At 68.6% G+C, this 57462-nt stretch carries 53 protein-coding genes and 1 pseudogene; 26 read left to right on the top strand and 28 right to left on the bottom strand.

What is annotated here, in order from left to right; genetic code table 11:
* Positions 1-107: 107 nt before the first annotated feature.
* Positions 108-353, bottom strand: a complete 246-nt coding sequence (locus P8A20_RS25420) for a hypothetical protein (protein ID WP_147964350.1) — start codon at positions 351-353, stop codon at positions 108-110.
* Between the two features lie 472 nt (positions 354-825).
* Between P8A20_RS25420 and P8A20_RS25415 the strand changes: the two genes are divergently transcribed.
* The 3 genes from P8A20_RS25415 to P8A20_RS25405 are packed head-to-tail and all read left to right on the top strand — an operon-like array spanning position 826 to position 3210.
* Positions 826-1437: a hypothetical protein gene (locus tag P8A20_RS25415; RefSeq protein WP_261989072.1), complete on the top strand. Its 612-nt coding sequence runs from the start codon at positions 826-828 to the stop codon at positions 1435-1437.
* A gap of 7 nt (positions 1438-1444) precedes the next feature.
* Positions 1445-2761: an MAB_1171c family putative transporter gene (locus P8A20_RS25410; protein ID WP_147964349.1), complete on the top strand. Its 1317-nt coding sequence runs from the start codon at positions 1445-1447 to the stop codon at positions 2759-2761.
* Complete coding sequence (locus P8A20_RS25405) at positions 2761-3210, top strand: NUDIX domain-containing protein (RefSeq protein ID WP_147964348.1); 450 nt, start codon at positions 2761-2763, stop codon at positions 3208-3210. The genes P8A20_RS25410 and P8A20_RS25405 overlap by 1 nt, the downstream gene beginning before the upstream one ends.
* Positions 3211-3235: 25 nt before the next feature.
* Here the strand turns inward: P8A20_RS25405 and P8A20_RS25400 are convergent, their stop codons facing one another.
* Complete coding sequence (locus tag P8A20_RS25400) at positions 3236-4111, bottom strand: helix-turn-helix domain-containing protein (RefSeq protein ID WP_147964347.1); 876 nt, start codon at positions 4109-4111, stop codon at positions 3236-3238.
* An 853-nt stretch (positions 4112-4964) separates the two neighbouring features.
* Here P8A20_RS25400 and P8A20_RS25395 point away from each other — a divergent pair.
* Together P8A20_RS25395 and P8A20_RS25390 are read left to right on the top strand one after the other, a co-directional pair.
* On the top strand, positions 4965-5861 hold the full coding sequence (locus P8A20_RS25395; protein WP_147964346.1) for an ArsR/SmtB family transcription factor: 897 nt from the start codon (positions 4965-4967) through the stop codon (positions 5859-5861).
* An 80-nt stretch (positions 5862-5941) separates the two neighbouring features.
* Entirely contained in the window at positions 5942-6157 is a 216-nt protein-coding gene (locus P8A20_RS25390) for an MbtH family protein (RefSeq protein WP_147964345.1), read from the top strand.
* A gap of 343 nt (positions 6158-6500) precedes the next feature.
* On the opposite strand, the gene P8A20_RS25385 is transcribed toward P8A20_RS25390, so the two are convergent.
* From P8A20_RS25385 to P8A20_RS38755, 7 genes are all read right to left on the bottom strand, one after another.
* Complete coding sequence (locus P8A20_RS25385; RefSeq protein ID WP_261989071.1) at positions 6501-7055, bottom strand: flavin reductase family protein; 555 nt, start codon at positions 7053-7055, stop codon at positions 6501-6503.
* Between the two features lie 2 nt (positions 7056-7057).
* Complete coding sequence (locus P8A20_RS25380; RefSeq protein WP_147964343.1) at positions 7058-8311, bottom strand: cation:proton antiporter; 1254 nt, start codon at positions 8309-8311, stop codon at positions 7058-7060.
* Entirely contained in the window at positions 8308-9891 is a 1584-nt protein-coding gene (locus tag P8A20_RS25375; RefSeq protein WP_306104295.1) for a tryptophan halogenase family protein, read from the bottom strand. Before P8A20_RS25375 ends, P8A20_RS25380 begins: the two co-directional genes overlap by 4 nt.
* Before the next feature lie 99 nt (positions 9892-9990).
* Positions 9991-10632 carry a response regulator gene (locus P8A20_RS25370; protein ID WP_306105199.1) on the bottom strand — a complete coding sequence of 214 codons (642 nt, stop codon included), beginning with the start codon at positions 10630-10632 and terminating at the stop codon, positions 9991-9993.
* On the bottom strand, positions 10632-11870 hold the full coding sequence (locus P8A20_RS25365) for a sensor histidine kinase (RefSeq protein WP_147964342.1): 1239 nt from the start codon (positions 11868-11870) through the stop codon (positions 10632-10634). The genes P8A20_RS25370 and P8A20_RS25365 overlap by 1 nt, the downstream gene beginning before the upstream one ends.
* Positions 11871-12126: 256 nt before the next feature.
* Complete coding sequence (locus P8A20_RS25360) at positions 12127-13026, bottom strand: TauD/TfdA family dioxygenase (RefSeq protein ID WP_306104294.1); 900 nt, start codon at positions 13024-13026, stop codon at positions 12127-12129.
* A 220-nt stretch (positions 13027-13246) separates the two neighbouring features.
* A complete protein-coding gene (locus P8A20_RS38755; protein WP_327329245.1) occupies positions 13247-13387 on the bottom strand; it encodes a hypothetical protein in 141 nt (46 codons plus the stop codon).
* Positions 13388-14063: 676 nt separating this feature from the next.
* On the opposite strand from P8A20_RS38755, the gene P8A20_RS25350 reads away from it, so the two are divergent.
* Positions 14064-15137: a glycosyltransferase gene (locus P8A20_RS25350; RefSeq protein WP_306105198.1), complete on the top strand. Its 1074-nt coding sequence runs from the start codon at positions 14064-14066 to the stop codon at positions 15135-15137.
* 713 nt (positions 15138-15850) lie between these two features.
* On the opposite strand, the gene P8A20_RS25345 is transcribed toward P8A20_RS25350, so the two are convergent.
* Together P8A20_RS25345 and P8A20_RS38960 are read right to left on the bottom strand one after the other, a co-directional pair.
* Positions 15851-16900, bottom strand: a complete 1050-nt coding sequence (locus tag P8A20_RS25345) for an NsdA family TPR-like regulatory protein (RefSeq protein ID WP_511104023.1) — start codon at positions 16898-16900, stop codon at positions 15851-15853.
* Positions 16842-16985: pseudogene (locus tag P8A20_RS38960) on the bottom strand (helix-turn-helix domain-containing protein); the annotation flags it as partial. The gene P8A20_RS25345 and the pseudogene P8A20_RS38960, both read right to left, overlap by 59 nt.
* 132 nt (positions 16986-17117) lie before the next feature.
* Between P8A20_RS38960 and P8A20_RS25335 the strand changes: the two are divergent.
* The 5 genes from P8A20_RS25335 to P8A20_RS25315 all read left to right on the top strand — a co-directional run bounded on the left by P8A20_RS25335 (position 17118) and on the right by P8A20_RS25315 (position 24342).
* Positions 17118-17771, top strand: a complete 654-nt coding sequence (locus P8A20_RS25335) for a toll/interleukin-1 receptor domain-containing protein (RefSeq protein ID WP_371934414.1) — start codon at positions 17118-17120, stop codon at positions 17769-17771.
* Between the two features lie 10 nt (positions 17772-17781).
* Positions 17782-18819, top strand: a complete 1038-nt coding sequence (locus P8A20_RS25330) for a protein kinase family protein (protein ID WP_306104290.1) — start codon at positions 17782-17784, stop codon at positions 18817-18819.
* Between the two features lie 89 nt (positions 18820-18908).
* Complete coding sequence (locus P8A20_RS25325; RefSeq protein ID WP_306104289.1) at positions 18909-20006, top strand: outer membrane protein assembly factor BamB family protein; 1098 nt, start codon at positions 18909-18911, stop codon at positions 20004-20006.
* Between the two features lie 17 nt (positions 20007-20023).
* Positions 20024-20455: a hypothetical protein gene (locus P8A20_RS25320; RefSeq protein WP_147963292.1), complete on the top strand. Its 432-nt coding sequence runs from the start codon at positions 20024-20026 to the stop codon at positions 20453-20455.
* A complete protein-coding gene (locus P8A20_RS25315) occupies positions 20452-24342 on the top strand; it encodes an nSTAND1 domain-containing NTPase (protein WP_147963293.1) in 3891 nt (1296 codons plus the stop codon). Before P8A20_RS25320 ends, P8A20_RS25315 begins: the two co-directional genes overlap by 4 nt.
* A gap of 482 nt (positions 24343-24824) precedes the next feature.
* Here the strand turns inward: P8A20_RS25315 and trxA are convergent, their stop codons facing one another.
* The 3 genes from trxA to P8A20_RS25300 are packed head-to-tail and all read right to left on the bottom strand — an operon-like array spanning position 24825 to position 26568.
* The gene (trxA, locus tag P8A20_RS25310; protein ID WP_107411309.1) at positions 24825-25148 is read right to left on the bottom strand and encodes a thioredoxin; all 324 of its coding nucleotides are present in this window, start codon (positions 25146-25148) and stop codon (positions 24825-24827) included.
* A gap of 26 nt (positions 25149-25174) precedes the next feature.
* On the bottom strand, positions 25175-26158 hold the full coding sequence (gene trxB / locus P8A20_RS25305) for a thioredoxin-disulfide reductase (RefSeq protein WP_107411310.1): 984 nt from the start codon (positions 26156-26158) through the stop codon (positions 25175-25177).
* On the bottom strand, positions 26155-26568 hold the full coding sequence (locus P8A20_RS25300) for an arsenate reductase ArsC (protein ID WP_107411311.1): 414 nt from the start codon (positions 26566-26568) through the stop codon (positions 26155-26157). The genes trxB and P8A20_RS25300 overlap by 4 nt, the downstream gene beginning before the upstream one ends.
* A gap of 92 nt (positions 26569-26660) precedes the next feature.
* Between P8A20_RS25300 and P8A20_RS25295 the strand changes: the two genes are divergently transcribed.
* The 3 genes from P8A20_RS25295 to P8A20_RS25285 all read left to right on the top strand — a co-directional run bounded on the left by P8A20_RS25295 (position 26661) and on the right by P8A20_RS25285 (position 29264).
* Positions 26661-26969 (top strand): ArsR/SmtB family transcription factor, encoded by a 309-nt coding sequence (locus tag P8A20_RS25295; protein ID WP_107411312.1) that lies wholly within the window; start codon positions 26661-26663, stop codon positions 26967-26969.
* Complete coding sequence (gene arsB / locus P8A20_RS25290; protein ID WP_107411313.1) at positions 26966-28072, top strand: ACR3 family arsenite efflux transporter; 1107 nt, start codon at positions 26966-26968, stop codon at positions 28070-28072. Before P8A20_RS25295 ends, arsB begins: the two co-directional genes overlap by 4 nt.
* Before the next feature lie 136 nt (positions 28073-28208).
* Entirely contained in the window at positions 28209-29264 is a 1056-nt protein-coding gene (locus tag P8A20_RS25285) for an ArsO family NAD(P)H-dependent flavin-containing monooxygenase (protein WP_107411314.1), read from the top strand.
* Between the two features lie 17 nt (positions 29265-29281).
* On the opposite strand, the gene P8A20_RS25280 is transcribed toward P8A20_RS25285, so the two are convergent.
* The 3 genes from P8A20_RS25280 to P8A20_RS25270 form a co-directional block, all read right to left on the bottom strand.
* Entirely contained in the window at positions 29282-30025 is a 744-nt protein-coding gene (locus P8A20_RS25280; RefSeq protein WP_055643694.1) for a TIGR02391 family protein, read from the bottom strand.
* A 75-nt stretch (positions 30026-30100) separates the two neighbouring features.
* Positions 30101-30457, bottom strand: a complete 357-nt coding sequence (locus P8A20_RS25275) for an ArsR/SmtB family transcription factor (protein ID WP_109879344.1) — start codon at positions 30455-30457, stop codon at positions 30101-30103.
* A gap of 131 nt (positions 30458-30588) precedes the next feature.
* Positions 30589-31662: a flavin-containing monooxygenase gene (locus P8A20_RS25270; RefSeq protein WP_055643692.1), complete on the bottom strand. Its 1074-nt coding sequence runs from the start codon at positions 31660-31662 to the stop codon at positions 30589-30591.
* Between the two features lie 115 nt (positions 31663-31777).
* Between P8A20_RS25270 and P8A20_RS25265 the strand changes: the two genes are divergently transcribed.
* From P8A20_RS25265 to P8A20_RS25255, 3 genes are all read left to right on the top strand, one after another.
* Complete coding sequence (locus P8A20_RS25265; protein WP_107411316.1) at positions 31778-33175, top strand: NAD(P)-binding domain-containing protein; 1398 nt, start codon at positions 31778-31780, stop codon at positions 33173-33175.
* Positions 33172-34401 (top strand): MFS transporter, encoded by a 1230-nt coding sequence (locus P8A20_RS25260; protein ID WP_107411317.1) that lies wholly within the window; start codon positions 33172-33174, stop codon positions 34399-34401. The genes P8A20_RS25265 and P8A20_RS25260 overlap by 4 nt, the downstream gene beginning before the upstream one ends.
* A gap of 397 nt (positions 34402-34798) precedes the next feature.
* Complete coding sequence (locus tag P8A20_RS25255) at positions 34799-35839, top strand: C40 family peptidase (protein WP_107411318.1); 1041 nt, start codon at positions 34799-34801, stop codon at positions 35837-35839.
* An 81-nt stretch (positions 35840-35920) separates the two neighbouring features.
* Here the strand turns inward: P8A20_RS25255 and P8A20_RS25250 are convergent, their stop codons facing one another.
* From P8A20_RS25250 to P8A20_RS25230, 5 genes are all read right to left on the bottom strand, one after another.
* Positions 35921-36832 (bottom strand): M56 family metallopeptidase, encoded by a 912-nt coding sequence (locus P8A20_RS25250; protein WP_107411319.1) that lies wholly within the window; start codon positions 36830-36832, stop codon positions 35921-35923.
* Entirely contained in the window at positions 36829-37200 is a 372-nt protein-coding gene (locus P8A20_RS25245; protein ID WP_055643687.1) for a BlaI/MecI/CopY family transcriptional regulator, read from the bottom strand. Before P8A20_RS25245 ends, P8A20_RS25250 begins: the two co-directional genes overlap by 4 nt.
* A gap of 252 nt (positions 37201-37452) precedes the next feature.
* Positions 37453-38247 (bottom strand): alpha/beta fold hydrolase, encoded by a 795-nt coding sequence (locus P8A20_RS25240; protein ID WP_107411320.1) that lies wholly within the window; start codon positions 38245-38247, stop codon positions 37453-37455.
* A 200-nt stretch (positions 38248-38447) separates the two neighbouring features.
* Positions 38448-40712: a heavy metal translocating P-type ATPase gene (locus P8A20_RS25235; protein ID WP_107411321.1), complete on the bottom strand. Its 2265-nt coding sequence runs from the start codon at positions 40710-40712 to the stop codon at positions 38448-38450.
* 91 nt (positions 40713-40803) lie between these two features.
* Positions 40804-41085 carry a heavy-metal-associated domain-containing protein gene (locus P8A20_RS25230; protein ID WP_055643684.1) on the bottom strand — a complete coding sequence of 94 codons (282 nt, stop codon included), beginning with the start codon at positions 41083-41085 and terminating at the stop codon, positions 40804-40806.
* Between the two features lie 180 nt (positions 41086-41265).
* On the opposite strand from P8A20_RS25230, the gene P8A20_RS25225 reads away from it, so the two are divergent.
* The gene (locus P8A20_RS25225) at positions 41266-42231 is read left to right on the top strand and encodes a DUF8832 domain-containing protein (RefSeq protein WP_055643683.1); all 966 of its coding nucleotides are present in this window, start codon (positions 41266-41268) and stop codon (positions 42229-42231) included.
* Positions 42232-42317: 86 nt separating this feature from the next.
* Here P8A20_RS25225 and P8A20_RS25220 read toward each other — a convergent pair whose 3' ends face one another.
* From P8A20_RS25220 to P8A20_RS25205, 4 genes are all read right to left on the bottom strand, one after another.
* A complete protein-coding gene (locus P8A20_RS25220; protein WP_055643682.1) occupies positions 42318-43040 on the bottom strand; it encodes a hypothetical protein in 723 nt (240 codons plus the stop codon).
* A 218-nt stretch (positions 43041-43258) separates the two neighbouring features.
* Positions 43259-44560 carry an MDR family MFS transporter gene (locus P8A20_RS25215; RefSeq protein ID WP_107411322.1) on the bottom strand — a complete coding sequence of 434 codons (1302 nt, stop codon included), beginning with the start codon at positions 44558-44560 and terminating at the stop codon, positions 43259-43261.
* Complete coding sequence (locus P8A20_RS25210) at positions 44557-45678, bottom strand: PLP-dependent cysteine synthase family protein (RefSeq protein ID WP_055643680.1); 1122 nt, start codon at positions 45676-45678, stop codon at positions 44557-44559. Before P8A20_RS25210 ends, P8A20_RS25215 begins: the two co-directional genes overlap by 4 nt.
* Before the next feature lie 1832 nt (positions 45679-47510).
* Positions 47511-48896 (bottom strand): MFS transporter, encoded by a 1386-nt coding sequence (locus P8A20_RS25205; protein WP_055643678.1) that lies wholly within the window; start codon positions 48894-48896, stop codon positions 47511-47513.
* 94 nt (positions 48897-48990) lie between these two features.
* Between P8A20_RS25205 and P8A20_RS25200 the strand changes: the two genes are divergently transcribed.
* Positions 48991-49593: a TetR/AcrR family transcriptional regulator gene (locus P8A20_RS25200; protein WP_107411324.1), complete on the top strand. Its 603-nt coding sequence runs from the start codon at positions 48991-48993 to the stop codon at positions 49591-49593.
* Positions 49594-50034: 441 nt separating this feature from the next.
* Here P8A20_RS25200 and P8A20_RS25195 read toward each other — a convergent pair whose 3' ends face one another.
* Positions 50035-51417, bottom strand: coding sequence for an MFS transporter (locus P8A20_RS25195; protein ID WP_258310652.1), 1383 nt, complete (start codon positions 51415-51417; stop codon positions 50035-50037).
* 203 nt (positions 51418-51620) lie between these two features.
* Between P8A20_RS25195 and P8A20_RS25190 the strand changes: the two genes are divergently transcribed.
* The 6 genes from P8A20_RS25190 to P8A20_RS25165 all read left to right on the top strand — a co-directional run bounded on the left by P8A20_RS25190 (position 51621) and on the right by P8A20_RS25165 (position 55792).
* Positions 51621-52214, top strand: a complete 594-nt coding sequence (locus P8A20_RS25190) for a TetR/AcrR family transcriptional regulator (RefSeq protein ID WP_055643675.1) — start codon at positions 51621-51623, stop codon at positions 52212-52214.
* Between the two features lie 272 nt (positions 52215-52486).
* Positions 52487-52888 carry a DUF6153 family protein gene (locus P8A20_RS25185; RefSeq protein WP_107411325.1) on the top strand — a complete coding sequence of 134 codons (402 nt, stop codon included), beginning with the start codon at positions 52487-52489 and terminating at the stop codon, positions 52886-52888.
* Between the two features lie 123 nt (positions 52889-53011).
* A complete protein-coding gene (locus tag P8A20_RS25180) occupies positions 53012-53638 on the top strand; it encodes a DUF305 domain-containing protein (protein ID WP_055643673.1) in 627 nt (208 codons plus the stop codon).
* A gap of 94 nt (positions 53639-53732) precedes the next feature.
* Positions 53733-54629: a F510_1955 family glycosylhydrolase gene (locus P8A20_RS25175; RefSeq protein WP_107411326.1), complete on the top strand. Its 897-nt coding sequence runs from the start codon at positions 53733-53735 to the stop codon at positions 54627-54629.
* Positions 54630-54710: 81 nt separating this feature from the next.
* Entirely contained in the window at positions 54711-55241 is a 531-nt protein-coding gene (locus P8A20_RS25170; protein WP_107414841.1) for a DUF4396 domain-containing protein, read from the top strand.
* Between the two features lie 140 nt (positions 55242-55381).
* Positions 55382-55792, top strand: coding sequence for a four-helix bundle copper-binding protein (locus P8A20_RS25165; RefSeq protein ID WP_107411327.1), 411 nt, complete (start codon positions 55382-55384; stop codon positions 55790-55792).
* A gap of 136 nt (positions 55793-55928) precedes the next feature.
* Here P8A20_RS25165 and P8A20_RS25160 read toward each other — a convergent pair whose 3' ends face one another.
* On the bottom strand, positions 55929-56348 hold the full coding sequence (locus P8A20_RS25160) for a heavy metal-responsive transcriptional regulator (RefSeq protein ID WP_107411328.1): 420 nt from the start codon (positions 56346-56348) through the stop codon (positions 55929-55931).
* Positions 56349-56430: 82 nt separating this feature from the next.
* On the opposite strand from P8A20_RS25160, the gene P8A20_RS25155 reads away from it, so the two are divergent.
* Complete coding sequence (locus P8A20_RS25155; RefSeq protein WP_107414842.1) at positions 56431-57405, top strand: alkylmercury lyase family protein; 975 nt, start codon at positions 56431-56433, stop codon at positions 57403-57405.
* Positions 57406-57462 lie beyond the last annotated feature (57 nt).

The raw sequence follows: 57462 nt of genomic DNA, 5'->3' as shown, positions 1-57462 counted from the left end.
GAGGAGTTGGGCGGCCTGGATCCGGGCCCGTGGGGTCGTTGCGGCGGAATCGGCGTGGGCGACGCCGGGGGTGAGGGCGGTGTCACGGCGCCGGGTGCGATTGTCGGTCACCGCGCGCCCGACGGCCCACTCCAACCGATGAGCATGACGCCATCGCGGGCGCCGGTGGAGAGCAGGTCGCGCTGGAACAGCATCACTCCGGCGGCGCCGCCCATGAGGACGTTTGCGGTAACGCCTGACACGAAGAAGTGGGCGGCGCCGAGGACGGATGCAAAACGAGTGCACAGCGGAAAAACATTCGAACACGCCATCGATAGAGGCAGATTTGCGCCAATCTCAATGTCGAGGTCCACACCAGCGTTCAGACAGTGATTGGATCGCCTACGATCGCCGAGTTGACCACCCATGAGCTTCGCGACCAAGCGGCCGACCAGCAATGGAGGTGACGCGCCACTGCCGCACGAGCGCATCTCGCACCATGGTTTTTCTCGAGATCGACACGGGGGCTGCAGGCATGTCATTTCGGACGACTGAAAGTGTCGCCCAGGTGAACTTGGAGCAACACAAATTTCCACCCATCGTCCAACACGAGGACGCCCGTCGGGTTGACCTCCGGAAGACACCAGGTCCTTTACCGCGGCATCATTTGACGCCTCGGCGGGATTTTGTTGCATTTCTTGCCATGAGCGTGACTACCACTTCCACGGTTCCCTTTCGAGACTCTTTCAAGACGTTCGCCGCCCTGTCGCCGACCATTTCCCGGACGCACCATCGGCTGCACGTTCCATCTCTTTTCGGACATGAGGCCGAGGGGAGCCATGGGTGATGAAGCGGACAAGGCGGCAATGCCCCGGCTCGGACCTCACGGCCAGCGCGCTCGACAAGTTGCGAGCCCGGCGCAAACGGCGCGTTCTGCGGCATGAGACCGAGCGCCTGGTGGCCTCCATGCCGATCCCGCGGCCCTTCGATCTTGATCGTTTCGTTGCGAATATCGAGCAGGCCCGCGGTCGGCGCATCGTCCTGAAGCCGATGCCGGCCCATCTGGCCAACCTCACCGGCTTCTGCGGCCTCTGGATCAAGCACGACACCCGGCCCCTCGACCTGATCCTTCATGTCCAGGGCGGTTCCCCCTCGCACGAGCGCCAGATCAAAGTGCACGAGCTCGTCCACCTCTGGGCGGAGGATGCCACCGGGGTCGTCGGCACCGACGAGGTCCTGCGAGACCTCACACCGGCGCGGGTGGAGCAGTTGGTAGCCACCGGCCAAGCTGCCGGCCGGCGCCGCTACGACACCGCGATCGAGAAGCGCACCGAGGACGCGGCCGCCCTCATCAGCCGGCGAGCCGACAGCCCTGACCTCATCGAGGACTCCGTAGCCCGCCGCCTCGCCGAAGACTTCGCCTACCCGTTCGGTAGCGATACCCCCAGCACGGAATAGGTGGCCCATGACCGTGACCGATGCGTTCGCCTGCGCGATCGCAGGCCTTCTACTCGTCCAGGCGGCCCTGAGAGCCAAGTCCGCCTGGAGCGGGCGCCGTCGCGAGCGCTCGCTGTGGGGTGCGTTCGCCGCGCTGGCGGTGAGCTGGTTGTGCCGGACATCGACGGTCAACGATCTCCTGGACGCGACGGGCATCTACGATCTCGGCTTCCTGGTCAAGCACGCCACGGCGATCGTCGGTATCTGTGTGCTGTTGCGCTACGTCACCGCGGTCTACGCGGACGCCGGCCACGCTGTGGATCTGCGGCGTAGCGCACGCCTGTCCGCCGCCGTCCACCGGATCGCCACGCGCGCCTCGTTCGGCACGATCGCCGTCATGACGGCCGCGTTCGTCTTCCTGCTGAATCCGCCGGACACCAGCACCCTGTTCTTCCTGGAGCGCCACGAGGGAGATCCGGGTCTGCCGATCTACATGGGTCTCTTCTACCTCTACATGGGTGCGGCCGCCGCGGTCTGCGCCGTCCAGTGGGGCGGCGCGGCCCGGGTGACCCCGGTTCGGTCGATCCGTATCGGCATGATCCTCATGTCCTGCGCGATGGTCATGGCCGTGGTGTACGTGCTGCTGCGTATCGCCTTCGTCGTGACGATCACTGTGACGACGGTGTCCGACGGCACCAGCCATGCCCAGGAGACACTCACAGACTCCCTGCTCTACCTGTTCTCGCTGCTCTGGGGGATCGGCGCCATCGCACCCGCCAGCCGAGCGGGCTCCGAGCGGTACCGGGCGGCCCGCAACCTCCTCTCGCTGCACCCGCTCTGGAAGCGGTTGGCGGCGGCCGCACCTGACGTCGTACGTCACAGGCCCAGCCATCTCTTCGCGCGCCTGCGGTTCGTCGGCCGGTCCCTCGACACCTTCCGCGACGTGTTCACGAGCCCTGACGCTTCCTTGCCCGTGCGTGTCAACCGCTACACGGTCGACATCCGCGACGCGATCTTCGAACTGCAGCGACGAGCCCCGGCAGACCTTGCCGAGAAGGCCCGCGACCATGCGCAGAGCGTGCCGGACGGTCTCCACGACACCGAGATCCGGGCCGAGGCGCTGTGGCTCCGCGCTGCCCTGCTGTGCGGGATCCCTGCGATTCACGGCAATTCTGCCGCTCCGGCACCGTATCCCTTCGGCCCCGGCACCGACCCACGGCACGAAGTGCCGCACCTGCGGGCCGTGGCCGCGGCGTACAGCGGCATCCGCAACTCCGAAGCCCGCACCCTGCTGGCGATGACCGGTGCAGACCACGCCGGCTCTCCAGACGCGAGGAGCCACTGATGAACGCCACCCCCGCTCGACCGACCATGTCTGCGGCGGCCGTCCTCACCAATGGCCAGGGCGAGTACCTCATCGTCAAGCCCGGATACAGGAAAGGCTGGAACCTGCCAGGCGGCGGGGTCGACGAGGGCGAGACGCCCAGGCAGGCATGTACGCGTGAGCTCAAGGAGGAACTCGGCATCGACCGGACGCCCGGGCGCCTCCTGCTGTCCGCCTATGTGCATACTGCCGACGGACCCCACATCTACTGGGTGTTCGACGGCGGAACACTTTCCGCTGAGCAGCAGAAGGCGATTGTGCTGCAAGAAAGCGAACTCACAGCGTTCCGCTTCAGCGCGCCCGACGAGATCTCTCCGGACGAGATCCCGCCGTCGCGCAGGCCTCTGTGGGACGCGGCGCTCGGCGCGCTCACGGGCGGCAGTACGGCCCATGTCGAGGTGGCGGGCTAGGAGATGCCGACGGTAGGGGCGCCTGCTACGTCGGCATGCCATCCGCATCCGTGCCGAGGATCTCCGCCATGGTGTCGCTGATGAAGTCCCGGAGCTGATCCCGCGCTTCCTGCGAGATCTCCCTCTCTCCGCCGCGCGCGGCCATCACCGTGTACTGGCTGCGCACGGCTCGCGCCGAGACGACCAGGCGGTCGATCTCCGGATCACTGCTACGGAAGAACACCGGGGGGACGTCGAATGCGAGGGCCAGGGCATCGAGAACGTCATCCGGGGCAGTCGGCAGCGTACCCGTTCGCAAATCCCTGACCAGATCCTCCGTCAGGAGGGCCCTGCCGCTTTTCCGATTGCCGGCCGAGGCGAGGTCCGCGTCCGAGGGCACAACGCCATCGTGGATCTCCGTCTGCAGGTACTTGAGCTTCTCGGCAACAGTACTGACGACCTGTGACGACGACGTCTTCTTCACCGGCTCCGAATCCGGCACATCGTGGCTGAACGATCGCCTCTGTGCGGCCAGCAGTTCAGCGCGGGTGACGTTGTAGGCGGCTGCCAGCGCCGTCACGGCCTCATCGGACAGTGCTCGCTTTCCCTGTTCGGCTGCGCGGATCGGCATCGGCGACGCGGTGTTGGTGCAGCGCGTGGTGTCCGACTGCCTCATACCGGCGTCGCAGCGCAGATCGGCGAGGTTGGGTGGCTCCAGCCGCGGAAAGAGTTCGTCGAGTTCGGCCCCGACCATCGCGGCGATCGCCGGCAAGCGTTCCTGCGGCGGCGTTGCCAGCTGGTTCTCCCAGCGGTAGACGGCGTTCGTCTTGACGTTCAGGCCTGCGGCCAGATCGGACTGCGACAGGCGCTTGACCACACGGCAGTCGCGCAGCTTGCCCCCGTCGAAGACGCGTTCGGGCACGAGTACTCCACAGAGTTGGCGGGTGAGACACTTTAACCACTTGATCGGATCGAAGGAAGGCGATAAATTCACCTTTCAGTGATTGGCGGGCGATCGATCCCGCTTCCCGCGGGAAGCGGTTCGGACCCGGCCACCGAGGTTCCCGAGGTCATGTGACGGCCGCCGACGTACGCAGTCCCGAAGGTTGTGTCGACGGCACCAGCATTGCCTCTTCATGTGCGTCCATGTGCCCGGCCGGACACATGTGGACATCACCAGCACCGCCACGAAGAGGTTGCCTCAACCAAGGCCGGGACGGCATCAGAGGCTCCAAGGATGTCGGTACAGCTCAATCAACGGGGGTGTCGTATCTGGAGATCGACGGGTGAGCACGGGAGCGGGCAGCACCTCGGGCCTGCGCCGCGGCCTCACTTCCCGAGCGGCCGATCGGGGCCGGTCGGAAGCGGTCACCACCTCGGAGGCGTGATGCGGTACGGAGACCTGCGGAGGCGGAGTCTGCCCGACACCGCCGCCGAGCGCGAAACGATCAGGTTCTCTCACCAACTCGAGGACCCCGACTGCAGTACTGATGGGGCTTCGCCCCAGCCCGACGAGCCACGTCCGGGTGGTGCGCGCTCGCCAGGCGCCGCTGCCGTGTCGACTTGACTCGATCATGCATCGTTTCGACAACCTAGCAGGCTAGTGGAGGTCTACTCGGACCAGCTTGAGACTTGATCACGATGTGTGATATGTGCGGGCGGCCTCCCGCGCAATTCCTCAGTCGGGCGCGTGCCGTAGCCCGACGGATCGTGGTGACGTGCCGAGGTGCCGAGGTGCCACTCGCCAGCATTGACACGCACAGGGGGACAGAGACTTGAGAATCCACTTCACGGTTGACGATGTCGCGCAGTTGAGCATGATTTCCTCGTTAGGGCCCGTCGTCGAAAGCGCATTTGCGCTGAAACAGTTAGGCAGGCAAGGCAGTCCCGCCTTCCGCGGCTGGCGCAAAGGAGTCCGGGAGCAGCTCGGCACCCGCATCGCCGCGATCGAGCAGCTCGCCGACCGGTGCAGCATCGACGAGTTACTGCCGTTGCTCAAGCTCTACTCGAGCGGCAAGTCCGACATCGGGGTCGACGAACGCACCCGTCAGCAGGTGCGAGCTACCTTGTTCGAGTTCTGCCAGGTGGCCGTGTTGCCGCACTGGCGGGAGATGCACGGTCACATGGAATCGGTGCGGGACGCGTGCGGCCGGATCGGCATCGCCAACGGTATGCACGCCCTGCTGGACAACCTCCATCCGAAGCTGAACTGGAAGCCCCCGGTCCTGGAGATGGCGGGGGAACCGGACCACGATGTGTACCTCAACGGGCGAGGAATCGTGCTGTGCCCATCGCTGTTCATGGTCGGCAAGGCCTGCATGATCCTGGAAGACGTCCTGGAGATCGGCGTACCTGTCCTGGTCTTCTCCGTGCCTGTGGACACCGCGGTCGAGACCGAGTTCTGGGGTCACCACAAGGGTGGCGAGCAGGCGTTGAGCGCCCTGGTCGGGCACACGCGCGCCGCCGCGCTCCAAATGCTCTCGGAGAGCTGCACCACGAGTGAGCTCTCACAGCGGCTGAACATCTCGCTGGCCGGCGCCAGCAAACACGCCACGGTGCTGCGTAAGGCGGGACTGGTCACAACTGCCCGTAAGCGCAACACGGCGCTTCACTCCCTGACGCCCCTCGGCGTGGCGCTGCTGCGGCAGCGGCACGCGTCCAAGGTGTCGTGAGCACGGCGAAAGCCTGAAAACTCGGATCGAGCCGCCGATCCGCGCGGGCTCGACCACAACCTACGAAGGGGAAGCAAGCCATGAGCGTCAACCCATTCGAGAACCCGGACGGCACCTACCTCGTGCTGATCAACGACGAGGACCAGCACTCCCTTTGGCCGTCCTTCGCCGAGGTGCCCGCGGGCTGGACGGTCGCCCTGCCCGAGACCGACCGGCAGTCGGCGCTCGACTACGTCGAGGCGAACTGGACCGACATGCGGCCCAAGAGCCTCACGGCGGTGACGGACCGGCGCTGAGCGGGCCCACGTCCCAAGGCCCCGACCACGGGCCCACAGCGGTCGTCGAGAGCCTTCCTCTCCGGTGGAGACCGGAGAGGAAGGCTCTCTCGTTTCGGTGGGTGTCGCCCGGTATAGCTAGCGATACCGGTCTTTTACAACCAGGACTACGGCGCGGCCCAGGGGTGCGTGCTTCACTTGAGGCACAGCACAACACACGGGAGTCCCCCGGTGGTCGGATCGTCCCCCGTCCCGACCGACCGGTTGCGTGTTCCCCAACGGCACGGGGCCCACGCGAAAGACGGTCCGTGCGGAGTCACACACCTTCGGTGACCCGCGCGGACCGCCCACCCGCAGAACTACTTCAACGAACCTGCCAGGACGAGTACTCCCTGAGTCCGTACAACAGTGGTGACCGGTTGTCCGCCACCTCCGTCGCCGGGTGATCCACGCGGAACACCTCGCCGAAGACCACCGTGTGGTCACCGATCCGGACCATCCGGGTGATCCGGCAGTCGGCGATCGCGTGGGCATCGTCGGACAGGTGCGGACCGGCTGCTTCCGAGTCGGCCGACCAGCGCAACAGGTCGAACCGATGAGGCGTTCCGGAGGCGAACAGGTCCGCCGTCGCCCTGGCACGGGCGTGCAGCAGGTTGACCGCGAAGGCGGAGCGACGCGACATCGCCGCCAGAGTGGGACTCCCCTCGCGGAGGCACACGAGCAACGTCGGCGGATCCACCGCCACACTGCACACCGACGAGCACGTCATTCCCCACGGCTGCCCGTCGAGGTCCGATGTGGTCACGATGGACACACCGCTGGGGAACGTCGACATCAGAGAACGGAACTGCGCCGGCGCGACCGCCGTCATCGTGGTGGAGCCTCCCATGGCGCCGCCCTCCGCTCCGGAATCCATCATCGTCACCTGCTGCCTTCCTCTACCAGGGCCCAAGTCTTCCGGTGGCGCGCCGCACGCCGTTCGAGCAGGCTGTAGCACGGTCCGGTCATCGCCGTGGTCACCAGCGCCATGACCACCAGCGCGAGAAACACCGGCGCGGTCAGGATCCCCGCGCTGTAACCCGCCTGAAGTACCACCAGTTCGGTCAGGCCTCGGGTGTTGACCAGCACCCCGACGCGCACCGCGTCCGACGCCGGCGCACCGCCGAGTCTGGCCCCGAGGTACCCTCCGCCCACCTTGCCGACGATGCCCAGGACAGTGGCGAGCACGATCGCGAACCACGGCGTCGCGCCAAACTGCCCGGAGAACACGGTGATCCCGGTGACCACGAAGAAGACCGGCACCAGCAGGCGGCCTGCCCGGCCCACCCGGTGCACCACTCCGTGCCACCCGTCGACGGGGATGGCGAGTCCGACCAGCAGGGCGCCGAAGATCTCTGCCACCCCCAGTTCCTGGAAAGCCCAGGAACTCACCAGTCCAGCGGCGCCGATCAGCACGGCCGTGACCTGGCTGAAGCGTGCCCGGAACGCCGTCACGGCGCCGGTACGCAGCAGCCGCCCTAGGCAGAACAGCACCAGCAGCCCGCCGGCCACCACCATGGCGAGCCGCGGCAGGCCGCCCGACCCACCCGCAGCCAGTCCGAGCGCGAGCGCGAGCAACAGCCAGGCGACGACGTCGATGATCAACGAAACGGTCATCGAGAGCTTGCCGATCGGGGTGTCGAGCAGCTCCTGCTCTTCGAGGATGCGCGCGAGCACCGGCACGGCGGTCACCGCCAGCGAGACCGCGAGCAGCATCACCAGCGCGGCGGTGGGCGCGGTGCCGCGCAGCTCGGGATCGGCCAGCACCGCCAAGGCGAACGCGCAGCCCGCCAGGAGCGGGACGATCAAGGCGCCCGCGGTGGTCCAGCCGATCAGTTGACCGCGGGCCGGTGCACTCGTGCGGCGCAACTCGTGCGCGACCCCGATCAGGAACAGCACCAGCCCGACGTGCCCGATGGTGCGTAGCGTGCCGGTCGTCTCCTCGGACAGCAGCGTCCGCTCACCACCGAAGGCGAGCAGGGCCGGACCGATCGCGAGCCCGAAGGCGATCTCTGTGACAACGGTGGGCTGCCGCACCATGCGGCCCACCGCGCGGCCGACGAACGCGACCAGGAGCACGGCCAGCAGCGCGAGCGCCACCTGGCCGGTCCTGGCCGCGAACTCAGCGGCGTTCATCGCGCCGAGCCCGCCTTCCGCCGCGCCGCCGGAAGACCGTGCAAGTGGGCGAAGTACTCGTACTGGCTGGGCATCTTCTCGACCAGCGCGGCCGCCTGCTCGGCCACCAGCTGGAATTCCCGGTCCGCCGCGGTGCCGTCGAGCTTGCCCAGTACGGGCAGCGGCTGCACCGGCAGCCCGCCCAGACCGAGGATGATCGCACGGTAGGAGTACGACTCGAATCCGTGGTAGTGCGGGTAGATCGAGTCCTGGTCGGGCAGCTTGACCTTCCACTGCTCCAGACGCTCGGCCAGGCCGTCGGGAATCTCCCGGGTCTTGGTGTCCTTCCAGTACTGGTTGTCGGCGCGGCCCGAGGCGTACCAGTGCAGGACCATGAACTCCCGCAGGCCGTCCATCACGTGCGCGGCCTGCCGGTTGTAGGTGTTGCGGAGCTGGTCGTCGGTCGCCTCGTGGCCCCCGGGGAAGTTCTTGACCAACTGCTCGATGCCGTTCTGGATGATGAAGATGCCGGTGGACTCCAGCGGCTCGACGAACCCGTTGGACAGCCCGATCGCCACGCAGTTCTTCACCCAGGCGCGCTCACTGCGTCCGATACGCATGCGGATGTGGTTGGCGGTGGCGTTCTCCGCCGCCGGGCCGACGAACTCACGCAGTGTGCGCTCGGCCTCGTCCGGGGTGGCGTACTCGCTGGCGTAGACGTAGCCGGTGCCGAGCCGCTCGAACAGCGGGATCGACCAGATCCAGCCCGCCTCCTGCGCGATCGCGGTGGTGGCCGGGCGTATACCGCGCTCGGCCATGTCCACCGGGACGCGCAGGGCCACCGCGCTGTCGTTGGGCAGGTGGTTCTGGAACGAGATGAACGGCTCTTCGAGCGCCTTGTTCACCAGCATGCTGCGGAAGCCCGTGCAGTCGACGAAGAGGTCGCCGTGGATGTCACCCTGCTCGCGGGTGCGGACGTGATCGATCGCGCCCCGGTCGTCCAGCACGACGTCCACCACATCGTCGAGTACGTGCCGCACCCCGCGTTCCACGCCGAAGCGGGTCAGGAACTTCGACAGCAGCGTCGCATCGAAGTGGTACGCGTAGGGGAACTGGGTGTTCTGCTCGCTCAGCGTGGTGCGGTATTCCTCACCGCGCTCGAAGGTGCTGTCGAAGAGCGAATTGTCCAGGTAGCGCGGCGAGCTCTGCGCGTCGCACATGGAGCCGATGAGGAAGGAGTCCTTGTCGAACCGCTCGGTCGGCTTCTTCTGCAGCCACCAGTCGGTGAGCGGGAAACCGTCCACGACACGGGTGCGCTCGAAGGGGTGGTAGAACGTGTGGCCCGGCTCGCGCCAGTCCTCGAACCGGACGGCCAGCTTGTAGGTGGCGTGGCATTCCGGCATCCATTCGTGCTCTTCCACACCCAGGTAGTTGAAGAAGTGTCGGATGGTGCTGAAGGTGGCCTCGCCCACACCGATCGCGGGCACATTCTTCGATTCGACCAGCGTTACCGAAACCCGGTCGCCGAATGCCGCTTTCAGGTAGGAAGCCGTCATCCATCCCGCTGTCCCGCCACCGACGATTACCACGCTGCTAGCCATGTAGGCCCCTTTGTCCATTGCCGACGAACGTGTCCGGTCGAGCCTCTCCGACCCGTCGACGCGCAGCCATGTCTTTGACCTACAGGTGAAACTGGGCTGTCAGGAGCGCAGATACGTGAGCACGGCCAGGACGCGACGGTGGCCGTCGCCTTCGGACAGGCCGAGTTTCAGGAAGATGCTGCCTATGTTCTTGGCGACCGTGGGCTGGCTGACATTCAGCGCCGCCGCGACGTCGGCGTTCGTCTTCCCTTCCGCCATCAGGGCCAGCACCTCCCGCTCCCGCGAGGTGAGCCGGCTCAGCGGCTCGCTCAGGCGCCGGTGCCGCAACAACTGCCGGACGACCTCAGGATCGACGACCGTGCCGCCCGTAGCGACGCACTCGATCGCCGACATGAACTGGGCCACTCCGCCGACCCGGTCCTTGAGCAGGTAGCCGAGGCCGCCTTCGGAGTGCTCGCCGGACTCCAGCAGCTCGCACGCGTAAGCCGTCGCGGCGTACTGGGTGAGGACCAGGACCGCGAGCCCTTGGTAGCGGTCGCGCAGTTCCATCGCCGCTCGCAAGCCGTCGTCGTTGAAGTCCGGCGGCATCCGCACATCGGTCACCACGATGTCGGGCCGGTGCTCCTCCACCGCCGTGGCCAGGTCACGGCTGTCGCCCACCGCGGCCACGACCTCGTGCTCGAACCTCTCCAGCAGTTCGACGAGTCCTTCTCGCAGCAGGACGGCGTCCTCGGCCAGCACTATGCGGAATCGGGGGTTCGCCACGGAAGCTCCACAACTAGTTCGGTTGGTCCGCCGGGCGGGCTGAACAGCTTGATCCCACCACCCACCACGGCGACGCGATCGGCAAGACCCTGCAGCCCGCGGCTGTCCTTGGGCAGGGCGCCGCCCACTCCGTTGTCGCCGACGCGCAGCACGAGGTGGTTGCCCTCCCGGCGGCCTGTCACCTGGGCGACGCGGGCGCAGCTGTGCTTCACCACGTTGGTGAGCGCCTCCTGCACCGCGAAGTACGCCACCGTCTCCACGGCGGGCACGAGGCGCTGCGGAAGGATGATGTCGACATGTACCGGTACCGGGCTCCGGTCGGCAATCTCGGCCACCGCGGCCGCGATACCACGGTCCGTCAGAAGCTGGGGGTGGATCCCGCGGATCAGCTCCCGTAGTTCGGCCAGTACGCCCTCGGCCTGCTTGCGGGCCTTGGCCACCAGCCGTGCGCGGTCCGACTGCTCCTCGTGGAGCCCGTGTTCCAGGAGGCCCAACGTCATGATCAGCCCGACCACCCGCTGCTGCGCGCCGTCGTGCAGGTCCCGCTCGATCCGCTTGCGTTCGGCCTCGAACGCGTCGGTGAGGCGGATGCGCGACCGGGTCAGGTCCTGGACGCGGGCTGCGCTCTCGGACTCCCGCGGGGCCAGCAGCAGGCGTACGAACGACATCCGGGCCGCGGCCAGCGCGATGACCGTGTAGGCCGCCGGCAGAAGCAGAGCAAGGCCGAGGAGCACCAGCAGCGCCCGGTCGAGCGGGGTGGAGACGTCCCAGTAGCCGAAGACGATCAGCGGACCGAGGTCGACGAAGGGCTCGAGGAACGGGGCGGCGATGAGGACGAGCACGCTTCCCGCCAGCAGGGCACCGCCGAAGTCGATCAGGGGCAGCACGGCCGTCAGGGCGATCACGTAACTGAACTCGCGCCATGTCGCCGCCTCGCCGACGCGGAACCGCAGCCACGCCTTGAGGCCGGGCTCGTCCGGGGCCGTGTGCGGATTGCCGACGGGATCGCTGTCCACCATCCGCAGGCGGAGGCGTTCCGCCGAGGCCACCGGCATGCCGAGCACCGCGGCCAGGAGTATCCACGCGATCAGTTGGGCGTAGCCGGGCAGCTTCTCCGTGAAGAGCATTCCGTTCATCGCCGCGCCCATGATCAAGAACACGACGACTGCTCCGGAGGACAGATAGCCGAGTGCCCGCCACGGCCAGCTGGACATCAGCAATCGACGGGGGGCGAGAGCCAGCGCCTGCCGGCAGCTCAACGGTGCCGCGGCCGGCGGGCGTATATTCACGGACGCCCGCTGGCCGACACTCGGATTCGAGGTCAGCAAAGCACGACGTTGATGCAGAGATCCACGGGCCACAGCCAACACCGGCAGGCCTGACGTCCACAAGGCCGGATCCGTCAACTTTCCTTATGATTCAACATGGTTGACTTCTCAGGGAACGGCCGGGGGGTCTGCCGGCGGTGGTTCACACAACGATGCGCGACCGGGTCTCGGTCGCCATGAACACCCGGCGGAGGTCCCGGATCAGGTTGACCCGCTTCAGCCACCGGTCGGTTCCGTCGTACCTCGGCTGGAACGGATCCCGGCCGTGCACAACGCGGTAGTTGTCGAGAAAGATCGCGTCGCCGGGCTCCAGAACCACCTTTTCCTGCGCGGTACAGGCGTACCTGTACAGCTCCGCGATGGCCTCCGTAGCGGCGTGGTCATCCTCGTCCGCGGCGCAGGTGTCGTCGAAGTCAATGCGCAGGTATCGCGCCTCGGGCGGGCCGAACAGGATTGCGTCCACCTCCGCCGCCCCGCTGGAATGTCCGTGCGGCCCGACGTGTGACTGGTCGGGACGGTGGTGGAACCGTTTTTCCGACAGGATCCCGGACAACCGCTCGGGCAGGTCGAGCCGGTCGGCTCGCACGACGGTGGTACCGATCCGGTCCTGGTTGCGCAGGCAGTAGAGCGCCACATGGTCGCAGCGGCAATGGTGGAAGGCATCCTCGGTGTGCAGCGACAACGGAGCCGTGCTGCTACCGCTGGTCTCCGAGCGCTCCTTGCCGGGCGCCGGGCACACATCGTGCATGATGCGACCGCTCTGCTGGTTGCCCCAGGCGAACGGCTCGCCGAGGACCGCGCTGCACAGCATGAGCACGATCTCCTCCCGGTGGCCGACGCCGTTCTTCTGCGCCATGTCCCAACCGGTCGGGGTCGGTTCGAGGTCGTTGCTCAGGGGCAGCCCCGACAGCACTGCCACGTCGGTCTCGTCGGTCTGGATGCGCCGGAAGAACTGGCGGACCCGGATGGGCAGTGACTCCGCCACCGTCTTGGCGTGCGTGACGAAATGGCCCGGGTCCCAATGACCGTACTCCTCGAGCACGTCGTCGATCAGCCATTCGATCTGCCTGCGCTCGTTGGGTTCGACGACAAGTCTTTTCACAAGAACCATCCTTCAGTCCCGCCGGTCGACGGCGTTATCGATATCAGACGTGCAAGGCTTGAGGCGGATTCACATTCATGCCCGATGAATTCGGCTCCTCGATTCTTTCGAAAATGCCGGCGCGCAGCCACGTCTTTGACCGACAGGTGAAACTGGGCGGTCAGGCAGCAGGTCGGAGCGGGATGCCGTCCCGGTACATCCCGGCGAGCGGGAAGGCGAGGTCCGGCGAGCGGGCGTGGTTCAGGCGCGAGCCACAGGCCGTCTCGTAGCGGTGGTGCGGGGCCTTCCGCCGAAACGGCATTGCTGCCACCCACGCACTCGGTGACGCCGTCGCCGGTCGATCCATGTGCACGCCGCCCGGATGTGTGCCCAGGGCGCGGCGCCCCTCTACGAACCCGCGGATCGCGTCGGCGGCCCGGCCGGGCACAGGTCTCCGCGCGGTCTCCGCCCTGCAGCAGCACCGTCCGCCCGCGCGCCACGACCGCGAGCCGGTCGCGCTGGGACTCGCGTTCGGCGGAGCGCCGACGGATCGTCGATGTCGGTGGACGGACCGCGCGAGGGGATGGCCCGCCTCGCCTCGGCGGGGAGCAGCCACGGGGTACGCCCCGGGGACCGCCGCCTGGGCGCGCAGCGCGGACAGCGGTACGCGCGCTCGTCGCCCCGCCGTGTCGTCACCCGGGCCTTCGATGATCTCGTGGAGCGCGCTCCGTCGGCTGGGTCAGCTCTTCGAGCGGCAGCCGAGAAACCCGGGTCACAGCAGGGATCAAGTGCCTTTGCGGAGACATCAGCTTGACTTGTCAGCGAAACATGGGGCGGGATGCTGCCACTTCGCCGGACCATCGACGTCCGATGAGAACCAGCCTTCCCGGGAGGAATTGATGACCGCGAGTGCGTCCCCCTCGGAGTCCGAGCCGAAACCCGTCTCCCTCCATTTGGAGAATTCCGCGGACGCAGCCGAAGGCCGCCGGGTCACCATTGTGATTCCGACATTCAACGAAGCCGCGAACATACCCGAGCTGCTGAGTCGTATATCCGCTGCCGTGCCACCCGGTCAGGAGTTCTCGGTGCTCTTCGTCGACGATTCGACGGACAACACCCCCGAGGCGATCGAGAAGGAGGCCGTGCGACTGCCGATCGAGGTCCGCGTGCACCATCGGGCAGACCCGGTGGGTGGTCTGGGAGGTGCGGTCATGGAGGGCATCGCCCTCAGCGTCTCCCCGTGGATCGTCGTCATGGACGCGGACCTCCAGCACCCGCCCACACTGCTGCCCGAATTGATCGCCAAGGGCGAGGAGACGGGGGCCGAGCTCGTCATCGCGAGCCGCTACACCGGCGGTGGGGATCACAGCGGCCTCGGCACCCGGTACCGCGTCCTGGTGTCCGGCTTTTCCACATCGGTGGCCAAGGCGCTCTTCCCGAAAGTCCTGCGCGACGTCACCGATCCCATGAGCGGCTACTTCGCCATTGGCCGTGATGTGGTCAGCCGTGCACAAGGCACCGGTGCTGTAAGGCCCTTGGGCTACAAGATCCTCCTGGAACTGATCGTCCGCAGCCGTCCTCGCTCTGTCACAGAAGTGGCGTACGACTTCGGCGTCCGTTACGCGGGCGAGTCCAAGTCGACCGTGCGCGAGGGGCTACGGTTCCTGCGTCATCTGCTACGCCTGCGCACCAGCGGTATGCCCACCCGCGCGCTCGCCGTCGGAGCGATCGGCCTGTCCGGGTTCCTGCCGAACCTCGCGGTCCTGTGGGCGCTGACCCACAGGACCGGCCTTCACTACGCGGCCGCCGAGGTCATGGCAAACCAGGTCGGTGTGCTCTGGAACTTCGTGCTCATCGACAGGGTGCTCTACCGCGGACGCAAACACATGGGCCCTCGCGCACGGCTGCTGAGCTTCATCGCGCTCGCCAACGCCGATCTCGTGGCCCGAATTCCCCTCATGCTGCTGCTCGTGTCCGGCCTCGGCCTCACGCCCCTGCTGGCCACGGCGACAGCCATGACCCTTGTCTTCGCCCTGCGCTTCCTCTGCGTCGACCGCTTCCTGTACCGGTGACGCCGGCCACCCCACGGTCCTTGGGCCGCAGGGCGCGCGTGGGCAGCCCAGCAGGTCGCGACGCGCCCGTCGCGGACGTGACGTACGAACTGCTGTCCGGTCGCCCGGACGGTCGGAGTCGGTCGCGCGGCCGTGTCGGGACAGCTGTGGCCCGGTCGCTCCGGAGCCAACCCTGCCGCCGACCACATCGCGGTGTTCGACCGGGCGCTCGTCACAAAAGGGCCGGATCAGACGCGCTTCAAGGGGCGCTGCCACGATGCGCCAGCGGGTCCGGTACCGCACGGCGCGCAGGCATACCGCACGGAGGACAGCCGAGAAATCGACGTTTCCGCAGGTCAGAACGTTTCCGCAGGGTGAAACTGGTGGGGCGGGTGGGACTCGAACCCAAACCGGTGGCGCGTCTCACCTGCAGTTTCCTCAGAGAGCCGGGCATATCGGCCCGGCTGCGCCCCGCTCGATCCGGTTCCAGCGGATGCGGTGCAGCGTTCGCTGCACCGCATCAGGCGCGTCGTACTCACCTGCCGGCTTCGGGGGAAGTCCAGGTGACTTCATTCGCCGCATTACAGAAGGCCCCGGGGTGAGAGTGAGCATCTGCCAGCCCCGACGGACACCTGCCCCTCCTCGAGAGATCTCGTTCCGCAGCCAAGGACGCACACCTCTGCAGCGCGGCACGGACCATCCCCGCGCGCGGAGAGCACGGATACGTCCTGCTGTCAGCCGATCGCGAGGGCAGCCGATGCGTCGATGAGGGCAAGTTGGCCCGGGCTGGCTCTCCAGGTCCGGGCCTGTTCCACGAAACGGCCCAGCTCCGCGCGGACGGTGGCCGAATCGATGCGCTTGATCACGGGCAGCGTGGCCTCGGCGATCTGACAGGCGTCGTCGAGGCGGCCGGCACCGGCCAGGGCTGTCGCCTGCCGAACCGCGAAGCGGGCCTGGGAGTTACTGTCCGCCGGTTCGGCCGGCCGGTGGTCGGCGGCGAAAAGGTCGGCGGCCAGCTCGAAACGACGGAGGCTGAGCATGCAGGACGCCTCGATGAGCCGAGGGTTGCCGTTCTCGATGCGCGGGCCCCAGTGAGGGGTCCGTTCGCCGATGACCTCGGCGGCGTGGCTTCTGAACCGCTCCAGTGCCTCCTGGCATGCCCCCGCATCGCCTCGGCGCGCATGCCCCTGGGCCGCGCGTCGCGCGGCGTGCGCGCGGATCACCGGGTTGGCCGCCGGATGCCCGGCCGCCTGGTCGGCGAAGCCGATCGCCGCACAGGTGTCACCGCGGTGCTGGGCGATGAACGCCTTGCGGACGAGGGCATACGCGGCCACCGTTTCGTCCCCGCCGTATGCGCCCCAGCGGACGGCGAGATTCGTCCAGCGCAACGCCTCCGCGGGATTTCCCGCCTCTTGTGCCATCCAGCCCGTGTATTCGGCGAACCGTGAGGCCAGCAGCCAGATCTCGGCACGCTGCTCGCCAACGGCGTGCGGACCGGCGTCTGTCAGGATCCGCGTGATCGACTTCATCGAGGCGCTGACGAACCTCGGTCCGGTGGATCTACCGATGCCCTTCAGCTCCCACAGGACCCGCTCGTATCCGGAGACCACGGAGCCGGCCTTCGACGACGTCCTCGGACGGGGCGCCGCGGCGTCCGGCCCCGGCCAGCTCGACGAGTTCCCCGCCGGTGCCGAAGGCCGCGTCGCATGCGGCAGCCACAGCGGGCGTCGGGTTGCGCAACCCGCTCTCCAGATTGCAGATCTGCCCTTCGGAGACGTTCGCACGCCGGGCGGCCTCGCGCACGCTCCACCCCCGACGTGCCCGGAGTGTGGCCAGGACGACGCCGAAGTCGCCCGGTGGCAGACGCATGCTGGCCGATCTCCCTCCCGGGACCGTCCCTGCCGTGCTGTCCGCCGGATCCATACCCGTCAGCGTACGGAGTCCTGCGGCCGCTATTCAATCCCCGGCGAATAGCCACCGAGCGCGTACGCCGCCCCTAGGGTGAGCACACTTCCTGAATCAAGGCTTCCCAGAAAGGGGGCAATTGTGCCGCGCGTATTCCTCAGCTTTCGCAAACCGGACTCCCGATGGATGCGAGACCGCGTCTATCACGCACTGTCCGAACGCTTAGGTGCCGACGAGATCTTCAAGTCGGGCCAGTCGATCCCGCCCGGGGCCGATTTCGCCGAGATCCTGCGGCGGCAGGCCGCCGAGTGCGAGCTCATGTGCGTACTGATCGGTCCCGGGTGGCTCGATGCGCGGGGCGAGGACGGTGTGCGGCTTCTGGACCGGGATCACGACTGGGTCCGAGTGGAGATCGCGACAGCTCTGCGGGCGGGAAACCGCGTCGTACCGGTCCTTCTGGGTGACGCGACGCCGCTGCCCGACGCCTCGGCTCTGCCGGCCGTGATCGCGGAGCTGGCGGGCCTGCAGTTCCTCCGTGTCCCGGAGACCCATCTACCGGACGGGCTGGCGCACTTGGGCGACGAACTGACCTCTCTCCTGTCCGGTGCCGATGCCGGCACCCCTGACGAACCCGGGCACGGCACATCGCCGGCCGCCGATCCGGAGCCGTCCATGACCATGACGGCCCATGTGTCCGGCGGCGGCAGCGCCTACCAGGCGGCCCGTGATCAGACGATCAGGCTGGCGTGAGGGGCGGACGATGAATCATCCCGGAGCAGACGGTGCCCATCGGATCGGGCCGTACGCCCTGCTCGGAAGAGAGCGCACGGTCGGCGGGAGCGAAGTCTTCGCGGCGCGCACGGACGAGGGGAGTCTCGTCACCGTCACGGTCGTAGCCCCAGAACTCGCCGCGGACCCGGAGTTCCGAGACCGCTTCCGAGCCGCCGTCGAGGTGGCACGGACGCTGTCCGATGACTTCCTCGTACCGGTGGTGGATGCCGACGCCGACGCGCCGGTTCCCTGGCTGGCGACCCGGTTCACTGCCGGACTGCCGCTCCGGCAGGCCGTGGACCGGCACGGCCCGCTGTCCGAACCTGCTCTGCGGGTGCTCGCCGACGGCCTTGCCCGGGCCCTGACCGCACTCCACGCGGCCGGGATGGTCCACGGCGAGGTGAGCCCGGACTCGGTGCTGCTGACCATGGAGGGGCCCCGCATCAGCGCCGTGGGGAGGGTGGAAGCCACCGGCGGCCCGGCACCGTCACCGACGGACGACATGTTCCACCTCGGGTCGACCGTGCTGTTCGCCGCTTCCGGAATCGAGCCGGACACGGACGCGCTCCCCGCGTCACTGCGCGACGTGATCGACGGCTGTCTGTACACGGACCCGCCGGACCGTCCCACCGCGGAGCAGCTCGTCGCCTACTTGAAGCATCAGAACCTGCCGTCGCTGAAGGGCAGTTGGCTTCCGTCGTCCGTAACCGCCGACATGGCCGCCGCAACTGCGGCGGTGGGGTCGGAGTCCGCCGGAGGCATCGGCCGGGGCACGTTTCCTCCGCCGCCGGAGTTCTCTGCCGTCGCGGGCGTCAGCCGCCGGAAGCTGATCATCGCTCTCGCCGGGGGCGCGGCCGTGCTCGGCGGGACCACTGCGGCATTCGCCCTCTTCGGCGACTCGTCACCGGCACCCGAGGGCCGAGCCGGCCGGCCGGGTCCACCGCACGGCCGGCCTCTCCGTCGGGCGGGCGGTCCACGGCGCCGACCTCCGCGTCGCCGTCCTCGACGGGCGGACCGGAACCGGTAGTTCTGGCCGGGCCCGACGCCGTCACAAGCTGGTCGGAAGCCGGAAAGAACGCCCCCACCTGCCTGGAGGCGTCCGACAAGGTGGTGATGGTGGTTTCGGACACCGCCACGTCCTTCCTGGACGCCGCGACCGGGAAATCCATGTTCCACCCACTGAACACGACCAAGGACTTCCGCGCGAGCAGCGGCACGTACCCGACGGCGTACGCGGACGGCGTGTTCTACCTGCTCTGCGACACACCGAGTCAGTCAGGCGTGTTGGCGGCATTCGACGCCGCCGGCGGTAAGGCTAAGTGGGCGACCAACCTTGCCGCTTCCGATCCCGGCGGCGGCACGGTCATATCGATGTACCCGAGCACCTATGTGGCGGTCCTGGGGAACACGGTCTACGTATGCGGGACGGAACTCAAGATTGACGGAAAGTTCTCCGCGAAGGAACCGACCACCGGCTACATCCGTGCGTTCAACGCCGCGACCGGCAAGCCGCTGTGGCAGGTCGAGGGCACGGACATCAACAACGTGCTCGTGCCGCCCACCGGTTCCCACCTGCTTGCCGCCTCGGCCGTTCCGGCCAAGAAGCCCGGCCGTGTCCAGATGATCGACGCCGGCAGAAAGGGTGCTCGCGGCTGGAAGGTATCCGTCCCGCACGCCTCGCACTACTTCACAACCGGCTGGCCGCTGACGTGCTACGCCGCCGGACTGTTCCTTTTCGCCGGGGGCAACGGCAACACGCTGTTCGCCGTCGACGCGGCCACGGGCAGCGAGAAGTGGCATCAGCGCTTCGACGCGAAGAACGGGGACCAGGTCCGGATCGGCACCCCGTTCTCCAGCCAGGACGGTGCGACCGTCTACGTACCGGTCGGCAGCGACCTGGTCGCCCTGGCCGCGGCCGACGGCACGCTCCAGTGGGTCGCCGTGCTCGACGGGGCCAGCGACACGGGCACTTCGAACCTGTTCAACGCCTCCCTCAGGCTGGGCGGCAAGAACGCACAGTGTTCGGCGGACACCGTCTTCGCCACCGACAGCGCCAAGACCCTGTGGGCCATCGACGCGGCCACCGGCAGGGCCCGGTGGAGATACAGGGACCCCGGGCAGCCGGACGTGGGGTTCATGTGGACGGTGGGCGGTGACCGCGTGTTCATCGCCTCCCACCTGACCCTGACCGCCATCGCGGCCCACGGTCGTTGAGGGACAAGGAGAAGGACATGGAGACGAGTGTGGAACTCGCCAGCCTGGCATCAGCAGCCGCGGTGCGCCTGATCGATCTGCTGGCGACGGACTGCTGGGGGACGGTCAAGTCCTCGGTCCTGTCGCTGTGGCGGTCCGCGCACCCGGAGCGTGTTGAGGAGGAACTCAACGACGCGCGAGCCGAGTTGCTTCAGGCACAACAGACGGGCGATAGCGCGGAGCTTCAAGGGCTCCTGGCCGCCGAGTGGCAGGCCCGGATCATCCGGCTGTTGGCCACGCGGCCGAACGCCGTCGACGAACTGCGCGCCCTGTTCGGCGGGGAACCGGCCGCTGCCGGAACACCGGACCAGCAGATCACGGGCTCGATGACGTTGAAGGCACATGTCTCCGGCGGCGACGCGTTCCTGGCCGGCCGGGACATGAACGTCACCAGGGACGGACAGGCGTGACCGAACACGGCACCGACGCCTCGCCCCCCGACGAGCCGCCGCCCTGGCAGCCGAGACGCCAGGAGGCCCGCGTGACCGGCGGCGGCAGCGCCTTCATGGCCGGCCGCGACCTCCACGTCCGCCTCGGGGACGAGGGGCGTACAACCGTGCCCGGCCAGGGCTTCGACCAAGTGCCCTGTCCGTACCCGGGGTTGGTTCCGTTCGACGCGCAGCACAAGCAGTGGTTCTACGGCCGTGATCGCATGGTTCACCTCGTGTGCGAGCGGATGGACGCCCGGATGCGTGAGGGCGGCCCGCTGATGCTCATCGGCCCTTCGGGGGCCGGGAAGTCGTCCCTGCTCGCGGCCGGGGTACTGCCGGCCCTGGGCGACGGGCGACTTCCGGTGGCGGGCTCGAGCAACTGGCCGCGGCTGCTGCTGACCCCGACGGCATCCCCGCCCCTGGCGCTGGCGACCGCTGCCGGGCTCGACGCCGAGACCGCCGCGCGCACGGCATCGGCGTGGCAGGCCGATCCCGCACATTGCCTGGCCGAGCTGCGCCGGATCACCGGAGTCGGAGATCCGACGCCCGCCGGGGAGTCCCCCGCAACTGGCCTCGTCGTCGTGGTCGACCAGTTCGAGGAGATCTTCACTGCGTGCGGCGAGGCCGATCGGCAGTGGCTCATCGACGTCCTCGAACGTCTGGCCCGGCCCACGGGCGGTGCGGTCGTGGTGCTGGGAATTCGCGCGGACTTCTATGCCGAGTGCACGGCCCATCCGCAGCTCCGGGCAGCGCTCCGGGCCGGACCGGTCCTGCTGGATCCGATGACGGAGAGCGAACTCAAGGACGCGATCCGCCGCCCGGCCGGCAGCGTGGGACTCGACGTCGAAGAGGGCCTGGTCGAGGTCCTGCTGACGGAGCTGGGCACGGTCGGCGGGCCTCTCGGGGCCAGCACCACGGGCCGGCTGCCGCTGCTCGCACACGCGCTGCGGGCCACCTGGCAGCAGCGCCACGGCCACACACTCACCGTGGACGGGTACCGCGTCACCGGCGGAATCCAGGGCGCCATCGCCATGACGGCGAACAGGCTCTACGACACCCTGCCACCGCCCTGCCAGGAGGCCGCACGGTGGGTGTTCCTGCGGCTGGTCATCGTGGGACGCGACGCCGACGACACCCGCCGGCGCGTCCGGTCCGAGGAGCTGCTGCGTGACGCGCCGGACCGGGAAGCGGCCGCCAAAGTCCTGCATGACTTCACCGAAGGCCGGCTGCTGACCCTGGACCAGGACACGGTGGTGATGACACATGAGGTACTCATCCGCGCCTGGCCCCGGCTGCGGGACTGGATCGGGCACGACCGCACCGGAAACCTCGTACGACAGGATCTGGAAGACGCGGCCGCGCTCTGGAAGGACGCCGGCCGGGAGGCCGCTGTCCTGTACCGGGGGAACCGGCTGGAGACCTCCCTCGCCTGGGCCGAGACGCGCGGGTCGGAACTCAGCGGTGTCGCCCGGGCCTTCCTGTCGGCAGCCCTCCACCACCAGAGGCGCGGGCAACGGCTCCGGCGCGCCGCGGTCGCCACCATCACCGCCCTGGCCGTGGCCGCCTCGCTGGCCGCGATGTTCGCCTTCCGCCAGGAGGCCAACGCGCGGGACGCCGCCACCGACGCCCTGCAATCCCGCGACCAGGCCATCAACGCCGCCGTCACCTCCGCGTCCGGGCAACTGGGCCCGACCGATCCCTCACTGTCTGCCCAACTCGCGCTGGCCGCCTATCGCATGGATCCGACCTCGGATGCGGCATCCCGGCTCATCACGACCCAGAACACCCCACTGGCCACCCGGCTTCCCGGCCCGCGCGGCGCGGTGTACACCGTGGCCTACAGCCCCGACGGGCACATGCTGGCAGCCGGGAACGTCCACCAGAACCTCGTCCGGCTGTGGGACGTCTCCGACCCCGGCCGTCCGGTCGCGCTGGGCCAACCTGTGCCCGTGGACCATTCCGTCAATTCGATCCTGTCGCTCGAGTTCAGCCCCGACGGGCAGGTGCTGGCCGTCGGCGGCCACACCAGCCACAACGGCAACGCCGGTTCCGGCGGATTCGTCGATCTGTGGAGCCTGACCAGCCCCAGCCACCCCGTCCTGCTCGGCCGGCCGGAGAGTCCGGTCATTCAGGGCTTTGACGCCGCGACCTCCGTCGAATCACTGGCGTTCAGTCCCGACGGCCGCACCCTGGCCGCCGGGTGGCACGCCGGCCTCGTCAGTCTCTGGAACGTGGCCCGCCCCGACGACGTCAAGCCCGCGCGAGCTCCCCTGAACCTCCGCTGCCCCGACGTCTTCTCCCATCGCGTCGCGTTCAGCCCCGACGGCAAAACCCTGGCCGCCGCTTGCGCGGACGACGCCGGCACCATCAGCCTGTGGAACACCACCGACCCCGACAAACCCGTCCGCGGCCGTTCCCTGAAGACCGGGGATCGCGTCAGCTCCATGACGTTCAGCCCCGACGGCCGCACCCTGGCCGCAGGGTCCACCGACAACGACGTGCACCTGTGGAAGGTCGCAGACCCGGACCACCCCACCCCCCTGGGCAAACCGCTGACCGGGTCCGCTCAGGCAGTCATGTCGGTGGCGTTCAGCCCCGACGGTCACACCCTGGCGGCCGGCAGCGCCGACCACACCATCCGCCTGTGGAACGTCACCCACCCCGGGGCCATCGGCCCTCTGGGCCGTCCGCTGACCGGCCCCGGCAACGCGGTCACCGACGTGGTGTTCAGCCCGGACAGCCGCACCCTCGCCGCCGGGAACAGCGACGGCAAGGTCGATCTGTGGAGTCTGCCGCCCACCCGGGTCATCGGAGCCGGCGGCAATGTGGCATCCGTGGCGTTCAGCCCTGATGGGCACACCCTGGCCGCCGGAAACCAGAACAGGACCGTCTCACTGTGGAACACCGTCGACCCCGGCAACCCTGTTCCCCGCGGTGATCCGCTCACCGGCCCCAAAGACGCGGTCGACTCCGTGGCGTTCAGCCCGGACGGGCACACCCTGGCCGCAGGCGACAGCGACGGCAAGGTCCACCTGTGGAACACCACCGACCCCAACCATCCCGTTCCCTTCCCTGAGACCCTCAGCGGGGCGAACGGGCTCATCTTCTCCCTGGCGTTCAGCCCGGACGGCGACACTCTGGCCGCGGCCGGCGACGACAAAACGTTCGGCAGCATCGCCCTGTGGGACGTCAGCGACCCCGCGAAACCCTTCACCCGGACCGGCATCTCCAATTCAGAGACGAAGTCCGTCTTCTCCCTGGTGTACAGCCCCGACGGCACGATGCTGGCGGCCGGCGGCGACGGCAGCAACCACAAGGTCGGACTGTGGAGTACGACGGACCCGGGAGTCCGTATCGGCCGGCCGATCGACCAGCCGATCACCACCAGCACCTGGGTAGCGTTCAGCCCGGACGGCCGCACGCTCGCCACCGGGAACAGCCGCGGCATCGTCACCCTGTGGAACGCCACCGACCCCAACCACCTGACGCGCAGGGGCAGTCCCCTGACCGTGCCCGGCGGCAGCCTGTGGTCCGTGGCGTTCAGCCCGGACGGGCACACCCTCGCAGCGGCCGGCCACACCGACAACGGCACCATCCATCTGTGGAACGTCACCGATCCCGACCACCCCACCACCATCGGCCGTCCGCTGACCGTGGATACGGGATTCGTCGCCGTTCTGGCGTTCAGCCCGGACGGTCACACCCTGGCCGCCACCACCGACGACGGCGTAGCCACGCTCTGGGATCTGAAGGTCGAGTCAGCCATCGACCGCATCTGCGCCGCCAGCTCCGGCACCCTGAGCCGTCAGCAGTGGAACCGATACGTTCCCGAACTGCCCTACGATCCACCCTGTGTGACCACGTAGTGGTGGATTTCCGGTGCGGCGAACGCTGCACGCCAAGACGCCCCCGGAAAACACATATCCCCAGGTCAGAACGTTTCCGCAGGGTGAAACTGGTGGGGCGGGTGGGACTCGAACCCATCCAAGTGACGCCTCTCACCTGCAACGATGCCGAAACAACGGACAAAGTGCCCCGTTTCCGTCCGCCTGGATCCTGCTCGATCCGACTGCAACGGGAACCGTGCGGCGTTCGCCGCACCACCGCCTCAAGCAAGAGCTGCCGCAGAGGAGCCCGGGGGAACGATCGCTCTTGCCATCGCCGGATCTTCGTGATCTTGGAATTTCGGCCTACCGCCCCTCACCTTCGCGCAGCTACTTTCCGTAGCGAGCAACTCCCATCTTCGCTGACACGGAAAACGCTGAGAGGCACAAGCTACGGCTCGGTCGTCGGTCGGGACGGAGCGGTAGGCGGATCCAGCACCACGCTGGGCCAGCGTGATGCCCGGTCAGACGATGGCGTCGCCGAGGTCGCGTTCGAGCGCGGCTTTCGGCTTGGCGCCGACGATGGTCTTGGCCACATCGCCGTTGACGTAGAGGTTCATTGTCGGGATCGACATGACACCGTACTTGGCGGCCGTGGCCGGGTTCTCGTCGATGTTGAGCTTGACGATTTCGATCTTCTCGCCGCGCTCGGCCGCGATCGCTTCCAGGGACGGCGCAAGCTGGCGGCAGGGTCCGCACCAAGCCGCCCAGAACTCGACAAGGACGGGCTTGTCGCTCTTGAGGACGTCCGCTTCGAAGGAATCGTCGGTCACGTTCTTGAGGGCCATCGGAGCCTCCTTGCCTATCGGGTCAGTCAGACAGTGGCCGCAGCCGGGGCCGGCTCGGCGGTCTTCTCGGCGTCGGCGAGGGCAGCAAGGTAGCGCTCGGCGTCCAGGGCTGCCGCGCAGCCGGAACCGGCAGCGGTGATGGCCTGACGGTAGGTGTGGTCGACGACATCACCCGCGCCGAAGACGCCGGGGATGTTCGTGCGGGTAGAGGGAGACTCGACCTTGAGGTAGCCCTCGGCGTCCAGCTCCAACTGACCCTGGAAGAGTTCGGTGCGCGGGTCGTGGCCGATCGCGATGAACAAGCCCGTCGCATCCAGGTCCCGGGTCTTGGCGGTGAAGGTGTCGCGGAGCACGACCCCGGCAAGCATGCCGTTCTCTTCCTTGATCTCGGCGATCTCATTATCGAAGACGAAGGAGATCTTTTCGTCGGCGAAAGCGCGGTTCTGCATGACCTGGGAGGCCCGCAGGGTCGAACGCCGGTGGACGACGGTCACCGACTTGGCGAAGCGCGTGAGGAAGGTGGCCTCTTCCATCGCGGTGTCGCCGCCACCGACCACGACGATGTCCCGGTCACGGAAGAAGAAGCCGTCGCAGGTCGCGCACCAGGAGACGCCACGGCCCGAGAGTGCGTCCTCGTTCGGCAGGCCGAGCTTGCGGTAGCCGGAGCCGGTCGAGACGATCACGGCCTTCGCCCGGTGAACGGTGCCCTCGCTGTCGGTGAGCTCCTTGATGTCACCGGTCAGGTCGACGGAGACGATGTCGTCGTCGATCATCTCGGCTCCGAAGCGCTCCGCCTGGGCCCTCATGTTTTCCATGAGGACCGGTCCGTCGATTCCCTGCGGAAAGCCGGGGAAGTTCTCCACCTCGGTAGTGGTCGTGAGCGCACCCCCGACGAAGATCGAACTGCCGAACACGACAGGCTTCAGCTGGGCGCGCGCGGCGTACATCGCGGCGGTGTAGCCGGATGGGCCGGAGCCGATGACGATGACGTTGCGTATGTCCGCGCTCATGCCGTTTTCTCCGGGGCGATCTCGGCGATCAGGCCCTCGACCATGACCTTGATCTCGTCACGGATCGGGCGCACAGCTGCCACACCCTGACCGGCCGGGTCTTCAAGCTTCCAGTCCAGGTAGCGCTTGCCGGGGAAGACGGGGCAGGTGTCGCCGCAGCCCATCGTGATGCAGACGTCCGACTCCTTCACCGCGTCGACGGTGAGGATCTTCGGAGTCTCGGCGGAGATGTCGATGCCGACCTCAGCCATCGCATCGACGGCGGCCGGGTTCACCGCGTCGCCCGGGTTCGAGCCTGCGGAGCGGACCTCGACGCGGTCCCCGGCCAGGTGAGTCAGCCACGCGGCGGCCATCTGAGAGCGGCCGGCGTTGTGGACACAGACGAACAGCACAGAGGGCTTCTCGGACATCAGGAGGTCTCTCTCGTCTCACGATCAGTTCAGGCACAAGTGACATCAGCGCCCGATGGCATCAGCGGCCACTGATGTGAGAGTATCAGTACATGATGACGTCAGTCGACACTGAACTGATCAGGGTGCTGGGCGATCCGCTCCGCTTCCAGATCGTGACTCTGCTCGCCCGCGAGACGCTGTGTGCCAGCCACCTGGTGGAGGAGACCGGCGCCCGGCAGACCAACCTCTCCAACCACCTGAGAGTGCTGCGCGAGGCGGGTGTGGTGGAGACCGAGCCGTGCGGTCGTTTCACGTACTACAAGCTCCGACCCGACGTCATCGCCCAGCTCGCCGGCCAGTTCACCGACCTGGCCGAGTCCGCCCGCAACGCCGCCGAGAACAAGAGGGCCTGTCCGTGACCCCCACCGAAGCACCCGCGACGACCGAGGACTCCTCGGTCGTCCAGAAGCTGTCCACCCTGGACCGCTTCCTCGCCGTCTGGATCCTTCTGGCCATGGCCCTGGGCCTTGGCCTCGGCCGTTTGATTCCCGGCCTGAACGACGCACTGGCGAAGGTGGAAATAGGCGGCATCTCCCTGCCCATCGCCGTCGGCCTGCTGATCATGATGTACCCGGTCCTCGCCAAGGTCCGCTACGACAAGCTCGACGCGGTCACCGGCGACCGCAAGCTGATGGTCTCCTCGCTGGTCATCAACTGGCTCATCGGCCCGGCCGTCATGTTCGCGCTGGCCTGGATCTTCCTGCCGGACCTGCCTGAGTACCGCACCGGCCTGATCATCGTCGGCCTGGCCCGATGCATCGCCATGGTCATCATCTGGAACGACCTGGCCTGCGGCGACCGCGAGGCCGCCGCCGTCCTGGTGGCCCTGAACTCGGTGTTCCAGGTCATTGCGTTCGGCCTGCTCGGTTGGCTCTACCTCGACCTGCTGCCGGGCTGGCTCGGCCTGGGCGAAGGCGAGACGCTCGACATCTCCATGTGGAAGATCGCCCTGAACGTCGTCATCTTCCTCGGCGTGCCCCTGCTCGCCGGCTTCCTCACCCGACGCCTGGGCGAGAAGAGGATGGGTCGCGAGTCCTACGAGGCGAAGTTCCTGCCGAAGATCGGCCCCTGGGCCCTGTACGGCCTGCTCTTCACGATCATCATCCTCTTCGCCCTCCAGGGAAAGACGATCACCTCGCAGCCGCTGGACGTGGTCCGCATCGCGCTGCCGCTCCTCGTGTACTTCGCGATCATGTTCTTCGGCAGCTTCCTGATCGGCAAGGCCATCGGCCTGGCCTACGACCGCACCGCGACCCTGGCCTTCACCGCGGCCGGCAACAACTTCGAGCTGGCCATCGCGGTGGCCATCGCCACCTTCGGCGTCACCTCCGGTCAGGCCCTCTCCGGCGTCGTCGGGCCGCTCATCGAGGTCCCGGTCCTGATCGCGCTGGTCTACGTGTCCCTGGCCTGGCGGAAGAAGTTCACCTCATCCGCGCTCACTACCAGCACCACACAGCACTGATGCACAGCCTCGGCTCTCGCCCACACCCCGCTGCCTGCACTTCGGCCCGCGTCATCATCCGGCCGATGGTGGGGGGAACGCTGCGCAGGGATGCGGCGGGAGCCGAGGTGCCCAGCTTCGGTACGGTGGTGGCCTCGTGACGCGAGCGGTGGATGTAGTGGTGATCGGCGGCGGCCAAGCAGGGCTCGCCGCCGGTTACTACCTGCGTCGCCAGAACCTCGACTTCGTCATCCTCGACGCCCAGCCCACAACAGGCGGCGCGTGGCAGCACACATGGGACTCCCTCCGCCTGTTCTCCCCGGCCGCATACTCCTCCCTCCCGGGCTGGCTGATGCCCGTCCAGGACGGAGCGGAGTACCCGGACGCGGATCACGTCGTCCGGTACCTGTCCGCGTACGAAGAGCGCTACGCCCTGCCCGTTCAGCGGCCGGTCCAAGTAGAGGCCGTACGCCGTGATGGTGAGCGGTTGCGGGTGGAGACGGACACGGGTGCCTGGTCCGCCCGCGCGGTCGTCTCGGCGACCGGGACCTGGTGGCGACCCTTTCTCCCTGCCGTCCCCGGCCGCGAGACGTTCGCCGGCCGCCAGCTGCACACCGTGCAGTACCGCAGCCCTCGCGAGTTCGCAGGGCAGCGGGTCATCGTTGTCGGAGGAGGCAACTCCGGGGCACAGATCGCCGCCGACCTCGCAGCGCACACGGACCTGACCTGGGTCACCCAACGGCCTGCGCGTTTCCTGGCCGACGACATCGACGGCCGCGCACTCTTCGACGCAGCCACCGCCCGCCGCCGCGCCGTGGACACCGGGGACACGGACACAGGAGGCGTCGCCTCGCTGGGCGACATCGTCGCCGTCGCACCGGTCCGCGCCGCACGGGATGCCGGCCTCCTCAAGGCACAGCCGATGTTCGCCCGGCTCACCGAGGACGGTGCGGAGTGGGCGGACGGAACGAGAGCGGAAGCCGCAGCGGTCATCTGGTGCACTGGCTTCCGGCCCGCCCTGTCTCACCTCGCCCCGCTGGGCCTGCGCGGCGATCGCGGCCACATCCCCACCCACGGCACCCGGGCGGTGGACGAACCGCGCCTGCATCTCCTCGGCTACGGCGATTGGACGGGACCCGCCTCGGCCACGCTGATCGGCGTCGGCCGCCCATCCCGGGACGCCGTCCGCGACATCACCACCCTGTTGGGCTGACGCTTCCCCGGGCGGAATCAGGGTTCGTCGAGGGCCGCGGCGTCCACCCAGCGCGCCAGGACGCTGAAGGCCGCGAGCTGTTCCAGGGCTTCGTGCTCCGGCAGTTCCGGCAGCCCGTCCTCATGACTGTTGGGATTCCGGATGCCCGCAAAGCAGCCCTCGGCGAAGGACATCGCACCGCGGTGCACACTGCGGAAGGTGTCACTGCCGTCGTCCGCCATCAGACGAAGGCGAGGCTGACCGAGCTTGGCCGCGTCCTTGGAGAACACACTCTGGAACAGGGCGGTTTCGCTCACGTCGCGGCGTGCAACCTTGTTCTGGGTCTCGGCGTTGACCTTCCTGGCGGCGGCGGTGACCGCCTCACGGAAGTGCCCGCTCCGCCACAGGGACCTGGCTCCATCCCACACCCACCGGTGCATGGCCGCCGCACTGACCTGGGGTGCGTCGTCCCCGAGCCGCTCGCGCACCTCCGCCTCCCGCAGCAGGACAGCGTCAGCACGCTGGACCGCTTCACGGTGCTGGCACCAGCGGTTGACGGACTTGTTGCGGTCGTCGGGAACCTCAGTGCGCCATCGCGGCAGGACCCGGTCCAGGATCTGTTCCACGACCTGGGCACTCGCCACGATCTCGCGGCCTCCGCCGCGGTTGGCCAGGCGGCTGCTGAAGACGACCACGCCAGGTGGATCGGGCGGCGAGTACAGCTCGGTCAGCTTCAGGAAGCTGGCCAACTCGGCCCGGGCCCATTCGATATCGATGCTCATCAGAACATCATCCCTGCGGCCACTGACACCACACCGGCCTTTACGAGCAGCGGATGGCGGGCCTTGCCAGGGAGGTCAGGCGGCGGCAGACAGCAGCTGCCCCATGGCCGCGAGGACAGAGGGCTCCACGCGGTAGTAGACCCACGTTCCGCGCCGCTCAGAACTGAGCAGGCCAGCCTCCCGCAGCTTCTTCAGGTGATGGGAGACCGTCGGCTGGGAGACGCCCACGTCGGAGATGTCGCAGACGCACGCCTCGCCGCCCTCGTGCGACGCGACAGCGGAAAAGAGGCGCAGGCGGACCGGGTCACCGAGCGCCTTGAACATCTTCGCCGTCCGCTCGGCCTCCTCCGCACTCAAAGGCCGTTCGGTCAGCGGCGGGCAGCACGGCACGACAGCCTGCTCCAGCACGGGCAACGACCTGAGATTCGACATACGCCTATGTTGACACACATCGAATCAGCGGGCGAGGGGTGGCAGCCCACGCCCCTGCGAGCCGGCCGGGCCGGGGGCGGGGCGGGGGGCATCTTGCCCCTGACCCGCCCCCAGCCTCGCGGGCCGGCGGCTCAAAGGCCGGCGGCGGCCGGTGCCTTGCGGATGTGGGCGGCTAGGGGAGGAATGACGTATGCGGCGTCGCGGCCCACACCGCGCAGAGTGTTGGAGGCGAAGGACCGCTGGAATTCCAGACCCAGGTAGACCAGGCCGGGATGGGTCAGGGACAGTCCGCCGCGGTGCAGCGGCATGCCGTCGGCGTCCAGGGCGCCGAGCGGCTTGAGATAGTCCAGGCTGGACCGGTATCCGGTGGCCAGCAGCACGGTGTCGGTCTTCTCGCGGCTGCCATCGCCCCAAACGACCGCGTCGCCTTCGAGGGCGGTGAACATCGCGCGCCTGGCCAGGTGACCGCTCTCCAGGGCCTTCCGGTAGCGACCGCCGTCCAGGACGAGGGTGCCACCGATGTAGTGGATCAGCCAGGCCGGCGGCAGCTGGTCGAACCCGGTGGACGTCAGCCAGTGGTGCACATCCCGGCCCTCCCGTATCTGTGCGAGGAACTGCACGGGGTTGCGGCTGGCGAGCGTCACGTCAGCCACTTCCGCGAGTTCGTAGCCGACCTGGACAGCGGTATTGCCGCCCCCCACGACAATGACCCTCTTGCCCGCATACGGTGCGGGGCGGCGGTAGTCGGCGGCGTGCACCACCTCACCGGTGAAGCCCTCCTGGCCAGGCAGGGCGGGCAGCAGTGGATTACCGAAAGCGCCCGTGGCCGCGACGATTCCGGCCGCCTCCACCCTCCGGCCGTCGGCGATTGTCACGCTGAACCCGCCCCCGTCGTGCTCAACGCTGACGACGCGGGTACGCGTACGGACTTCGACATCCAGGCGGTCCGCGTAGCGGCTCAGGTAATCAACCACGTCATCCCGGTGGGGATAGCGGTCTCCGTCCCCGCCGAATGGCAGGCCCGGCAGGGCGCTGAACCGCGCCGGGGAAAACAGCGTGAGGCTGTCGTAATACCGCGGCCACGAACCGGTCGCACGGTCCGAGGCTTCCAGAACGACCGGCCGGAGCCCCTCCCCCACCAGAGCTTCGGCAGCAGCAAGGCCGGACTGCCCGCCGCCGATCACCACAACATCGAATTGCTCCATCACGCACTCACACCAGTCTGGGTTCGACGAATGTCTATGTTGACGTCTATCAATACAGGTGCCATGCTGGCCGTGCAAGCCATCGACGGACGTCGAAACAATCTGGGGAGTCACCGTGAACGCGCCCACCACCGCCCTGCCCACCGTGGTGATCGGAGCTGGCCCCGCCGGCTTGGCTGCCGCCGCCCACCTCACCGGGCACGGTATGGAAACCCTGGTCCTGGAGGCCGGCCCCACAGCGGGCAGCGCGGTGCGCGAGTGGGGGCACGTGCGGCTGTTCTCGACGTGGTCCGAAGTTGTGGACCCGGCCGCCGAGAAGCTCCTGTCCCCCACTGGCTGGACTGCGCCCGACGGCGACACCTACCCCTCCGGCGCGGACTGGGCGGAGAAGTACCTCCAGCCGCTCGCCGACCTCCTCGGCGACAAGGTCCGCTACGGCACCACCGTCACCGGCGTCTCCCGCCTCGGCCGCGACCGCATCGTCGACGCCGACCGTGAGCAGCAGCCCTTCACCGTGCGCATCAAGAGCGCGGACGGCACCGAGGAGCGGATTCTCGCCCGAGCCGTGATCGACGCCTCCGGCACCTGGTCCACCCCCAGCCCTATCGGCGCCGACGGACTTCCCGCCCTCGGCGAGCACGCTGCCTCGGCGCGGATCTCCTACCGCATCCCCGACCTCAAGGACCCCGCCGTCCGCGCCCGGTACGCCGGGAAGCGCACCGCCGTCATCGGCTCCGGTGCCTCCGCCTTCACCTCTCTCGCCACGCTCGCCGACATCGCGAAGGACGAACCCGGCACCCACTCCGTCTGGATCCTGCGACGTGGGATCAGCGGCTCCACATTCGGCGGCGGCAGCGCAGACCAGCTCCCCGCCCGTGGCGCCCTGGGCCTGGCGGCGAAGGCCGCTGTCGACAACGGGTATGCCGATGCAGTCACCGGTTTCCGCACCGAAGTCATCGAGCGCAGTGACGACGAGCGCCTGACCCTGGTGGCTGAGGACGGGCGCCGCCTCGACCCGGTGGACGAAGTCATCGTCCTGACCGGGCTGCGCCCCGACCTGTCGTTCCTGTCCGAGCTCCGCCTTGGTCTGGACGAGCGCCTTCAGGCACCGGTGGAGCTCGCCCCGCTGATCGATCCCAACCAGCACTCCTGCGGCACCGTCTATCCCCACGGCCACCGCGAACTGTCCCACCCCGAGCAGGGCCTCTACCTCGTCGGCATGAAGTCCTACGGCCGCGCCCCCACCTTCCTCGCCATGACCGGATACGAGCAGGTCCGCTCCATCACCGCAGCCCTCGCCGGTGACGTGGAGTCCGCCGACCGCGTCGAGCTCACTTTGCCTGAGACCGGAGTCTGCGGCGGCGCCGGGCTCTTCGACGATCCTTCTGCGGGAGAGGCGGACGGCGGCGGTTGCTGCGCTCCGGCACCCGCTCTGGTGCAGATCGGTGCTTCCTCGCCCGCCTCCGCTGCGAGTGCCGAGGAGCCCGCGCCGTCCGGTGGCTGCTGCGCGTGACCGAGATCGACGCCCGCGGGGCCGCGACCGGAACAGAGGACCGGTCGCGGCCCCGCGCCGTACTCCCAGCCCTGTGCGCCACACAGATCACCAGCTGGGGCATCGTCTTCTACGCCTTCCCCGTCCTCAACCCCCAGATCACCGCAGACACCGGCTGGTCGGCCGGGGCGACCACGGCAGCGTTCTCCCTCGCCCTGCTCATCTCCGCCTTCGCCGGAATACGCGTGGGCCGGATCATCGACCACCGCGGCCCCCGTACCGTCATGACAGCCGGCTCCGTGGTCGGCGTACTCGGCATCCTCGTCATCGCCGCCGCCCCGAACCTGCCGGTCTTCTTCGCCGGTTGGGTACTGGCGGGCTTCGCCATGGCGGCCACCTTCTACCAGCCCGCCTTCGCCGCCATCACCCGCTGGTGGGCCCCCGACCACGTCCGCGCACTGACCATCGTGACCCTTGCCGGCGGACTGGCCTCCACCCTCTTCGCACCCCTCACCGCAGCACTGGCCGAACACCTTTCCTGGCGCGCGACCTATGCCGTGCTCGCCGTCGTCCTCGCCGCCGTCACCATCCCCGCCCACGCCCTGGCACTCAGAGCCCCATGGCCCCCCGCGCCGTCCCCCTCGGTGGCGCATGCCGGAGCATCCGCGGAAGAAGCGGCCCGCAGCCGCCCGTTCCGCGTGCTCGCGGTGGCACTCACGCTCTCCGCCTTCGCCGTGTCCGCCGTGGTCGTCGCCCTCGTCCCCCTGCTCCTGGAACGCGGCTACTCGACCAGTGAGGCGGCATGGGCTCTGGGACTGGGCGGCGCAGGACAGACCCTCGGACGCACCCTGTACGCAACCCTCGCCCGCCGCACCGCAGTCACCGCCCGCACCACCACACTGATCGCCCTCGGCGGCCTCACCACCGCCGCACTCGCGATCACCCCCGGCCCGTACGCCCTCCTGATCGCTCTTTCGATCATCGTCGGAATGGTCCGCGGCAACCTCACCCTGCTCCAAGCCACCGCGATCACCGACCGATGGGGCACCACCCATTACGGCCGTCTGTCGGGACTCCTGGCGGCACCGACCACCACCGCCTCCGCCCTCGCCCCCTTCGCAGGAGCTGCACTGGCGATACGGCTGGGCGGCTACCCCCAATTGTTCGGAGCGTTGGCAGCTGTTTCCGTAATCGCCTCCGTGGCCGCACTTCGCGCCGCTCCGCGTAGCACTGTCCCTGGTCGGTAGGGGCGCGCTGACGGAACCAGGAAAGCTGGCCTCGCCCGCTTCCGAGGCCGGTACATCCGTAGCACCAGCCCGCTGGCCGGCGCTGGCATAACTGCTGTGCCCCGTCCGGTGGGCGGTGCACAGAGACCTCTTCTCAGCCTGCCGACAGGACCATGCCGACGGGTCAACCCACACCGACGAGCCTCTACATGCACTGCAAGCGGGGCTGAGCTTACGGCGACGACATTGAAACTAAGCTACTTAACAGATTAGTGTGATGCCTCGAACCTCTGCACGGTCGGCCGCTCAGCCGGGGCGGCAGCGGGGGGTGCCGCCACATCCGCCACCTTCAGGCGGGTCAGGCGGGGGCGTCGTCCCTCGCTGGACAGGCGGGTTGAGCAAGAAGGAGTTCGCCTCAGTGGCGTCCCACCGTCGTCCTAAGCAGCAAACCCGGAGCTTCGCGACCGCGCTCTCCGTGACAGCAGCGGCGGCCGTCGCCCTGTCGACACAGTCGGCTTCGGCCGACCCCCTTCCCGACCCGAACAAGAAGGGCGTCAAAGCTCAGGTCGACCGCCTGTACGAGGAAGCCACGCAGGCTACCGAAAAGTACAACGGCGCGAAGGAGAAGTCCGACGGGCTCCAGAAGCAGGTCACCAATCTGCAGGAGGCGACCGCGCGCAAGCAGGCTGAACTCAATGAGCTGCGCGGCAGCCTGGGAGCGGCAGCGGCGGCACAGTACCGGTCCGGTGGACTGGACCCGTCGGTACAGCTCTTCCTCTCAGCGGATCCTGACGCCTACTTGGAGCAGGCGTCAGGTCTCGACCGCATAAGTTCCAGGCAAGCCACCGCCCTGGAGCAGTACCTGAAGCAGCAGCGTGCGCTCCAGCAGCAGCGCAGCCAGGCATCGCAGAAGTTGAAGGATCTCGACGACACACGCAAGGAACTGGGGACCAAGAAGAAGGAGATCCAGGCCAAGCTGACCGAGGCGCAAAGGCTGCTGAACACGCTGACCGCCAAGGAGCGCGCGAAGATCACCGATGAAGAGGACCGCGCCAACCGCTCCAGCGACCGCGTCGACCTCGGCAATGAAGCCAGCGCGTCCCAGCGCACCGCCTCGGCATTCAGCGCGGCCAAGAGCCGCGTCGGCATGCCCTACGTCTGGGGAGCGACCGGCCCGAACTCCTTCGACTGCTCCGGACTGACCTCCTGGGCGTTCCGCCAGGCCGGGGTCTCCCTGCCTCGCACCTCCCAAGCGCAGGCCAACGCCGGAACCCGCATCAACTCCCTGAGCGCCCTCAAGCCCGGCGACCTCATCATCATGCGCAGCGACCTGAGCCATGTCGGCTTCTACGCCGGCAACGGACAGATACTTCACTCCCCCAAGCCCGGCGCTCAAGTACGGTACGAGTCCATCGCCCGCAGCGGGATGCCCTTCATGTGGGGCGTACGGATCAGCTGACGCACCACAAGCGAACTGGCGAGATCCGAAGACCGCTTCAGTGAAAGCGCCCCGGCGCCCCGTGAGATCGTGCGGGCGACGTCAGGCGAGGTTCGGCGGGCACGCCAGGAGCAGGGGAAGCAGCGGGGCAACAGCGGCAGCGACAGCCGCAGCGCCGATGACGACGGGGTGAGGATCACCGTCCGGTCCCAGAACGCGGCGCAAGCGGATGAGCACGGTGTGGCCGCCCACCGCGAAGGCGCCCCGCGGGGCGCGCACCGCCGCCATCTCGTACATCGCGGTGGCGAAGACGGCATGCGAGTGCGTACGCACCGCGCGGTCGTCGGCGATCATCTCCAGCAGGAGTGCGGTCTGTTCCCTGGCGTGCCGTGCCAGTGGCACCCACCGGAACACTGAAACGAATGCCTCCGCTGTCGCCAGCACCAGATGGTGGCGGCCTGCTACGTGGGCCCGCTCGTGTTCCAGGACAGCGTCGAGCTGCCGAGCCGAGAGCAGCCGCACAGCCGAATCGCTGACGACGATTCGAGGAGCGTGCCCGGGCAGGCAGTAGGCCGCCGGGGCGCCGTACGGAAGCACCGTCGCGTGCAGGCGGTCCGAGCGGTAGCCCACGATGTCCAGGGTTCTCCGGTGCCGGTTACGCGCCCTGCGCGCTCGCACCACATGCCATACGAAGCTGCCGAACAGCGACAGCAGAACGACTCCCGGGAGAGCGGTTGCCAGTTGTTCCGCGGTGCCAGGGTCCGGCCTGCCGACGCCATCATGCAGTCCGCACGCGTGCAGCACACCAACGAAGCCAGCGTGAAGATGTTCCGTGGGAGTGGCGAGGTGGTACGCCGTAAGCGCGGCCGAGAGGGAGAACGACAGCGCCAGGGCCTGCCACACGAGCACCGCCAGGACAGGTGCTCGGTGCGGCCATTTGCTGCGCAGCATCAGTGGGGGCGCAGCGAAACCGACCATGGCCATGTAGCCGATCAGGGCCGGTGCCGCGTTCATTCCTCGGCCTGCATACCGACAGTCCGCAGCGCTTCACGCAGCGCGGCCACCTCTTCCTCCGACATGTTTTCGACGAAGTGAAGAAGAGTGGCGGGGCGGTCGGTGCTGGCGCCCAGGCCGTCCTCCATGAGCGCCGCCGCGTATGCCTCACGGCTGCGGACCGGCGTGTAGAGCCAGGCCCGCCCCTGCTTCTTGTCGCGCAGCAGCCAGCCCTTGCTGTGGAGGATGTTGGTCACCGTCATCACGGTGCTGTAGGCAACAGGCCGCTGAGTGTTGATGTCGTCAACGATCTCGCGGACGGTCGCCGGACGGTCCCACGCCCAGAGACGGTCCATGATCTCCGCCTCCAGATCCCCCAGCCGTCGCATGACCCCGTTCCTTCCTCAGCGTATTTGCGAACTCATAGTAGGTGCCGACGGGACGGCCTGCCGCTGCGCCTGCGGTCCGAGCCGGGCCGCACCCGCTTCCCTAAGAACAGCTCGGACCGCAGAGATCGAACTCACGGACTGTGCAGGCCCAGGTGCACCAGGACATGGAGTACAGCAGTCCGGCCTCGTGATCGTTCTTGCCGAAGTCCGTCGCAGTGCTTGTCTCCGAGGCCAGACACGCTGTGTGCACGGTCAGCGATGTGTGATCAGAAAGTCCCGGATGGCTGGTGCCAGAGCTTCGGCCAGGTCCACCGCCGTTTCCAGGCTGGCTGACAGGGATACGTCGGCGAGATGACCGTGCGGCAGGATGCGAGCTGCCTCGCTGGCCAGGGCTGCGGGGTGGCGTGCGTCGGCACCCGCAATGACCAATGTGGGCACGGTGATCGAAGCCAGTTCGGTGACTTGGGTGAAGGCCCGGTCTCGGCCGATGGCACAGGCGGCGGCGATGCTCGCCGGGTGCGAACGCGGAATGGCATCACGTACGAGGGCCCCGATGACGGGAGCCAGCATGGGCAGAATGGGCTCCCATGCCGCGTCGATGCCGCGCTGGTTCACGCGTACGGCGAACGCATCGAGCATCGCCGACTCCGCTTCCTTTGCAGCGTCGTCCTCGATGTCTTCCATGCTGATGACCACGGCGGCACGGATGCTGTCCGGGCAGGCGGCTGCGGCCCGCAATGTGACGGTGCCGCCCAGCCCTGTACCTCCCACTACCGCCCGGTGCCATCCGAGATGGCCCAGCAGGGCCTCGACATCGTCGGTGTACTGGGCCCAGTGGTGACGGTCAGGGTCAGTGCACACCGAGCGGCCGTAGCCGCGCACGTCGGGCAGGACGACGCTGAAATCGTCGGCGAGCAAACGTGCAAGCGGCAGCAGGCTGTAACGGTCGGGGCCGCCGCCGTGCAGCAGGACAATTCCCGGTCCTTGCCCGAGCGCCGTGGCATGCAGTTGGCAACCGTCGCTGCCGTGATAGACGAAGTCGCGCATCTCTCTCCCTCGAACAGCGCACCGGCCGGCTGAAGCAGGCCAGGGTCCTCCCAGACGACCCCGCCCCAGCAAGAGCACGGCCAGCACCGTACAAATACTGGCCGGGTATTCAGCATCCAGGACCGTCGCTCGGCGCTAGTGACATCGCGTCGGCGGGGCCGGGCCGGATGGCCCGGCCCCGCCGACGCGATGTTGCGTCCTCAGTTGGCGGCGCGGAAGCTGCGCAGGCGCAGGCTGTTGCCGACGACGAAGACGGAGGAGAAGGCCATGGCCGCTCCGGCGATCATCGGGTTGAGGAGGCCGGCCGCGGCGAGCGGCAGGGCGGCGACGTTGTAGGCGAAGGCCCAGAAGAGGTTCGAGCGGATGGTGCCGAGGGTCTTGCGGGAGAGCCGGATGGCGTCGGCGGCGGCCCGCAGGTCTCCGCGTACGAGGGTCAGGTCGCCGGCTTCGATGGCGGCGTCGGTGCCGGTCCCCATCGCCAGCCCGAGGTCGGCCTGGGCGAGGGCGGCTGCGTCGTTGACGCCGTCGCCGACCATGGCCACGCTGCGGCCCTCGGCTTGGAGCTTCTTGACGACATCGACCTTCTCCTGTGGCATGACCTCGGCGATGACTTCGTCGATGCCGACCTCGGCTGCGACGGCCTCGGCGACGGCCTTGTTGTCGCCGGTCAGCAGGATGGGGGTCAGGCCAAGGTCACGCAGGCGGCGGATCGCTTCGGCGCTGGTCTCCTTGACGGCGTCGGCGACCTCCAGGACCGCGCGGGCCTCTCCGTCCCAGGCGACCGCGATGACGGTCCTTCCCATCCTCTCGGCCTCGGTTTTGGCGCTCCGGAGTTCAGCGGGCAGTTCCATGGCCCACTCGGCGAGCAGCTTCTCGCGGCCGACCAGTACCGCGTGGCCGTCGACGATGCCCTGGACTCCGAGCCCGGGGATGTTCGCGAAGTCCTCGGGGGTGGGGAGCGGACCGACCTTGTCGGCCGCTCCGGTGGCGACGGCCTGGGCGATCGGGTGCTCGGAGGAGTGCTCCAGGGCACCCGCGAGGCGCAGGACGTCGGTCTCGTCCGTGCCGTCGGCCGTGTGCACCTTCAAGAGTGTCATCTTGCCGGTGGTGACGGTGCCGGTCTTGTCGAGGACGATCGTGTCGACCTTGCGCGTGGTCTCCAGGACTTCCGGGCCCTTGATGAGGATGCCGAGCTGGGCGCCGCGGCCGGTGCCGACCATGAGGGCGGTCGGGGTGGCGAGGCCCAGGGCGCACGGGCAGGCGATGATCAGTACGGCGACGGCCGCGGTGAAGGCGGCGGTGAGACCGGAGCCGTTTCCGAGCCAGAAGCCGAGCGTGGCGAGCGCGAGCCCGATGACGATCGGTACGAACACCGCGGAGATCTTGTCGGCGAGACGCTGTGCGGCGGCCTTGCCGTTCTGCGCGTCCTCGACCAGCTTGGCCATCCGGGCCAGCTGGGTGTCGGCGCCGATCCGCGTGGCCTGGACCACCAGGCGGCCACCCGCGTTCAGCGTCGCGCCGGTGACCGTGTCCCCGATGGAGACCTCGACGGGTACAGACTCACCGGTGAGCATCGAAGCGTCCACGGCGGAGGACCCCTCCACCACGGTGCCGTCCGTGGCGATCTTCTCCCCAGGACGGACCAGGAAGCGGTCTCCGACCTGCAAGTCCGCTGTGGGTACGGTGACTTCGCGGCCGTCGCGCAGGACAGTGACCTCCTTGGCTCCCAGTTCCAGGAGGGCCTTGAGGGCGGCGCCTGCCTTGCGCTTGGAGCGGGCTTCGAAGTAACGGCCGGCCAGGATGAAGGCGGTGACGCCGGCCGCCGCTTCGAGGTAGATGTTCCCGGCGCCGTCGCTGCGAGCGATCGTGAACTCGAAGGGGTGGGTCATGCCGGGTGTACCGGCCGTCCCGAAGAACAGCGCCCACAGCGACCACAGGAATGCGGCCGACGTACCGACCGAGATCAGCGTGTCCATGGTGGCCGCGCCGTGCTTGGCATTGGTGAACGCGGCGCGGTGGAAGGGCCAGGCCGCGTAGGTGACGACGGGCGCGGCAAGGGTGAGGGAGAGCCACTGCCAGTACTCGATCTGCAGAGCCGGGATCATCGCCATCGCGATGACGGGTACGGCGAGAACAACGGCGGTGACGAGCCGCTGGCGAAGGGGCCGTAGCTCGATGTCCGCGCGCTCGTCCTCGCTCGGACCGCCCGTCGCTCCGTCCTGTTCGGCCCGCGGAAGGGCGGGCTCCTGGGCGGAGTAACCGGTCGCTTCGACGGTGGCGATCAGGTCCTGCACCGAGATGTCATCGGCGAAGCTGACCTTGGCTTTCTCGGTGGCGTAGTTGACGGTGGCCTCGACCCCGTCCATACGGTTGAGCTTCTTCTCGATACGGGCCGCGCACGAGGCGCAGGTCATGCCGCCGATGGCGAGCTCGACCTGGGCGGTGCCCTGAGTCGTGGTGGACATTTCCTGCTCCTCGTTCGGACGGAACTACGGGGCGGTGGCCGGGGCCCGGCCTGCGAACAGGGCCCCGGCGGCCGGTGGACTGTGGCGCGGGTCAGGCGCGGCCGGAGAGCTCGTAACCGGCGTCGTCGACCGCTGCCGCGATCGCTGCGTCGTCGGACGTGCTCTTGGTGGTGACGGTGACCAGGCCGGCGGTCACGTCCACGTCGACGGCCAGGACCTCGTCCAGCTCGCCGACCGCCTTCGTGATGGCGGTCTTGCAGTGCCCGCAGGTCATGCCTGAGACGCGGTAGACGGTGACGGTGGCGTCCGTGACGGCGGTCGCAGCCTCGCCGGTGCTGGTCGAGCAGGTGCCATCAGGAGTACAGCAGGACATGAGTTCCTCCTCGGATCCTTATACCCCTAGGGGGTATCAGTGCTGATTCCATGTATACCCCCAGGGTGTATTTCTGGCAAGCGCCACGAGAGACGGTCGCTTATACCCCCTAGGGGTATAAGCTCGTGAGTGCGAGGCCACCCAGAGGCCCGCCGGGTACGAACCCCAGAGGGAGCAGCCATGAACACCGCAGTGAAGATCACCGCATTCACCGCCGCACTCGCAGCGTCGTTCGGCGCCGCGTACGGGCTCGGCGGCTCCGTGGACCCGATCGCGGGTGGCACCGAACCCGCCACCCATGCCGGGCATGCGAAGGACGCCCCACCGGAGAGCGGGAGCGGCGACGGCGGCCACACGGCCCCACCGGCGGGAGGGCTCCAGATTTCCGAGGCCGGATACACCCTCGATCTCAAAACCCCTCGCGTGCAGGCGGCACAGACAAGTGAACTGCGCTTCGCCATACGCGACAGGTCCGGCCGACAGGTCACCGCCTACCAGCGAGAGCACGACAAGGAACTCCACCTCATCGTCGCCTCACGCGACCTGGCCACATACCAGCACCTGCACCCCACCAGGGCCAAGGACGGCGTCTGGAGCACCCCCGTCGACCTCCCCGCCGCCGGCGACTACCGGGTCTTCGCGGACTTCACCCCCACGGCGAAGAACGCCACCAACCTCACACTCGGGGCCGACCTCGCCGTCTCCGGGGCGTACAAGCCCGCAGAACTGCCCAAGCCATCCCGCACCGCCACGGTCGACGGGTACTCCGTGACGCTGAACGGCAACCTCCGTCCCGATACAGCGGAAGAACTCACGCTCAGGGTCAGCAAGGACGGGCGCCCGGTCACCGACCTCCAGCCCTATCTGGGCGCGTACGGGCACCTTGTGGCGCTGCGCGACGGTGACCTCGCCTACCTGCACGTCCACCCCCACGGCGAACCCGGCGACGGCACCACCGAGTCCGGCCCGGAAGTCTCCTTCACCGCGACTGCGCCCAGCCCTGCGGCCTATCGCCTCTTCCTCGACTTCAAGCACAAGGGCACCGTTCGCACCGCGGCGTTCACCGTCCACGCCGGAGCGCCAGCCGACACCTCTCAGCTTGACGAGCCGGCGGCCGAGACCGAAGTCGGCGGCCATCAGCACTGAGCATCAAAACGACATGCGAGGTCACAAGACGCCCACGGCCTGCCAGTAGCGCGCGTCGCGTAGAGCAGCCGCGTAACACCAGCGCGTCAGTGGCTGTGCCCGTCATCGATTCCAGATTCCGCTGGGGTTTCCCCTGCTGCCGGCGAGACACTCCCCTCCGGGGATCCGGCGGGGCCCGGCCGATCAGGCTGCGACTGCTGCTCTTCGGACTGAGGTTCCGTGCCGCCCCCGTGGCTGTGGCCACCTGCGCCAGGCTGCTCGGACAGCGCGGACGCCAGTTGGCGCAGTCCGAAGAAGCTGATGAGTACCACCATGAGGACGGAGAGGCCGGCCAGGCCGAAGACGCGGCGCCAAGAGGTTCCTTCGTCCTTGATCACGTATGCCAGGAAGGACAGTGCGATGCCGGCCGGTATGAGGACGGCCGCGCGTGCGGGGAAGTCCTCGAAGTGCTGGAGACCGCCGCTCAGCATGCCGATTCCGAAGGACAGCAGCAGCGAGGCTCCTATGACGACGAGCATCCGCGGCAGGGCCGGCTTGTGCCGGGCGAGGACGAATTCGTTGAGGACTGTGGCGGCGAGGAAGACCAAGACTCCGTACCCGGCGATGCGGGTGTAACGGGTGGGGTCGAGTGGGTGGTGGACCACGGCGCCGCTGATCAGTCCGGCCCCGACGAAGTAGCCAACGTAGCCGAGGTATCGCGCAAGCAGGGCGCTCTTCCGTGAACGGGCCTTGCGCAGGGCCGCTCGCCCGGGTCTCTGTGCGGGACCTTCGAGCGTGGCAGGGCGGTCCGCGAGCTGGGAGGTGGGCACCAGTTGCTCCTTGTTAGGTGGGGTCGTTGAGGCCAGGCGTGGGCGCCCAGGCGGCCTAAAAGGCGGGATTTCGCTACCGCTCGGCGCTGCGGCGCCCAGGGTTCGCAGTAACCGGCTGGGCAGGGGGCACATCAGTGCCCCCGAGGTGGGGGGTCGACCCGGTGCGGGGGAGGTCGGGTGGCACCCGGCCTCCCCCGCACTTGCCACGACCGTTCGGGTCAGGCGGTTGCAGGTACGGACTCGGATGCGGACTTTGGCGTTGCGAGGCGGCCGGTGCGGTCGAGTCCGTACAGCGCTGCTGCGCAGCCGAGGCCCAGCAGGGACAGGACGATCCACGGCAGCGCGGACATCCCGGCGTTGCGGGCAGCGTCAAGGGCGGCTCCGGTAAGGAGGTTCCCGACGGTGATGCCGATACCGCAGATGGTGTTGTACAGGCCGTAGTGGGTGGCGACGAGGCGGTTGCCGGAGAGACGGACGATGGTGTCCATCTCGAACGGGTAGGCGATCATCGTGCCCAGGGCGAGCAGCAGTGCGGACAGCGCGGGTGGCACCGCGGCAAGCAGCCACAGGCCAAGCCCGCCGTCCGGAACCGGCACAGCCGTGGCCAGCAGCAGCGGTACGAACGCCAGCCCCATGGCCAGCAGGCCCCACACGAGTGCGCGGCCGGGCTCCATACGGGCCTTGCACCAGGCAGTCACCCGCGTCTGGCCCAGGATGGTGCTGAGCCCGGACACGGCGAACAGCACCGCCACCGCAGCCGTGCCGAACTGGCCCTCGCCGCCCAGACGTCGCACCTCCAGCGGCAGCGCGAGATAGACCTGGAAGGTCATGACGTACGAGCCGACCATGGCGAGCGAGAACAGCAGGAACGGCCGGTTGGCCAGGATGCCGCGCCACTGCACCAGGACACCCCGGCGGCTGTCCGCCCCGGACTTCGTGTCGTCGGCCCTGCGCGCGGGCAGAGCCCGGATCTGCACGATGCTCAGGACCGCGAAAATCCCGGCGGCTGTGAGACAGGTGACGCGGAAGTCGATGCCGGTCAGCGCCATTCCCACCAGCGGGCCGAGGAGGATTCCGGCCTGGTAGAAGACGTTGAACAGCGCGAACGCCTCCACTCGCCGTTCCCCCGCGTCCGCCGCCAGGTAGGCGCGGGTGGCCGGGTTGAACAGCGCACCAGCCAGACCGGTGGCGGCGGAGGCGGCGATCAGCGCGGGGACCGACTCCACGAGCCCTAGGGTCGCGAAGCCGACGATGCGCAGCACCATACCGGCGATGATCATCGGCTTGTACCCGAACCGGTCGGCCAGGGTCCCGCCGACCAGGAACATGCCCTGCTGGCTGAAGTTGCGGACACCGAGGATCAGACCGACGAGCCACCCGGCCAGCCCGAGGGGCCCGGCCAGGTGGGTGGCGAGGTACGGCATGAGCATGTAGAAGCCGAGGTTGATGGTGAACTGGTTGACCATCAACAGCTGGACACTGCGCTCGTAGGTGCGGACCTGCGCGAGGGTGCTCTTCACCGCGCCTCCCCTGCACCGGTCCGGTCACGCACGTCGTCGCTGCTGAGGGTGAGCGGGTCGACCACGCTCGTACACCGGGCCCATCGGGTGACTTCCTTCTCGTCCAGGCGGCCGATCACGTCGGGCTCGGCAGCAGGCGGGCTGTCGAGCAGACCATGGGCCGCGCAGTAGTCGTCGTCGTAGACGGTGCCGAGGTAGCGCTGAGGCCCGTCGGGGAAGATCGCCGCGATCCGGGTGTCCTCGGGCATCTCGCGGGCGAGCCATCCGGCGACCAGGGCGACCGCGCCGACGCTCCATCCGCCGGTCGCGTAGTGCGAGGCAGCCAGCTGACGGCAGGACCACACCGCTTCGGCCGGGGCGACCCAGTGCACTTCGGAAAAACTGTCGTAGGCGACGTTGCGCGGGTAGATGCTGGATCCGAGCCCGCGCATCAGCCGTGGCCGGGCGGGCTGGCCGAAGATCGTGGAGCCGACGGTGTCCACGCCCACGACTTTCAGATCCGGGTAGAGCTGCCGCAGCACCCGGGAGACGCCTGCAGAGTGGCCGCCGGTACCGACACTGCACACCAGAACGTCGATGTGAGCGAGCTCGGTAGCCAGTTCCAGCGCGAGCGGCGTGTAGGCCGTGGTGTTGTCGGGGTTGTTGTACTGGTCCGGGCACCAGGAATCCGGGTACTGCTTCATGAGTTGGGTGACGCGGTCGCGGCGGGCCTGTTGCCAGCCGCCGGTGGGGTGGGGCTCGGAGACAACGTTGACCTGGGCGCCGTAAGCGGTGAGCAGCCGGGTCATGGACATCTCCAGGCCCGGGTCGGTGACCAGGGTGACCGGGTGGCCGTGGACCATGCCCGCCAGGGCCAGGCCGAGGCCGAGGGTGCCACTGGTGGACTCGATGATCCGCGCTCCGGGCTTCAGATCGCCACGGGCTCGGGCGCGTTCGACCATGTACAGACCGGGGCGGTCCTTTATGCCGCCGGGGTTGAAGCCTTCCAGCTTCGCCCAGAACCCCCGTCCGACCGGAGCGAAGGGCTCGCTGACGTGCAGGAGCGGCGTGTTGCCGACCAGGCCGGACAGGGCGGCGTGGCCGGGCTTGGGGGGATGGGTGACGTTCGGAGAGTGCATCAGTCGGCCCTCATCATTCGGTGAATGGCGCGTCGGGTACTGGTCTCTCGCACGCCGCCCGGCCCCGAACCGGTGATCCGGTCCCACGGGCGGAGCGACGGCCGCGGCATGCTGCGGCGGGAAGAGGCGGCCTACCTCCGCCACCGGCAGAGCGAACACAAGGTTTCTCGGCCTGAGCCAGCTCCTGGCACCGCCACCTGTGCCTGCCGAACGCCGGCGTCAGCTGACGGCGAGCACCCCGTTGTCGCTTCGGGGGCGGTGGCGGCGGACGTCGGCGTACGCGTCTGCTGGCCGGCGACCACAGCGGTGTCCGCGCCGGCCGGCGAGCAGGACGAGTCAGCGGGTGCGGCAGCGTGCGGCAGTTGCTCAACGCCCTGCTGGGCAGCCGAGACCGCGCGGGGCACGCCGTGAGCATCGCTGGGCTCGTGGAGCGGTAGCGCACAGCCGAGGATGCTCAGGAGCAAGCCGCTCAGGAGCAGGGCCATGAGCCGTTGCTGTACCGGTGCGATCACGGGACGTCGGCGAATACGGGTGGGGGACGGCACAGTTCCTCCGCAGGCGGCCGTCGCGCGCCCCAAGGGCAGCGCAGCGGCGGGCGGGACGTTCCATGGCAGGGGCGACGTCGCAGGAACCTGCCTCGCGACACAACGCGGCGCGTCGGAGCAAGGAGAGAGACAGCGACGACCGGCCTCATCGCGCCCACAGCCGCAGAGGGCTGCCCGAAGTCATGTCACACGGGAAGGCGTGGAAGGCCGGGGAAGGTCGCCGGTGCTAGATCTGCAGGACTGTGGCTCTTATCGACGTGCTCGGCAACTGCTTGGCTGCCGCGACGTCACCGAAGGCGATCGGAGTAGGTCGCGGCAGTGCAGGAGCGTCTGCCACGACCAGGGCGCAGAGGCTCGGGACATCCAGAGTCGGTGCCTGCTGCGGCTGACCGGGTACGCACTCCGCAGCCGTATGAGACGAGCCGTCATGCTCACCACCATGGTGATCAGCCGGCCCGTCCTCGACAGCGAGGCCGTGGCCCACGTCCACAGCGGACGCAGTCACGCTAGCGTCCAGGTGAGCGCTGACCGCTTCCTGGCTCACCCCGTGCGCGTATACGAAGGTGAACAGCGTGACGGCCACCCACAGCATGCGCAGCGGACCCGCTGACGAGCGGGCCCGTGCCACACGGGGAGACGACCAAGCCGTGACCATGCCGTGATCCTAGTCGCTCATGCTGCCGTCCATTCGCCGCCCCGGCCTCGAACAGAGCCCGAACAGACGGTCCTGTCCGGACACGCGTATCGGCAACAGCACAGGTGATGAGCAGACGACGGCTTCCGTGAGGGGTCCGAGACGAGCGCAAAAATAGGACGTGCGTCACACCCGGCCTGGGGCGCCACCCATCGGCGCGCTCACGACTGCCTTGGAGTACCGAACGGTCTGCTAGTCGTGCAACGGAGCCGGGCCTCACCGCCCACTCCGGGGAGCGGCAGGCGGCCCCGGGTGCCCAGGCCCGCCCGTCAACAGCTGTTCAGCTATGTCTCTTTGCCCGATACGAGGGCCACCAGGATGTCAGCGACCGGTCGTTCGGCCGCATGCGCCTCCGGCGCTCGGCAAGCAGGCAGAAGGTACGGCCTTGGTCGGAGCTGATCACCAGGCGATCCGCAGTGCCGACTCGTACCTGCGTCCTTATCGACCTCCCGCCGGCCTGCGGACTGACCGGTCACCGAGGGGTGGCGCAGACGGAGCAAGAGCTCGCGCAGGGGCGGAAAGCGAGTGCCCGGGCGGGCTCTCCTAGGGACCCGCAGGGGCGTGGTTGCCGTCGGTTCAAGCGCCGTGCCTGGTCACGGGGAAGGCTTCTTCGGGGTCAGGAAGAAGGTCAGGAGCGCGGCTACGGCAGCGACGACCGCGCCCGCGGCGAACCCGGGGGCGAAAGCAGCTGCGTCACCTCCGGCGATACCGGCTGCGGCCATGCTTGAGACCACAGCAGCTCCCAGCGATGCGCCAAACTCGTGGAACGTGCTGAGAATGCCCGAAGCAAGGCCCGCTTCGTGCGGTTCGATCTGGCCCAGCGCAGTGGCGGAGGCGACCACGAAGAGCACTCCCGTGCCCGCGGCAGCCACCGCGATACCCGCAACCGTGGCTGCCGTGTTCTCCCACAGGGCGGGAGCAGTCATCCCGGCGGCGGCGACCAGCAGGCCCGCCACTCCCAGCGTCCTGGATCCGGTCCGCCCGATGACGCGGCCGGCGGCGTTCGCGCCGATCATGGTTGCCAGTGCCACGGGCAGGAAGAACAGGCCGGTTGCCAGCGGCCCGTGTCCGCGGTGGTCCTGGAGGTAGAAGGTGCCGAGGAAGAACACCATGATCATCAGAGCTGTGGCCACCAGGATCAGCAGCGTGCCCGTGGCCACCGGCCGACGCGTCAGAAGGCGGATGTCCATCAGAGGCGTCGCCGTCCGCCGCTGCCAGGCCGCGAAGGCCCAGTACAGCAGCAGAGCCGCAACCACCAGACCCGCCGTCGCCATGGTGATCCACCCCTTGTCGCCGGCGCGTATCAGCGCATAGGTCAGGGTGCCGGTGGCAGCGGTGACCAGGATCGCGCCCACGGCATCCAGGCGCCCCGAGGTGGCACGCCGCTGTGGCGGCAGGTAGGCCCTCAGTGCGACGACCAGCGCCAAGCCCACGGGGACGTTGACGAAGAACACCCACGGCCAGCCTGGCCCCGCGGTCAGCAGGCCACCCAGCAGCACGCCCAGGGCGGCGCCGCTGCCACCGAGGGACGACCAGATCCCCAGGGCCTTGTTGCGCTCCTCGCCCTCGAAGAGCGTCACGACCAACGACAGGGCCGCCGGGGACAGCATGGCCGCGGAGAGGCCCTGGATCACCCGGCCGGCGAGCAGCATGCCTCCCGATTCCGCAAGACCCGCCAGCAGGGAGGCGCCGGCGAACAGTACGAGGCCGAGAAGGACGAGGCGCCGCGCGCCGAACAGGTCCGCAGCCCGGCCCCCCAGCAGGAGAAGACCTCCGAAGGCCAGGGTGTACCCGCTCACGACCCAGGTCAGCGCCTCGCGCTCCAGACCGAGGTCCGCTCCCAGGTGCGGCAACGCGATGGCCACGACCGTGACGTCCAGGATGAGCATCAGCTGCGCGACGCCGACCAGGCCAAGAATCTTCCACCGACGTGGATCCGGTGTGCGGGTGGGACTGGTGGAGATCTCTGCTTCGCTCACGACGGTCTGCCCCCTTGCAGGTAAGTCGAACAGGCTTGTACGAGTTATGGACGCTACTATAACTCGTACAAGCCTGTTCGACTTATGGAGTGAAATGCCTCGCTCGACACGGCCAGGAGCGCGTCGCGCCGACGCGCAGCACAGCGTCGAGAAGATCTTGGACGCGGCCATCGACTGCCTCAGCCGCAACCACGACGCGAGCGTCGTACAGATCGCGCAGGCCGCGGGCGTCGGCCGAGTCACCCTCTACGGCCACTTCCCCTCCCGGGAGGGTCTCGTCGAAGCCGCCCTGGCACATCTGCTGGAACGCGGCGAAGAGGTCCTGTCCGGGCTGGACCTGACGGGCGAGCCGGCCCAGTCGTTGCGCGAGCTCATCGACTCCAGCTGGCTGCTCATCGCGCAGTCCGGTGCGATGCTGGAGGCCGCTCAGAAGGTCCTGCCTCCCGGACGCATCCATGAACTGCACGCCGGACCCGAACAGCGTGTGCGCGAACTCATCGTGCGAGGGCAGGCACAGGGCGCGTTCCGTGACGACCTTCCCGCCGCCTGGCTGGCCAGCGCCCTCCACCACGTCCTCAAGGGCACGGCCGCGGACGTCAGGAGCGGCGCCATGACCGCGGAACAGGCCCCGGAGTTCATCGCACAGATCACTCTCGCCGCCTACGCGCCCCAGCCGAGCTGCTCGAACAGGCCATGACCTGCGTACCCCCCTCCCGTTGGGCGCAAGTGGCACTTCACCGGCTGACCCGATGGGACATCCATCCAGGGTGCGGACTCGTGGGGGTGACGCTCGGACCAGTGACTGGTGGTACGCGCGAGCCGAGCCTCCGACCGATGGTCGGCGCTCCGGCCAGACGACCCAACCTGCTGCAACTGACCCCCAGACGCCGGGTGGATAGGTCCACCTCATGGATCTTGACCGCTTCGGCGACGCAGCGGAGGCTCACGGACGGGATGCGTATACCGCGCAGGTCGCATCGAAAGGACGGGTCCTCCGCGAGGGCGAGGCCCGATCTTCCGCCCAGAGGGGTTCGCGCGCCCGCCGCCACCTGGTCGGCCGCGTTCGGTGCAGCCCACCGGCGAATGCTGATCATGCGCCGACCCGCTGTGCAGCGACGATCGACGGTTTAGTGCTGGTTTAGTGCGCCATAACGCGGCCCTGCGAGAGGTCCGGCCGACCGGCGGGAAGAAGGAACCAGCCGGAGATCCCCGCAGCCACGGCGATGACGGCGGATGTCGTGAAGGCGGCTGCGTAGCCGCTCAGGTCGCCCGCCCCTTCCAGGCTCGCCCCCGCGACCATCGCGATGACGGCGACTCCAAGGGCGGCGCCGAGTTCGTGTGCGGTGGTGACAAGGCCGGACGCCAGACCGGTGTCCTGGTGGCCGAGGCCGTTCATGGCGGCGGTGGTGGCGCAGACGAAGGTGGTGCCGAGGCCGAAGGACATGAGAGAGAAGCCCGGGGTGAGGCCCGTCCACAGTCCGCTGTCGGCCGTGAGGCCGGCGAGGAGGAGTGCGCCCAGCGCTGTCAGGGCGAATCCCGCCACTGCGGTGAGGCGCCAGCCGATGCGGCCGACCGTTGTTCCGCCGAGGTGGGCGCCCAGGGTGACGGCGACGGCGACGGGGAGGAAGGCCAGTCCGGTGGTGAGGGCGTTCTCGCCGAGGATGTGCTGGACGTAGAAGGAGTTGAGGAAGAAGGCGGAGATGAGCAGGCCGCTTGCGGCCAGCATCACCAGCGCGCCGGCGAGCAGGCTGCGCCGGGCGAGAACTTCCAGGCGTACGAGCGGCACCGCGACGCGGCGTTCCACGGCAAAGAAGGCGACGGTGAAGACAGCCGCGCCAACCAGGGGTAGCCAGACGTGGGCGGTGTCGAAGCCTCGGTCGCGAGACTCCACGAGGCCGTAGATCAGGAGAGCGGGGGCCGTGGTCAGGGTCAGAGCACCCAGCGGGTCAAGGCGCTTACGGGAAGGGGCCGGAGTTGCCGCGCGGTGCGTCCCACCGAGCAGCGCCGGTACCGCGACGAGGGCGAACAGGCCCACGGGGATGTTGATGAAGAAGATCCACGCCCAGCCGGGTCCGGACACCAGTACCCCGCCGAGCAGCACGCCCGCGGCGGCGCCCGCGCCGCCGATCGCCGCCCAGAGACCGAGGGCTTTGTGCCGGGCGGGGCCGTCGAACAGGACGGTGACCAGCGCCATCGCGGCCGGGGAAAGGAGGGCCGCCCCGACGCCCTGGACGGATCGTGCGGTGATGAGTGCAGGACCGCTCGCGGCAAGGCCCGAAGCGAGGGAGGCGGCGGTGAAGAGGGACAGTCCGACGAGGTACATGCGGAGTTTGCCCAGGGTGTCCGCGAGGCGTCCGCCCAGGAGCAGGAGGCTGCCGAAGAACAGCGTGTACGCGGTGACGATCCACGTCAGCGCGGAGCCGGAGAGGGAGAGTTCGGCACCGATCGTGGGCAGGGCAACGTTCACCACCGTCACGTCAGCGATCAGCATGAACTGTGCGAGGCAGAGCAGAGCGAGCACCCACCAGCGATGCCGGTGAACAGGCGACGGCGGCCCCTCGTGTGGGTGGTGCACGTGCTGTGACGCCGATGTGGTGTGCCGTGGGTCCACGGAGGATCTCCCTAAACTTTACACTTCTGTCAGGGATAAGGTACGCGCCGCTCGACCGAATGTGAACAGCACTGTAAAGTTTGGCGCCGACGACTACTTCAACGGAGGTGCCGATGGCGGACGAGAGTTCCCCCCGTCGGAGGGCGGACGCAGAGCGCAATGCGACAGCGATCATCGACGCGGGGGTGGAGTGCCTGCTGGTGGACCCGCAGTCGAGCATGGCGGCCGTCGCACGAGCGGCGGGGGTGAGCCGGGTGACGCTCTACTCCCACTTCCCCACACGCGAGAGCCTCCTCGAGGCAGCACTGGAGCGCTCCGTCGCGCAAGCCGTTCACGCTTTCGACGCCGAAGCGGGTGACGTCGGGCTCGCCGATGAGGCACTGGCGCGGCTGATGCGCTCGTCCTGGCAGGTGCTCGACCGGAACTTCTCCGCTTTCGCAGCCGCCGCGGCGGCTCTACCCCCGGATGTCATTCGCGGCCGACACGACCGCATCCTCCGCCCCGTGCGCGACCTGATCCTGCGCGGTCAGCAAGAAGACGCGATCCGCAGGGACCTGTCGGCGGACTGGCTGGTCACCGTCGTCTATCAGCTGATGCACGCCGCTGCGGGCGAAGTCCAGGCGGGGCGGCTCACCAGCGCGGCGGCCCCCGACGTTCTGACGGCAACCGTCCTGGCGGCGTTGCGGACCACAGACGGGCAGCAATGACCATCTCCGCGAGAGGTCAGCCGACTGAGAGCGTCTCTCGACGGCGGCGCATCCCGCAGAACGGTCAAGCACCGCCGACGAGTCAGCGAACACCGCACCCTGACCCGCCTGGTCGCGTCCTGGTGAAGGGCGGTGTGAGCAGCTCGCGGTGCGAGCGGCGTCGCGCCGCCCAGGCAGAGTCCAGCCGCCCGTCACGCCCTCGCCCCGGCTCTTGCCGTAGCATCCGGCCGGCCAGTAAGCGGTTCGTGGGCAGCTGCTCATAGGATGGGCGCATGACCGGCAGCACAGGATCCAGCCGCCGCCCCACCGGGCGGCTGTTCGTGCTGCTCATGCTGGCCGTGCTGACCGGCCTGCTCGGCATGCATGCCCTGGGCCCCGGAGGGGCACCGGCAGGCCGATCGGATGCCACGCACGAGATGGCGATGGCTCAAGTGGCCGACGCACCGCACCTGAGCAGTGGGTGCTCCCACACAGACGGCGGCAACGACCATCTCGACCACGCGGACGGGACATGCGCGGCGGCCGGAATCGGCTCCGCGTACGCGCCGCCCGCACTGACCAGCGCCCTCATGGACACGCCTGCCGCTTGCACTCCGGTGGCGGGCACGGCGCGGCTCGCCGAAGGCTGCCGAGCGCCTCCCGACCTGTCCGAGCTGCAACTCCTGCGGATATAGAGCGGCCCGCACGGCACCCCGATGCCCGGATGTTCCCGGGACCGGTGCCGCGCCTTCGTACGCCCTCATCCCAGATCCCTCGCGCGCCGCCGCGCAACAGCCGCGCGCACAAGGAGTTGCACCATGACCAGCAAGCGATCCCTCGTCCGTCGTACCGCCGCTGTGGCCGCTTCGGCAGCCGCCGCCCTCGTCCTCGCCGCCTGCGGTGGGAACGGTGACAGCTCGGCCGGACACGACGGGCACAGCAAGGAGTCCCCGTCTGCCTCGGCGTCGGCCTCACAGGGCCAGCAGAACGCGGCCGACGTAGCCTTCGCCAAGGGGATGATCCCCCACCACCGCCAAGCGGTCGAGATGGCCGACCTCGCGCCGTCCCGGGCCGGGTCGGCTGAGGTGAAGGCGCTCGCCGAGCAGATCAAGAAGGCCCAGGACCCGGAGATCAAGACGCTGTCCGGCTGGCTGACTTCGTGGGGCGAGGAGGTGCCCGCGGAAGGTGCCATGGACCACTCCGAGCACGGCATGAGCGGCATGATGACGGCCGAGGACATGGACAAGCTCAAGGACTCCTCGGGCAAGGCGTTCGACACCGCCTTCATGGAGATGATGATCAAGCACCACGAAGGTGCCGTATCGATGGCCGAGACCGAGAAGGCCGACGGTTCCTACGAGCCGGCCAAGAAGATGGCAGACGCGATCATCACGTCCCAGACAGCCGAGATCACCCAGATGAACGAGCTGCTCGGCAAGAACTGACCGCACCTCGGCAGGGGCGGGCGCCCACCGACGTCCGCCCTTGCCCGTGCAGCCCCATCCGCCTTCGGCTTCCCCTCAACAGCTTGGATCGCACGTGATCGCCTCCGTACACATACCCCGGCGCCGCGGGCGCGCCGCGCTTCTGGCCGCAGCCTCCCTGCTGCTCGCCGCCTGCACCGGCCCCGAAACGGACGCCGGCACTCCGGCCGCCGATCCTGGGACCGGGCATCTGCACGGCCTCGGCGTCGACCCGGCCGACGGCACCGTCTATGCCGCGGGCCATCTCGGAGTCTTCCGCCTCAGCGACGGCGAGGCGGTTCGGGCGGCCGACCGCTACCAGGACACCATGGGCTTCACCGTCACCGGTCCGTCCACCTTTCTGGCCAGCGGCCACCCCTCCCCGACCGACCCGGATGCCCGCTCGCCCCACCTGGGCCTGATCCGCAGCACCGATGCTGGCCGCACCTGGAAGACCCTCTCCGCCGAAGGTGAGGCAGACTTCCACGCCCTCCAACAGGCCGGCGCGTCCCTCTACGGATTCGACAGCCAGAGCGGTCGACTGTGGGCCAGCGCCGACCACGGCCGCACCTGGAACAAGCGCGCCAAACAGCCGCTTCTCGACCTCGCCGCCTACAGAAAAACCCCCGAGACGGTGTGGGCCGCCACGGGAAAGGGCCTTGAGCGCAGCACAGACGGCGGGCGCACCTTCGACGCCGTTCCCGGTGCCCCCGCCCTCATCGCCGTCGACGCAACCGGGCCCGGCATGCTCGTCGCCCTCGCGGCGGACGGCCGCGTGCTCAGCAGTCAAGGCGGTCGCAACTGGACCGAGCACGGCCGCCTTCCCGGCGGTGGTGTTCCCACCGTGTTGACCGCAGTGACCACGCAGCGGCTGCTGGCCGCCGACAGCACCGACACCATCTATCACTCCAGCGACGCCGGGCGCACCTGGAAGATCCTCCACCAGTCGACACAGGCGGCAGAAGACCACTAGAGGAATACCCCTAGGGGGTATACGGTTGATATGTGGAGCCCGGCGAACGGACCACACTGGACGGGAATGGGGATGAAGGTCATGGACCACAGCACTCACCGAACCGGCACCGGACACGACCCGGCCACCCACGAGGGCCACCACGCGCACGCCGATCACCACGGAAAGTACGCGCAGGGCGCGTCTTGGCCGATGGCCGCGAAGGCCACCCTGCACTGCCTGACCGGCTGCGCCATCGGCGAGATCCTCGGCATGGTGATCGGCACCGCGCTGCTGTGGGGCAACGTGGAGACCATGGTCCTGGCAATCTCGCTGGCGTTCCTTTTCGGCTACTCGTTCACGCTGTTCGCGGTTCTCCGGGCGGGCCTGGACCTCAAGAGCGCAGTCAAGGTGGCACTGGCCGCCGACACCGTCTCGATCGCCGTGATGGAGCTGGTCGACAACGGCATCATCGCCCTGACCCCCGGCGCGATGGAGGCCCACCTGTCGGACGGGCTGTTCTGGTCGGCGCTCCTGGGCGGATTCGTCGTCGCGTTCCTGATCACGACGCCGGTGAACAAGTGGATGATCGGGCGCGGCAAGGGCCACGCCGTCGTCCACGCCTACCACTGACCTCTTACCCGCAACGCGCCCGGTGCACCTCACATGCGCCGGGCGCGTTCGCGCTGATGGGAGTTAGCTGGAGGTATACCGGGGACTCGCGAGGCGACCAACCGGATCCGCCGGTCCCACGGAGAGACAGAGGCATCCTTATGTCCACCACCGTGAAGGACATGCTCGCCACATACCCGGCCGACCTGGGCGACGTCGACCGCAAGAAGCTCACCCGTTGCATCGAAGAATGCATCGCCTGCGCCCAAGCGTGTACCGCGTGCGCGGACGCCTGCCTATCGGAGGGCATGGTCGGCGATCTCACCAAGTGCATCCGCACCGACATGGACTGCGCCGACATCTGCAACGCCACCGCGTCCGTACTTTCCCGGCACACCGGCTACGACGCCAACGTCACCCGCGCCATGCTCACCGCCTGCGCCACCGCGTGCAGAGCCTGCGCCGACGAATGCTCCTCACACGCCAGCATGCACGAACACTGCCGCCTGTGCGCCGAAACCTGTCACTCCTGCGAACAAGCGTGCAACGAACTGCTCCAGGCCCTCGGCTGACGGCCCCAGGGCTCCCCGGCCAGACGGGCAACCCGCCCTTCTGCGTATCGCCCTGTCAAGGCGATGGGAATCCTTGGAAACGGCAAGGGATGCTCCTCGCCTCACTCGCTCCGGGGGTTCAACGAAGTGGGGAGTTTCAACGATCGACCTTCGGGTCGTCGGCTGGGGCGAGGATGGTGCAGATCTCGTCCTCGGTGCAGGCGGCGGGGTCGGTAGCGGCGGCACGCCGGGCGAGCCCGCGCAGTGCCTCGCGGGTGACGGTCAGTTCGGCCAAGCGGCATTCGATGTCGGCGAGGTGCTGGTCGATAAGCGCGGTGACGTGTGCGCAAGGGGCCTGGCCTCCGTCACGCAGGGCGAGGACGGACCGGATTTCGGCGAGGCTGAGGCCGGCCCCCTGGGCGTCGCGGATGAAGTCGAGCCGGGCTTTCGCCTGCTCGGGGTAGTCGCGGTAGCCGCTCGGGGTGCGGGGCGGGCCGGGCATCAGGCCGGTCTGCTCGTAGAAGCGGATGGTCTTGGTGGTCAGCCCGCTGGCCGCCGCGAGCTCGCCGATGCGCATGCCTCCACGTTACTGCTTGACCTTCCAGTGCGCTGGAAGGTCTAGCATCGGGGCAGGATGATGAGCTGGGAGGGTGAGCAGGATGCGGATCACGGTGCTGACGGTTCCGGAGTGCCCGAACGCCCCACTGGCCTTGGAGCGGATCACCGTGGCCCTGGCGGGGCGGGCGGCGCAGACGGAACTGGTCGAGATCCACGACCCGGACCAGGCCGCCACGCGAGGGATGAACGGCTCGCCGACAATCCTTCTAGACGGCGTGGACCCCTTCGCGTCAGCCGGGGCGGTGCCGAGCGTGTCGTGCCGCCTGTACCGGGACGCCGGCGGCGAAGTTACCGGCGCCCCCAGCGTGGCCGCGCTGCGCGAGGCCCTCACCGGTGCCAGCCAGGTGAGCGCTGCCGCACCGGTGGACTGCTGTGAGAGAGACGCTCTCGATGCGGTCGGGCGGGCCGGGCGGGGACGCCGTGCACCCGCCGAGCAGGGCCTGCGGGCGGTGCACCAGGCGGTGCTGCGGTACTTCGCCGAAACCGGGACGGCCCCCGGTCCCGAGGTGCTGGAGCCGGTAGCCGAACAGGCGGGCCGGACGGCCAGAGAGCTGCTGGCCGAGTTGGCCGCCGAGGACTTCCTGACCCTGGACGAGGCCGGGCAGATCCACGCGGCGTACCCCTTCTGCGCCGTACCGACCCGCCACCGCGTACAGATCGATGGCGGTGTAAAAGTGTGGTCCATGTGCGCGATCGACGCACTCGGAATTCCCCCCATGCTGGAAGCGGATGCGGTGATCACTTCCTCGGACCCGGTGAATGGCGAGCAGGTCACCATCACGACCCGGGGCGAGGCGGCCACCTGGGAGCCGGAAGACGCGGTGGTGTTCGTCGGTCAGCGACCAGGCGGCGGGCCCGCGGCTACCGCATGCTGCGACGCGCTGAACTTCTTCACCTCCACCGCCTCCGCCCAAACCTGGATCAACGGTCACCCGGGTATCCCCGGCCGTGTAGTCACCCAGGCGCAGGCCGAGGAGATCGCACAGCAGACTTTCGGTCCGCTGCTCGCCCCCTGAACTCGCGCCTATTGGTCACGGTGATGCGGCGGCCCCGCTCTAACCGTCGTGAGTGGG

The sequence above is a fragment of the Streptomyces sp. Alt3 genome (genome assembly GCF_030719215.1).
GTDB classification, from domain to species: domain Bacteria; phylum Actinomycetota; class Actinomycetes; order Streptomycetales; family Streptomycetaceae; genus Streptomyces; species Streptomyces glycanivorans.
Note: the sequence above shows the minus strand (reverse complement) of the source record. Positions and strands in the feature narration are given on the sequence as shown.

Excerpts from the sequence above, each read along its gene's own strand:
- P8A20_RS25415 (WP_261989072.1), top strand. The coding sequence starts at position 826 with ATGAAGCGGACAAGGCGGCAATGCCCCGGCTCGGACCTCACGGCCAGC.
- P8A20_RS25410 (WP_147964349.1), top strand. The coding sequence starts at position 1,445 with ATGACCGTGACCGATGCGTTCGCCTGCGCGATCGCAGGCCTTCTACTC.
- P8A20_RS25405 (WP_147964348.1), top strand. The coding sequence starts at position 2,761 with ATGAACGCCACCCCCGCTCGACCGACCATGTCTGCGGCGGCCGTCCTC.
- P8A20_RS25390 (WP_147964345.1), top strand. The coding sequence starts at position 5,942 with ATGAGCGTCAACCCATTCGAGAACCCGGACGGCACCTACCTCGTGCTG.
- P8A20_RS25385 (WP_261989071.1), bottom strand. The coding sequence starts at position 7,055 with ATGATGGATTCCGGAGCGGAGGGCGGCGCCATGGGAGGCTCCACCACG.
- P8A20_RS25380 (WP_147964343.1), bottom strand. The coding sequence starts at position 8,311 with ATGAACGCCGCTGAGTTCGCGGCCAGGACCGGCCAGGTGGCGCTCGCG.
- P8A20_RS25375 (WP_306104295.1), bottom strand. The coding sequence starts at position 9,891 with ATGGCTAGCAGCGTGGTAATCGTCGGTGGCGGGACAGCGGGATGGATG.
- P8A20_RS25365 (WP_147964342.1), bottom strand. The coding sequence starts at position 11,870 with ATGTCCAGCTGGCCGTGGCGGGCACTCGGCTATCTGTCCTCCGGAGCA.
- P8A20_RS38755 (WP_327329245.1), bottom strand. The coding sequence starts at position 13,387 with ATGCCGTTTCGGCGGAAGGCCCCGCACCACCGCTACGAGACGGCCTGT.
- P8A20_RS25330 (WP_306104290.1), top strand. The coding sequence starts at position 17,782 with ATGAATCATCCCGGAGCAGACGGTGCCCATCGGATCGGGCCGTACGCC.
- P8A20_RS25320 (WP_147963292.1), top strand. The coding sequence starts at position 20,024 with ATGGAGACGAGTGTGGAACTCGCCAGCCTGGCATCAGCAGCCGCGGTG.
- trxA (WP_107411309.1), bottom strand. The coding sequence starts at position 25,148 with ATGGCCCTCAAGAACGTGACCGACGATTCCTTCGAAGCGGACGTCCTC.
- trxB (WP_107411310.1), bottom strand. The coding sequence starts at position 26,158 with ATGAGCGCGGACATACGCAACGTCATCGTCATCGGCTCCGGCCCATCC.
- P8A20_RS25300 (WP_107411311.1), bottom strand. The coding sequence starts at position 26,568 with ATGTCCGAGAAGCCCTCTGTGCTGTTCGTCTGTGTCCACAACGCCGGC.
- P8A20_RS25295 (WP_107411312.1), top strand. The coding sequence starts at position 26,661 with ATGATGACGTCAGTCGACACTGAACTGATCAGGGTGCTGGGCGATCCG.
- P8A20_RS25280 (WP_055643694.1), bottom strand. The coding sequence starts at position 30,025 with ATGAGCATCGATATCGAATGGGCCCGGGCCGAGTTGGCCAGCTTCCTG.
- P8A20_RS25275 (WP_109879344.1), bottom strand. The coding sequence starts at position 30,457 with ATGTCGAATCTCAGGTCGTTGCCCGTGCTGGAGCAGGCTGTCGTGCCG.
- P8A20_RS25270 (WP_055643692.1), bottom strand. The coding sequence starts at position 31,662 with ATGGAGCAATTCGATGTTGTGGTGATCGGCGGCGGGCAGTCCGGCCTT.
- P8A20_RS25250 (WP_107411319.1), bottom strand. The coding sequence starts at position 36,832 with ATGAACGCGGCACCGGCCCTGATCGGCTACATGGCCATGGTCGGTTTC.
- P8A20_RS25245 (WP_055643687.1), bottom strand. The coding sequence starts at position 37,200 with ATGCGACGGCTGGGGGATCTGGAGGCGGAGATCATGGACCGTCTCTGG.
- P8A20_RS25240 (WP_107411320.1), bottom strand. The coding sequence starts at position 38,247 with ATGCGCGACTTCGTCTATCACGGCAGCGACGGTTGCCAACTGCATGCC.
- P8A20_RS25235 (WP_107411321.1), bottom strand. The coding sequence starts at position 40,712 with ATGTCCACCACGACTCAGGGCACCGCCCAGGTCGAGCTCGCCATCGGC.
- P8A20_RS25230 (WP_055643684.1), bottom strand. The coding sequence starts at position 41,085 with ATGTCCTGCTGTACTCCTGATGGCACCTGCTCGACCAGCACCGGCGAG.
- P8A20_RS25225 (WP_055643683.1), top strand. The coding sequence starts at position 41,266 with ATGAACACCGCAGTGAAGATCACCGCATTCACCGCCGCACTCGCAGCG.
- P8A20_RS25210 (WP_055643680.1), bottom strand. The coding sequence starts at position 45,678 with ATGCACTCTCCGAACGTCACCCATCCCCCCAAGCCCGGCCACGCCGCC.
- P8A20_RS25200 (WP_107411324.1), top strand. The coding sequence starts at position 48,991 with ATGCCTCGCTCGACACGGCCAGGAGCGCGTCGCGCCGACGCGCAGCAC.
- P8A20_RS25190 (WP_055643675.1), top strand. The coding sequence starts at position 51,621 with ATGGCGGACGAGAGTTCCCCCCGTCGGAGGGCGGACGCAGAGCGCAAT.
- P8A20_RS25185 (WP_107411325.1), top strand. The coding sequence starts at position 52,487 with ATGACCGGCAGCACAGGATCCAGCCGCCGCCCCACCGGGCGGCTGTTC.
- P8A20_RS25180 (WP_055643673.1), top strand. The coding sequence starts at position 53,012 with ATGACCAGCAAGCGATCCCTCGTCCGTCGTACCGCCGCTGTGGCCGCT.
- P8A20_RS25170 (WP_107414841.1), top strand. The coding sequence starts at position 54,711 with ATGGACCACAGCACTCACCGAACCGGCACCGGACACGACCCGGCCACC.
- P8A20_RS25165 (WP_107411327.1), top strand. The coding sequence starts at position 55,382 with ATGTCCACCACCGTGAAGGACATGCTCGCCACATACCCGGCCGACCTG.
- P8A20_RS25160 (WP_107411328.1), bottom strand. The coding sequence starts at position 56,348 with ATGCGCATCGGCGAGCTCGCGGCGGCCAGCGGGCTGACCACCAAGACC.
- P8A20_RS25155 (WP_107414842.1), top strand. The coding sequence starts at position 56,431 with ATGCGGATCACGGTGCTGACGGTTCCGGAGTGCCCGAACGCCCCACTG.